The sequence below is a fragment of the Sphingopyxis panaciterrae genome, from assembly GCF_011762125.1.
GTDB lineage: Bacteria > Pseudomonadota > Alphaproteobacteria > Sphingomonadales > Sphingomonadaceae > Sphingopyxis > Sphingopyxis panaciterrae.
On record NZ_JAASQN010000001.1, the window covers coordinates 1,305,610 to 1,361,042 of the forward strand.

Consider the following 55,433-nt stretch of genomic DNA (forward strand, 5'->3'; position numbering starts at 1 on the left):
GCGGCGGCAACCGTCGGGCAGATTTGCATGACGGATCGCTTGCACGCGGGCGCCGCGTTGGCGATAGACGCCGTAGACGCAGGCGAGAAAAGGAAGCGCGCCATTTCGGTCAAACAGGGAGTCCAACGCGACGGGCGCCGCGACTGGTCGGACCATTATTGGTGGTCGGGCGACGGCGTGCGCCTGCATGCGCGCATCTATGATGGGCCCGGGGAAGCAATCGGCGCGCCGCCGGTGCTCTGTCTGCCGGGACTGGCGCGCAATGCCCGCGATTTCGAGGCAGTGGCGCCACATGTCGCGCAGTGGCGCAAGGTGATCGTCGTCGAATTTCGCGGGCGCGGCGAGAGCGCTTACGCCAAGGACCCGATGACCTATGTCCCGCTGACCTATGTCCAGGATGTCGTCGCCTTGCTCGACGAACTGGGAATCCAGCGCTTCGCGACGATCGGCACCTCGCTCGGCGGCCTTGTGGCAATGCTCATGGCGGCGAGCCTGCCGGGGCGGCTCGTCGGTGCGGTGCTCAACGATGTCGGACCCGAACTCGAAGCGGCGGGACTTGCGCGCATTCGTGACTATATCGGCGCCGGGGGTAGCCAGCCGACATGGATTCACGCTGCGCGCGCCTTCGCCGAGCTCAACGGCGCAGTCTATCCCGGCTATGAAATCCACGATTGGCTACGGCTGACCAAGCGCACGCATCGCCTGACCCCCGAAGGGCGCATCGTCACCGACTACGACAAGCAGATCGCGGCGCCGCTCCGCGTCCCCAACAGCGATGGCGGCGTCGATCTATGGCCCGCCTATCAGGCGCTTGGCGAAATTCCGGTGTTGATCCTGCGCGGGCAGCATTCGGATATCCTGTCGCGCGCGGCAGCCGAAAAGATGGCGACGAAACTCCCCAAGGCAAGGCTGGTCGAAATTCCGGGCGTTGGTCATGCGCCGACGATGGACGAGGCCGAAGCGCGCGCGGCGATCGACGCCTGGGCGGCGAAATTGCCCGCCGCGTGACCGGCACTGATCGCCCGGCGCGGCTGCTCCACCTCCACTCGAGCTTTTCGCTGGGCGGCAAGGAGGCGCGTGCCGTCCGGCTGATGAACCTGATGGGTCCCCGCGCCAGCCATGTCATCCTGTCGGCGGTTCCCGATGCGCTGAGCGCGCGTGATGCGATCGACCCCGCGATTGATGTCGAGTTTCCCGCCGCCGCGCCGCCGCTGCACGGAAAGCCGGGGCCTGCGCGCTACCGCGATCTTGCGGACTATATGCAGCAGTTCGATCTTGTCCTCAGCTATAATTGGGGATCGATGGATGGCGTGATGGCGCACCGGTTGTTCGCGCCTTTCCGTAACCTGCCGCCACTGATTCATCATGAGGATGGGTTCAATGAGGATGAGAGCGTCCGGCGCAACTGGAAGCGAAATGGCTTCCGGCGCCTCGCGTTGCCGACCGCCGAGGCGCTCGTCGTGCCATCGGCCTTGCTCGAACGCATCGCGGCGGACGAATGGGGTGCAGGGCGCCGCACGCGGCTGATCCGTAACGGGATCGGCGTCGGCGCCTATGACCAGGCGCCCGACCTGCCGGTCGCCGGGCTCGAACGGCGCGAGGGGGATGTCGTGATCGGCACTGTCGCCGGGCTGCGCAAGGTCAAGGATTTGCCGCGCCTCGTGCGCGCGGTTGCCGCCTTGCCCGCAAATGTCCGGCTGGTGATCGTGGGCGAGGGGCCGGAGCGCGATGCGATTGCGGCGGAGGCCGTGGCGTGCGGCATGACCGGCCGGCTGGTAATGCCGGGCTTCATGGCCGAACCCGCCCGCTGGATTGGCCATTTCGACTTGCTCGCGCTGTCGTCGCGTAGCGAGCAGGCGCCGATCGCGGTGATCGAGGCGATGGCGGCGGGTTTGCCCGTCGTCAGCCCCGATGTCGGCGATGTGGCGGCGATGGTTTCGGACGACAACCGCCGCTTCGTCGCTGCCGACGAATATGGCTTTCGTGCCGCTTTGGCCGAACTGGCGACCGACGCCGCCTTGCGCCACCAGGTCGGCGCGGCGAACCGGGGCACGGCCGCCCAACGCTTCGGCGAATCTGCCATGGTCGCGGCTTATGAAAATCTCTATGGTCGCGCGCTTGACGGACGCCGCCTGCTCACCGGCACATGAAGCGGCGCGCCATTGACTTTCACCGCCGCTTTCCGCTTACGGAACCGGCATTTGGGGGCCTGCCGCGGATGAAGGGCGGGCGGAGAGAAAGAGGTTTGACGTGTTCAAAGGTTTGAAGCCCATTCTTTACGGCGGACGTGAAGTGTGGCCGTTGGTCGAGGGCGGCAAGGGCGTTTCGGCAACCAACCATATGTCGAGCGGCGCGTGGGCCGCTGCGGGCGGAATCGGCACCGTGTCGGCCGTCAACGCCGACAGCTATGACGCCGAAGGCAAGATTATCCCCCAGGTTTACAACGCCCTGACGCGGCGCGAGCGTCACGAAGAACTGATCCAGTACGGGATCGAAGGCGCCGTCGCGCAGGTCGAACGCGCCCATGAGGTGTCGGGCGGCAAGGGCGCGATCAACATCAACGTCTTGTGGGAAATGGGCGGCGCGCAACAGATCCTCGAAGGCGTGCTCGAACGGACGAAGGGTCTGGTCGCCGGCGTCACTTGCGGTGCTGGGATGCCGTACAAGCTCAGCGAAATCGCCGAGCGGCACAATGTCCTTTATCTGCCGATCATCAGCTCGGCGCGCGCCTTCCGCGCGCTGTGGAAACGCGCCTATCACAAGGTTTCGCATCTCCTGGGTGCGGTGGTTTACGAAGATCCTTGGCTCGCCGGCGGCCACAACGGCCTGTCGAATGCCGAAGACCCGCTGGTGCCGCAGGATCCCTACCCGCGCGTCAAGGCGCTGCGCGAGACGATGCGCGCGGAAGGGATTTCGGACGACGTGCCGATCGTGATGGCGGGCGGCGTCTGGTATCTGCGTGACTGGGAACACTGGATCGACAATCCCGAACTCGGGCAGATCGTTTTCCAATATGGCACGCGGCCGCTGCTGACCGAGGAAAGTCCCATCCCGCAGCAGTGGAAGGACCGTCTGCGCACGCTCGACGACGGCGATGTGCTGCTCCACCGCTTCTCGCCGACGGGCTTTTATTCGAGCGCCGTGCGCAACCCGTTCCTCCGCGATCTCGAAGCGCGCTCGGAACGCCAGATACCCTATTCGAAACAGGAAGCGGGCGATCATATCGTCCAGCTCGACGTCGGGGTGAAGGGCAAGAATTTCTGGGTCACCCCGCACGACCGCGCCCGCGCGCGCGACTGGTTCGCGGAAGGCTATACCGAGGCGCTCAAGACCCCCGACAACACGGTCGTTTTCGTGAACGACGCCGACAAGGCGACGATCCGCAAGGACCAGGCCGATTGCATGGGCTGCCTGTCTCACTGCGGTTTTTCGGCATGGAAGGACCATGACGATTATTCGACCGGCTACCTCGCCGATCCGCGCAGCTTCTGCATCCAGAAGACACTGCAGGACATCGCGCACGACGGCGATACCGAACAGAATCTGATGTTCGCAGGCCACGCCGCGTTCAATTTCAAGACCGATCCCTTCTATTCGAACAACTTCACCCCGACGGTGAAGCAACTGGTGGACCGGATTTTGACGGGGGATTGATCGCCGACCGTTATTGATTTGGACTCGCACAAGGCCACGAAGTCACAAAGTTTCTTGAAACTCGTTCGGCCTGAGCTTGTCGAAGGGCCGTTCTATCCTTGAGCCGAGGAAGGACGATGCTTCGACAAGCTCAACACCAACGGAATACAGGAATCTTTGTGGCTTTGTGCGAGTCAAATCAGCGACAAAGTCACGCCCACCCCTCCAGCACCTGATCGGGCGGCCGGTGCCCGTCGCACCAGGCGCGGATATTCGCGATGACCTTTTCGCCCGACGCTTCGCGGCCCTCGATCGTTGCCGAGCCGAGATGCGGGAGCAGCACGACATTTTCGAGCGCTAGCAGGGCGGGATCGACCGCCGGTTCGTGCGTGTAGACGTCGAGCCCCGCCCCCGCAATGCGGCGCGTCTGGAGCGCCGTGACCAGCGCCTTTTCGTCGACGATCTCGCCGCGCGCGGTGTTGATCAGATAGGCGGTCGGTTTCATCGCCGCGATCCGTGTTGCGCTCACCAACTCGTGCGTCTCGCTCGTGTGCGGGCAGTGGATCGTGACGATGTCGCTGATCCGCAGCAGCGTGTCGATGCTCGCGTGATAGCTGGCGCCCAGTTCTTCCTCGATCGCGGCGGGCAGGCGTTTGCGATTGTGGTAGTGGATCGACAGACCGAAGGCGCGCGCGCGACGAGCGACCGCCAGACCGATCCGCCCCATGCCGACGATGCCGAGCAATTTGCCGCCGACGCGGTGGCCGAGCATCGTACTGGGCGCCCAACCTTCCCATTTCCCCGAGCGCATCAGCTTTTCGCCCTCGGCGAGGCGGCGCGGAACCGACAGGATCAGCGCCATCGTCATATCGGCGGTATCCTCGGTAAACACCCCGGGGGTGTTCGATACCATGATCCCCTTTGCGCGCGCGGCGGCCAGGTCGATATGATCGACCCCGGCCCCGAAATTGGCGATCAGCTTCAGCCGCTCCCCCGCCGCCGCGATGATCTCCGCGTCGATATTGTCGGTGACGGTCGGCACGAACACGTCGCAATCGGTGACGGCTTTTTTGAGCTGCTCGGTCGTAAACGCGTCGTCATGCGCCGACAGCGCGACGTCGAACAATTCGGCCATGCGCCCCTCGACATGCGGCATCAACTGGCGGGTGACGATGACGCGGGGGCGTTTCGGACGGGATGAATCAGGCATGGCCGCCGATAGAGCGTGCCGATGCGAAAGGGTCAAGGGGGTGGGTGCGTGCCGATGCTGTGGACGATCATCCGTTTGCATGCAGCGACCGGTTGAAAAGACCCGCCGATTTTGACAAGGCTGATGGATGACCAGCCGGAAATTAGCCGCAATTTTACTGTCGCTCGCCGTTGTGGGGCCGGCGTCTGCGCAATCTGACCCCGTCGCGCTGCCCTATTGGGCGTCGATCAGCGTCGATGAGGCGCGCATGCGCAAGGGGCCTTCGCCCGACGTCCCGGTGATCTGGGAATATCGGCGCAAGGATCTGCCGGTAAAAGTCATTGCGCGCTTCGAGAATTGGCGGAAGATCGAGGATCCAGACGGAACGCAGGGCTGGATGGCGGCACGGCTGCTCAGCCGGACGCGCACGGCGATCATCACCGACGAGATTCGCCCGCTACGCGCCGCCGCGAGCCTGTCGGCGGCAATTTCCTATCGTGCCGAACCCGGCGTCGTCGGCCGGATCACCGATTGCGCCAATGGCTGGTGCCTGTTCGATGTGAAGGGCCGGCGCGGCTGGGTCGAGACCGATCATATCTGGGGCGAGTGACCGCCCCGGATATAGCAGGCCATTACTTCTTCTTCGGCGTGACCGTGGCGACCGTGCCGTCATCGGCGGTCGCGGTGAAGCTGCCGTCGGCTGCGGGCTTCGTTAGCGCCCAGCACATGCCCATTTCGTCGCCATCGGGATCGAAGCAATCCTTGCCGTCGTGGGTCGCATATTGACCCTTGGTCGCCTTGCCCTTGGCGTCGGTGTCGACATAGGTTCCGTCGGCGTTGATTGTTGTGGTGGCCATCGTGCCATCGGCCATTTTGACGTCATAACTTCCCGCGGGCGTCCCCGAGTCGGACGTCGCTGCCGGCTCGGCCTCGGCGGCCGGCTCCGCAGCAACTTCCTTTTTCTCTTCAGCCTTTTGCGAACAGGCCGATAGCGCCGTGAGCGCCGCAAGCAGAACGAGCTTTTTCATGTTCGTACCTCCCCCCCTTTGGAAGCTTGAGGCTATGTCTTTCGCGTGGACGCGGCAACGACAATCACCAGGACGAAAAAGGGCCGATGTTGTCCATCGACCCTTTTGACGTCCGACGATGTCTAACGGTCAGCGCCGCCAGTTGAAGTGGTTGCGATAGACCTTCACGACCTTGCCGTTCCGCGCATTGACCAGCAGCAGGTCGTTGTAATGGCGCACATAGGTCAGGTTGCGGCCGGCACGCGGTACCCCCCAGCGGCTGTCCCAGGTCGGGCGATAGCTGGGCGCGTAATAGTTGGAGCGCAGCGTCGAGCCGACACGAAACTGCTGATATTTGAACGGCGCGCGATAATTTTGGTAACGCGTGTCGCGGCGCCAGTCGCGCTGGCTTTCACGCAGATCCTTGCGCGAGTCCTGCACGTCGTGGCGTGCGTCGCGAATGTCGCCGCGGTCGCCGCGACGCTGGGCATTGCGCAGATCGCGCTGATCTTCGCGCAGTTCCTGACGATCCTTGCGAATCTCGCGGGTCTGGGCCTGCGCCATCGCAGGGACCATCATCGCGGCGATCAGGCCGGCGGCGAGAAATTTGCTCTTCATGGTGCCATTCCTTTTCAATCCGTCAGGGGGAAGGGGGTATCCGCCCGATGACAAGCAATGGTCTAGGCCGGCCGGCTTGAACCGAACCGGAATGCCGCGTTTATTTTCAGGTCATTAGTGTCGCAAAATGTCGCACGATAGCGACGAAGTGGCGCCGCCATACGGCGGCGCCACGCAACCATTTTCCGGTAATAACTTAAATCAATTCGATTGCGACCGCCGTCGCTTCGCCGCCGCCGATGCAGAGGCTGGCGATCCCGCGCGTCTTGCCGTGGCGCTGGAGTGCCGCGATCAGTGTCGTGATGATGCGCGTCCCGCTGGCGCCGATCGGATGGCCGAGCGCGGTCGCACCGCCATGGACATTGATCTTGTCGTGCGGAATGCCAAGGTCGTGCATCGCGAACATCGCCACACAAGCGAACGCTTCATTGACTTCGAACAGGTCGACGTCGCCGATCGACCAGCCGGCTTTCGCCAGCACCTTGTTGATCGCGCCGACGGGGGCGATCGTGAAATCCTTCGGTTCCTGCGCGTGCGCGGCGTGTGCGACGAGCTTGGCGACCGGCTTCGCGCCTTTGGCGTCGGCGACCGACTGGCGCGTCAGCACGACGGCGGCAGCGCCGTCGCTGATCGACGAACTGGTCGCAGCAGTGATCGTGCCGTCCTTGGCGAAGGCGGGCTTCAGCGTCGGGATCTTGTCGGGCATGCCCTTGCCGGGGGCTTCATCGGTGTCGACGACGACGTCGCCCTTGCGGCCCGAGATGGTGACCGGCGCGATTTCATTGGCAAAGGCCCCGTCGGCGATCGCCGCCTTGGCGCGGCTCAGCGATTCGATCGAATAATCATCCTGCGCCTGTCGCGAAAGCTGATAGGCGTCGGCGGTGTCCTGCGCGAAAGTACCCATCGCCCGGCCGGCTTCATACGCATCTTCAAGCCCGTCGAGGAACATATGGTCATAAGCGGTGTCGTGACCGATCCGCGCGCCGCCGCGGTGCTTCTTGAGCAGGTACGGCGCATTGGTCATCGATTCCATGCCGCCCGCGACGATCAGGTCGATGCTGCCGGCGGCAAGCGCTTCGGCGCCCATGATCACCGTCTGCATGCCCGAACCGCACACCTTGTTGACGGTCGTCGCCTGCACTGACTTGGGCAGGCCGGCCTTGATCGCGGCCTGACGCGCAGGGGCCTGGCCCAGCCCGGCGGGCAGGACGCAGCCCATATAGATACGCTCGATGTCGTCGCCCGAAACGCCGGCGCGCTCGACCGCCGCCTTGACCGCGGTCGCGCCGAGGTCGGTCGCGCTCGCGTCCGACAGGCTGCCCTGCATGCTGCCCATCGGGGTGCGGGCGTAGGAGAGGAAAACGACGGGATCGGTGGCGGTCATATCGAAAGACTCCGTGGGGAAAGAATAGGTCGGCGCGTCGCTTAGCGGAAATGCTGCACTTGCGAAAGAGGGCGGTGGCCTTGCCTTACGCCTGTGCGCGAATGGCTGCTTCCGGCCGGGAGTTGCCGTTATCCCTTTTCGTCACCCCGGGGCTTGACCCGGGGTCCCGCTTGACGTCGAAAGCTGCGGAAGCCCCAAAAAAAGCGGGATCCCGGGTCAAGCCCGGGATGACGAGGGGTGAGGGCGAAAGCGGCCGATTGCGGATGTTCTTCTCCCCTCCCTTTTAGGGAGGGGCTGGGGGTGGGTAGCCGCCGAAGGCGGCGCTCTTCCTCTTGCTCGCTGCGCTCGCGACCCACCCCTAACCCCTCCCTACAGGGGAGGGGAATGTCTCAAATCCACCCCAAAGCCGATATTCTTCAGCGCCGACCCAACCGGCCCAAAATCCCTGTCCTACAAAATCCCGATGCGCTAGCCGTGGTCGCAGGACGGGGCGCGCTGGCTCCCTCATGGGATCATCTTAAAGTCACAAAGGACACAATCCTGACCTCGGCATGCGTGTCTTTTGTGGCTTTAAGCCGCGCGAGCGGGGCCAAGAAAAACGGCGCAAAATGCGATTTTAGAGTGAAGTTGCCTAGTTTTCCGCCGTTTTTTGACTGCTACAGCGCGTTTCATCTTGCAACCTGCCGTGCGGCATGATCAACATCGCGTGAAATCAAAGGGGAGACGGGGCATGGCCACCGCAATCAAACAGGATATCGCCGGCGAAACGCAGCGCATGCACGACGTGCTCGCAGCGCAGAAGGCGAGCTTTACCGCCGCGATGCCCGAAACGCTGGCGGTGCGCACCGACCGCATCGACCGTGCGATCGCGCTGCTCGTCGATAATGCCGAGGATTTCGCCAAGGCGGTGAGCGAGGATTTCGGCCATCGCAGCCGCGACCAGACGCTGATGACCGATATCATGCCGTCGGTCAGCGCGCTCAAGCATGCGAGGAAGCATATGGCGAGTTGGTCGAAGGGGGAGAAGCGCAAGCCGACCTTCCCGCTCGGGCTGCTCGGCGCGAAAGCCGAGGTCGTGTATCAGCCGAAGGGCGTCGTCGGGGTCGTCGCACCGTGGAATTTCCCCGTCGGCATGGTCTTCGTGCCGATGGCGGGCATCCTCGCCGCGGGCAACCGTGCGATGATCAAGCCCAGCGAGTTTACCGAACATGTCTCGGCACTGATGGCGCGGCTGGTCCCGGATTATTTCGACGAAAGCGAAATGGCGGTGTTCACGGGCGATTCCGACGTCGGGATCGCTTTCTCGAAGCTTGCCTTCGACCATATGATCTTCACCGGCGCGACCAGCGTCGGAAAGCATATCATGCGCGCCGCGGCGGATAATCTCGTCCCCGTGACGCTCGAACTGGGCGGCAAGTCGCCGACCTTCATCGGACGCAGCGCCAATAAGGATCTCGTCGGCCAGCGCGTCGCGCTCGGCAAGATGATGAACGCGGGGCAGATTTGTCTCGCTCCCGATTATCTGCTTGTCGCGGAGGATCAGGAGGGCGCTGTGATCGACAGCGTCACCAAGGGCGCGGCGGCGCTTTACCCGACCCTGCTCGCCAACGACGATTACACCTCGGTGGTGAACACGCGCAATTACGACCGGCTGCAATCCTATCTGACCGACGCGCGCGAAAAGGGCGCCGAGGTGATCGAGGTCAATCCGGGCGGAGAGGATTTCGCCAGCTCGAATGGCCACAAGATGCCGCTCCATATCGTTCGCAACCCGACCGACGACATGAAGGTGATGCAGGACGAAATCTTCGGTCCGATCCTGCCGGTGAAGACGTACAAGACCATCGACGACGCGATCGATTATGTGAACGCGAACGACCGCCCGCTAGGCCTCTATTATTTCGGGCAGGACAAGAGCGAGGAGGACCGCGTGCTGACGCGGACGATCTCCGGCGGCGTGACGGTCAACGACGTGTTGTTCCACAACGCGATGGAGGATTTGCCCTTCGGCGGCGTCGGGCCGTCGGGAATGGGCAATTATCACGGCGTCGACGGCTTCCGCACCTTCAGCCACGCCCGCGCCGTCTATCGGCAGCCGAAGCTCGACGTCGCGGGGCTCGCGGGGTTCAAGCCGCCCTATGGCAAGGCAACGGCGAAGACGCTGGCGAAGGAACTGAAAAAGTAGCTCAATCCTTCCCGGCTACCTTGATCGGCTTGCCGAGCAGCGTCTTCACATAGACGCGCTGGACCAGCACATAGACGACGACGGTCAGCGGCGCCGCGAGCAGCACGCCGAGAAAGCCGAACAAGATGCCCGCCGCGACCACCGCGAACAACAGCACCGCGGGCGGAACGTCGACCGCCTGCTTCTGGATCATCGGCTGCAGGAAATTGCCCTGCAGTTGCTGGATCGCGAGGAACAGGATCAGCGTCCACAGCGCGGTCGCGGGCGATACGGTGAAAGCGAGCAGGACGGCGGGGACACCCGCGATGATTGGCCCGATCATCGGAATGACGTCGAGCAGCCCGGCGATGAGCCCGAGCCCGCCCGCGGCGGGCACGCCGAGCGCGGCGAGCCCCGCCCAGGTCAGTGCGGCAACGACGAGCGAGGAGACCGCTTGTCCGACCATCCAGCCCTTGAGACCGCGCCCTGCATCCTCCAGCGCCAGTGAGGCGGTTTCCTCTGCCTTGGCCGGCATGAGCAACAGCAGGCCGCGGCGATAGGTTGCGGGGTCGCTTGCGAGGAAGATCGCAGCAACGAGGACCAGCACGAAATCGGCGATGCCGCTGCCCGCCGCAAGCGCATAGCCGCCGGCCTGCGACACTAGCCGCGAGATATCGTCGCTGCCGACGGCGGCGATTTCGCGGACGCGGGCGCCGAGGCCGTAGCGGTCGAGGAAAGCTTCAACGCCGGCCAAGGCTTGCGGGATCTGGCGCTGGATCGTGTCGATTTCGCGGGCAAGCTGCGAACCGAACAGCATGAACGCGCCGGCGAAGATCGCAATGATGCCGGCGACCGAAAGGGCGAGGGCAAAGCCGCGTTTCATCCCGGTCCGGCGGCAGAGCCAGCTCGCGATCGCATCGAAGACCGCACCCAATACGATCGCGGCAAAGACGAGCATGAAGAAGCGCGTCAATTCGATGGCAAGCCACGCCACGCCGACGATCGCGATGACGATCAGCGCTGCGGCGGCGATTCGGCCCGGGCCGAATGCGGGGGCGGTTTCAGCCTTCGCACGCGTTGTTGTGGATGGCGCCGGCGAAGCTTTGGTCTTTTCGGTCATGGCCACCTCTTAATGCACCATGTCGCTTATCCACTAGACTAAAACCGCCTTTATGTGGCAACGGCTCCCCGCAACGGTTGCGGACAGGGAATCAACGCCCCTTCTCGCCGTCCACGGGCCCCTGTGGTGAAATTGGTAGACGCGCCGCACTCAAAATGCGGTTCCGCAAGGAGTGCTGGTTCGAGTCCGGCCAGGGGCACCATTTCCAGTCAAAGTCGCACCGACGATCGACGTTGGATGTTACTTCGCCCTTCTTGTCATTGCGAGCGTAGCGAAGCAATCTAGAGCGAGTTTACGCGCACTCTGGATTGCCGCGTCGCTTCGCTCCTCGCAATGACGAGTCCGAGTAAAGTCGTCATGCTCTATCACCGAGGCGTTGACCGATTTTGTCGGCGGTTCGCCGCAGCTTCGCAGCAATCCCGGGTGCGTTGGCCGGATCGAATTGGGCCGGCGAACCCGACAGCGAGATCGCATATCCGTTGCCGGACAGGAGGATATGATCGTCGACGTCGCACTCGACATGCTGAAGCAATAGCCCCGGCAAACCCGCCGGCGACCGCGCGCATAGCTATGCCTTGTTGCATCGACCGCGCCCATGCGACATTCGTGCGCCGAGGCCGTTGCGGATCGGCGAGGGAGAGTCATGAGCGAAGCCATCGTCACGGTCGACATCGGGGGTACCCATGCGCGTTTTGCGATCGCCGGAGTCGAAGGCGGCCGCGTGGTATCGCTGGGCGAAGAAACGACGCTGCATACGAAGGATCATGCGAGTTTCCAGACCGCGTGGCAGGATTTTGCGCACCGGCAGGGTGGGTCGCTGCCGCGCGCGATCGCGATCGCGATTGCCGGGCCGACGCGCGGCGAGATCATTCGCTTCACCAACAATCCGTGGATCATCCGACCGGCCCTGATCGGCGAGAAGCTGGACGTCGACCGCTATGTGCTGGTCAATGATTTCGAAGCGGTCGGCCATGCGGTGGCGCAGGCCGACGAACGCTATTTCGAGCGGCTGACCGGTCCCGACGGACCGCTGCCCGCAAGCGGAACGATCAGTGTCATCGGTCCCGGCACCGGGCTTGGCGTCGCGCATATCTGGCGTAACGGCGCCGACTATCGCGTCCAGGCGACCGAGGGCGGACATATCGACTTCGCGCCGCTCGACAGCATCGAAGATGCCGTGCTCGCAAGGCTGCGCAAGCGGCACCGGCGGGTATCGATCGAACGGATCGTATCGGGACCGGGAATTATCGATATCTACGAAACGCTCGCGGCGCTCGAAGGACGGGCGGTGACGCCGCTCGACGACAAGGCGATCTGGACCAATGCGCTGAGCGGGGAGGACAGCCTTGCCGCCGCGGCGGTCGATCGCTTCTGCCTGTCGCTCGGCAGCGTGGCGGGTGACCTGGCGCTCGCGCAGGGTGCCGGCGGCGTCGTCATTGCGGGCGGGCTGGGGCTGCGCATCCGCGACAGCCTTGTTCGTTCGGGTTTTCCAGAACGCTTCGTCGAAAAGGGACGGTTCGAAGGCTTCATGTCGGCGCTTCCGGTGAAGCTGATCACCCATCCGCAGCCCGGGCTGTTCGGCGCTGCGGCCGCCTTTGCGCGCCAATACGGCTGACGCAAATATCGCTGGCATCGCGCCGTGAAAGACGGCAGCTAGGGAGGCGAAAGGAAAACGCTTCCGATGTCCGCCCGCCCCGTCCTCGGTATCATTGCCTGCAACCGACAGGTGGGAGCGGAACAGGCGCAGGCGGTGATGAACCGCTATGCGACGGCGGCGATGCGCCACGCCGATTGCGCTGCGCTCCTTATCCCGTCGCTCCCCGAATATATGCGCGCCGACGAGATCGTTGGCCGGCTCGACGGAGTATTGCTCACCGGATCGCCGTCGAACGTCGAACCGGCGCGCTATGGCGAGGAGCACGCGGGCGACGGCCCGTTCGACCCCGACCGCGACCGGATGATGCGCGACCTTGTCGATGCGGTGATCGCGGCGCAGCGCCCGCTGTTCGGCATCTGCCGCGGGTTTCAGGACATCAATGTGGCGCTCGGCGGGACGCTGCGCCGCGACACGGCGACGAACGGCGAACTGCTGCGCCACCATACGCCCGACGGGACGCTGTTCGATGCGATGTTCGATCATCGCCACCATGTCGAACTGGTCGCAGGCGGGATGCTGGCTTCGGCCTATGGCATGGCATCGCTCGACGTGAATTCGGTGCATTATCAGGGCGTCGGCCGGTTGGCCGACGGGCTGTCGGTCGAAGCGCGCGCGCCCGACGGGCTGGTCGAGGCGTTCAGCGCGCGGCCGAACGGCGCGCCCTTGCTCGCGGTGCAATGGCATCCCGAATGGGGGGCCGACGGCAACGAAGAAAGCCAGACCTATTTTCGCCTGCTCGGGCTGGCGTTGCGGGGTGCGCTGTGAACCGGCGCGTCACCCGCTACGACCGTTATCTCGCGCGGCTTTGCTTCTCTCCCTGATCGACCGGACGCTTTCCACGTCTCTTTGCCGCTTCGGCCGCCCATCGATCAGGAGTTTTTGACATGCCCCGCAATCACGACATCGCCGAACTGCGCCGCCTCGACGTCGCGCATCATTTGCCCGCACAGGCCGATTGGGCCGAAATCGAAAAGCTCGGCGGCAGCCGCATCATCACCCATGCCGAGGGCTGCTATATCCACGACGGCGACGGCCATCGCATCCTCGACGGGATGGCCGGGCTGTGGTGCGTCAACGTCGGCTATGGCCGCGAGGAATTGGCCGAGGCGGCCGCGGCGCAGATGCGCGAACTGCCCTTTTACAACACCTTCTTCAAGACCGCCACGCCGCCGACGGTGACCCTCGCCGCCAAGATTGCGGGCCTGACGGGCAACCGCCTGCCGCATATCTTCTTCAACGCCTCGGGCAGCGAAGCGAATGATACCGTCTTCCGGATGGTGCGCCATTATTGGAAGCTGAAGGGTGAACCGAAACGCACTGTCTTCATCAGCCGCTGGAACGCCTACCATGGTTCGACCGTCGCGGGGGTGTCGCTCGGCGGGATGAAGGCGATGCACGCGCAAGGCGATCTGCCGATCCCCGGCGTCGAACATGTCCGCCAGCCCTATTATTACGGCGAAGGGCAGGGGATGACCGAGGAGGATTTCTGCGACGCCTGTGTCCAGGCGATCGAGGACAAGATCATCGAGGTCGGCCCCGAAAATTGCGCCGCCTTCATCGGCGAGCCGGTGCAGGGCGCGGGCGGCGTGATCATCCCGCCCAAGGATTATTGGCCGAAGGTCGAGGTGGTGGTGCGCAAATATGGCCTGTTGCTCGTCGCCGATGAAGTGATTTGCGGTTTCGGGCGCACCGGCAAGATGTGGGGTCACGAAACCATGGGTTTCACGCCCGACCTGATGCCGATGGCGAAGGGATTGTCGTCGGGTTATCTGCCGATTTCGGCGACGGCGGTCGCAGCGCATGTCGTCGAGGTGCTCAAGACCGGCGGTGATTTCGTCCATGGCTTCACTTATTCGGGCCATCCCGTCGCGGCGGCGGTCGCGCTCAAGAATATCGAAATCATCGAACGCGAGGGTCTCGTCGAGCGGACGGCGAGCGTCACGGGCCCGCATCTGGCGAAGGAACTCGCGGCGCTGAACGATCATCCGCTTGTTGGCGAAACGCGCTCGATCGGCCTGCTCGGCGCGGTCGAGATCGTCGCCGATAAGGTAACGCGCACGCGTTTCGGCGGAGCAGAGGGCACGGCGGGACCGATGGTACGCGACGCCTGCATCGCGAACGGGCTGATGGTGCGCGCCATCCGCGACAGCATCGTGATGTGTCCGCCGCTGATCATCACCGCCGAACAGATTGACGAGATGGTTGCCATCATCCGCAAATCTCTCGATGAGGTGATGCCGAAACTCCGCGCGCTCTAAACAGGAAAGACCAACCCCCTATGCCTTCCGGCCTTTTTGCCCTGCTTGACGATATTGCGACGATCGCCAAAGTCGCCGCCGCGAGCATCGACGATATCGGCGCTGCGGCGTCGAAGGCCGGGGTCAAGGCGGCGGGGGTGGTGGTCGACGATACCGCGGTGACGCCGCGCTATGTCACCGGCTTCACCCCCGACCGCGAGTTGCCGATTATCTGGCGGATCACCAAGGGGTCGATCTTCAACAAGCTGGTCCTGATCCTGCCGGCGCTGTTGCTGCTGTCGACCTTCGTGCCGTGGGCGATCACGCCGCTTCTGATGCTGGGCGGCGCCTATCTCTGCTTCGAAGGGGCGGAGAAGGTGATCCACTCGCTCCAGGAGGATAAGACGAGCCTGGCCGAGGACGCCGAGATTGTCGCCGACAAGGATCATGAAGAGACGATGGTGAAGGGCGCGGTGCGCACCGATTTCATCCTGTCGGCCGAAATCATGGTGATCGCACTCAACGAAGTGCTCGACGAGCATTTCGCGATGCGCGCCGTGACGCTCGCGGTGGTCGCGGTCGCAATCACCATCGCGGTCTATGGCGTCGTCGGGCTGATCGTGAAGATGGACGATATCGGCCTGCATATGGCAAAGAAAGGCAATAGCGCGCGCCGGGCCATCGGTCGCGGACTGGTGTCGTTCATGCCGAAACTGCTCGCGGCACTGGCGGTCATCGGAACCGCTGCGATGCTGTGGGTCGGCGGGCAGATCGTGCTGCACGGGCTTCACGGATATCATATCGGCGGGATCGCCGAGGCGCTGGAAAGCCTTGCGCACTCGATTGCGGGTGGTCTGCCGCTTGAAGGACTGTGGACGTGGCTGATCAAAGCCACCGGCGACGGAATTTTCGGATTTCTGCTCGGCGGGGTCATCGTTGGCGTGCTGCACTTCATTCCGGGAAAGAAGGCAGCACACTGATTTGTCACCCTTGAACGAGCCACGTGTCTCGTTCGAGGGTGACGATGGTTTGAAGGTCTAATTCAGCCGAGCAGCACCACTGGACTATCTGCCCGCCAATGCATGCTGACCTTGTCGTCCCAGGTGAAATCCTCCTGATCGTGGCGCGACAGATTGGGGCGCGAGACGCGGATTCGTGCGCCGGTTTCCAACTCGATCTCGAACAGGGTAATGTCGCCGAGGTAGCTCATCCCTTTGATCTTGCCACGCGCGAAATTATAGCCGTCGGGGGCATCCTGCGCCGCCGCCTTGACGGCTTTTCCCTCGCCCGGGACGTGGAGGTAGATTTTCTCGGGGCGCAGCGCGACCCAGACGTCGGCACCGTGCGGGCCGGTGACGCCGTGGTTGAGGTAGACCTTGCCAAGGCCGGGGCAATCGACCGCCGCCTTGTCGGGCTCGTCGAGGGTCAGTTTGCCTTCGAAAATGTTCACCGATCCTACGAAATCGGCGACGAAGCGGTTGGCGGGATATTCATAGAGGTCGGACGGGGCCGCGAGCTGCGACACGTCGCCCTTGTTGATCACCGCGATGCGGCACGCCATCGACAGCGCCTCATCCTGGTCGTGGGTGACGGTGACGAAGGTGATGCCGACCTTTTCCTGCAATTCGGAAAGTTCGAACTGCATCTGCGCGCGCAGCTTGGCGTCGAGCGCCGACAGCGGTTCGTCGAGCAGCAGGACCTTGGGGCGCATCACCAGACTGCGCGCGAGTGCGACGCGTTGCCTTTGTCCGCCCGACATCTGGTCGGGCATCCGGCTTTCGAAGCCGCCGAGCTTCACCAGATCGAGCGCCTCGGCGACGCGGTCGCGCGCTTCGCCGCCCTTCACGCCGGCGATCTTCAGGCCATAGGCGACATTATCGGCGACACTCATGTGCGGGAAGACGGCATAGCTCTGGAACACCATATTCACCGGCCGCTTGTTCGGCGGGATGCCCGCCATATCCTGCCCGTCAATGAGCACGCGGCCCTCGGACGGCAGTTCGAACCCCGCGATCATGCGGAGCAGCGTCGTCTTGCCGCAGCCCGATGGGCCGAGCAGCACGAAGAATTCGCCAGCGAGAATGTCGAGACTGACATTGTCGACCGCGGTCACCTTGCCGAAGCGTTTGGAGACGTTCTGGATCTGGATGATCGGCTGGGCTGGTTCGGTCATGGTCAGTGGGTTTCCGCAATGGTCTTCACGCCCTGAAGCTTCAGCGCGATGGCGGTCAGGGCAATGGTCAGGATGATGAGGATGGTCGATGCCGCGTTGACCTCGGGCGTTACCGAAAAGCGGAGCATCGAATAGACTTTCACCGGGAAGGTAATCGTGTCGGGGCCGCTGGTGAAATAGGTGATGACGAAATCGTCGAGGCTGAGGGTGAAGGACAGCAGCGCGCCCGCGACGAGCGCCGGCTTCATGTGCGGAATCAGCACGTCGCGGAACATCTGCCATTCGCCCGCGCCAAGATCCTTCGCCGCCTCCTCCTGCTCGCGGTTGAAGCTGGCGAGGCGCGAGCGCACGACCATCGTGACGAAGGGGAAGCAGAAGGTGATGTGGGCGATCGTGATCGCGCCGAGGTTCAGCGGCCAGATCAGGTCGGTGGGCCAGTTCAAACCCTTGGCGAAGAACATCAGGAAAGCGACACCCATACAGATTTCGGGGACGATGATCGGCAGCGAGATCGTTCCGTCGACCGCGGCCTTGAAGGGAAAGCGAAAGCGCCACAGCAACACCGCGGCGATGGCGCCGAGAATGAGACTGAAGATCGTCGCGAGCGCCGCGATCGTCAGCGAATTGACCAGCGCCTCGATCAGCGCGTCGTTGTTCAGCGCCTTGTCGTAATATTTCATCGTGAAACCACGCCACACGACGTTACGCTTGCTGTCGTTGAAGCTGAAGATCATCAGCACGATCAGCGGCGCGTAGAGGAACAGCATCACCGCGCCGACCCACAGCCGCATCCACAGTGTGCGGCTATATTCGAGCGGCGCGATCGGGGTGCGTCGGAATAGTGCCATCAGCGGACCTCCGGCACTTTGCGGCGCATCGACTGCAGCGCGATCAGGATAAACATCGCGTAGATGAGCAGGAAGGACAGCGCGGCGCCGAACGGCCAGTCGTTCGCCTTCTTGAACTGCCGCTCGATGACATTGGCGATCATCTGGCTGTCGGTGCCGCCCATCAGGTCGGGGGTCAGATAGGCGCCCAATGCGGGGATCAGCGTGATCATCACCCCGGCGACGATGCCCGGCGCCGCAAGCGGGACGACGATGCGCATGATCGTGCGGAAATGCCCGGCGCCAAGGTCGAGGCTCGCCTCGATCAGGCTCCGGTCGAGCCGGTCAAGCGCGGCGTAGAGCGGTAGCACCATGAAGGGCAGGTGGACATAGACGAGCCCGAAGACGACGGCGAAATTGTTGAAGAGCAGTTGCACCGGTTCCCACGTCGGCAGTGGTTCGAGCCCGACGAGCGTCTTGACCCAGCTCGCGCCGCCCCACAGCGCGCCGAGCCCCTGGTTCGCATAGCCTTGCTGCCCCAGCAGGATCATCAGCGCATAAGTGCGGACGAGCAGGTTGGTCCAGAACGGCAACATGATGCCGAGCAGCAGCCACGGCCGCCATTTTTCGCTGGCGAAGGTGATCGCCATCGCGACCGGAAAGCCGACGATCAGGCAGATCAGCGTGACGAGTGCTGCGACCGCGAAGCTCTTGCCAAAGATGCTGAGGTACAGAAATTCGGTCGCGCGTTTGTAATTGTCGAGCGTGCCCGAGAAGCGGATTTCGTTGAGTCCCGCATTTTCGCCGAAACTATAAACCCAGACGATCGCCATCGGGACGACGAAGAACAGGATCGTCCACAGCAAAGTGGGCAGCGAGACTGCCGCGAAGACCCGTTTATTGGCTTTCCAGTCCTGCTCGGCCACCCCCCGATGCCCCCTTCAGACCCTTACGACGCCCGCACCTTGGTGAAGGCTTCCTCGTAGAGTGGCTGCAATTTTTCGTTGAACTTCGCATATTCGCATTTGGCGAGCACGTCGGCGGGCGGGAAGATCACCGGATTGCTCCGGTAGCTTTCGGGCATCAGCGCCTTTGCCGCCGCATTCGGCGTCGGGAAGAGGATCGTTTCGGTGATCTTCTTGTCGACTTCGGCGTCGAGCATATAGTTGATGAATGCATGGGCATTCTTCGGATGCGGCGCGCCCTTGGGGATGCACAGCGTGTCCGAGTTGAACTGGCTGCCTTCCTTGGGCACGATGAAGTCGAGATCATCGTCTTCGGTCATCGCCTGCGCGATGTCGCCATTATATTCGAGCACGACGTCGCAGTCGCCTTTGAGCAACAGGTCCTGCCCGTCATCCTCATGGAATTTCTTCACATTGGGCTTTTGCTTGATCATCAGCGCCGAGATCGTTGCAATATCCGCGGGCGTCAGCGCGTTGACCGACTTGCCGAGATATTTGCCGTAGAGGCGGAACATGTCGCCGGCTTCGGACAGCCAGGCGATGCGATCCTTATATTCGGGGCTGTCGAACAATATTTTCCAGCTGTCGGGCTTCGCCTTCACCTTTGACTTGCGATAGCCGATGCCGAGTACGAGCCAGGTATAGGGCATCGAAAATTTGCGGCCCGGATCATAATCGACGGTCATGAAGGCCGGATCGATATTCTTGATATTCGGGATTTGTGCATGGTCGAGCGGCTGGAGCATGTCGGCGCGCGCCATGCGTTCGACGAAGTCGTTCGAGGGTACGATGACGTCATAACCGGGATTGCCCGCCTTGAACTTCGCGAACAGCGTGTCGTTGCTGTCGAACAGGTCCATCGTGACATCGACGCCGCTTGCGCCCTTGAAATCGTCGAGCGTCGTCTCGCCGATATAGGTGTCCCAATTGTAGAAGTTGAGCTTGGCTTCCTCGCCATTCGCGAGCTTCTTGCCTTCACCCTTGCTGCACGCGGCCATGCCGCCGAAGCTGATCCCGACTGCCGCCACGCCCAAGGCCTGCAGCAGTGAGCGACGGCCCCGGGTTCGGTTGAGCAGTTCGTTGAGATCCATGACGAGCCTCCCTGTATGTGGCGGTCAAGCTGACTCAATAAACGCGGCTTGGGAAGAAGTTTTTTGCCTCCCTCAGGCGTTGCGCAAATACCAGTCATAGTCGAGCGTTGGTACGACGCTGAAATAACGGTCTTGTTCGACGCGCTTTACGATGCTGAACATGTCGACGAAGCGCGTTCCGAGATAGTCGCGCATCAATTGCGACCCATGGAAGCGGTCGACCGCGGCGATCCAGTTCGACGGCGGCTTGTCATCGCCAGACGCGTCGCGGTCATAGCCGTTGCCGACGACCGCTGTGCCGGGATCGGTTTGGTTCGCCATCCCGTGATGCATCCCCGCGAGCACCGCGGCGACCGCCAGATAGGGGTTCGCGTCGGCACCGCAGGCGCGATGTTCGACATGGCGGCTCGGCGGCGGGCCGGCAGGGATGCGGAACGACACAGTGCGGTTGTTGACGCCCCAGGTCGGCGCGACGGGGGCATAGCTGTTCGCCTTGAACCGGCGATAGCTGTTGGCGTGCGGGGCGAAGAGCGCGAAGGCATCGCCGACGCTGCCGATCATCCCGCCGATCGCGTGGCGCAGCGCGGGCGTGCCTTCGGGATCGTCGCTGGCGAAGATATTGACCCCTGCATCGTCGTTCATCGACACATGGATATGCATGCCGCTGCCCGCCTGTTCGGCGAACGGCTTGGCCATGAAGGTCGCCTCCAGCCCCTGCGCCTGCGCGATCGCCTTGACAAGGCGCTTGTACATGATCGCATCGTCGCAGGCGCGCAGGGCATCGGGCTTGTGGCGCAGGGTCAGTTCGAACTGGCCGGGGGCAAATTCGGAGATCGCGCTTTCGAGCGGGATGTCCTGCACGTCGGTCGCGGCATAAAGCGCGTCGAAGAAGGGACGGAAATCGTCCATTTCGCGCAAGCCGTAGACTTCGACGTTGCGCGGCGTGTCACGGCTGTAGCCGGGGCGGGCAGGGCGAATGGCGCCGTCGCGCGCGCGGCGCGGATCGACGAGGTAGAATTCGAGCTCGACCGCGAGCACCGGGGTCATTCCGTCGGCGGCAAAGCGGTCGACGACGCGGCCAAGGACGTGGCGCGGATCGAGGTCGTGCGGGGTGCCGTCGAGCTCGTAGAAATCGACCAGGAACTGCGCGGCATGCTCGCCGCCCCACGGGGTGCGGACGAGCGTGCCGGGGATCGGCTTCATCGACCGGTCGGCGTCGCCGTCCTCCCAGACCAGCCCGGTTTCGATCGTGTCCTGCCCGGTGATGTCGACGACGGTGATCGATCCAGGCATCATGCGGCCGCTGTCGTACACCGCCAGCACCTCGTGCCGGCGCAGCCGCTTGCCGCGCGGCACGCCGCCGAGGTCGGTATAGATCATCTCGATCGAATCGACATCGGGATGGGCCTTGAAAAAGGCTTCGGCTTCCGACCGGGGAGCGATCACGCCCGATGACTTCGACATTCAATTCGCTCCTTCACCCCAACCGATCGCGCAGCGCATACCAGAGCAGCCCCAGCGTGGCGAGCGGCCGCCGCAGCCATTTGCCGCCGGGGAAAGGCCGCGACGGGAGGTCCGCGAGTATGTCGAAGCGCTCGGCCGTTCCCGCCAGCGCCTCGGCCACCAGCTCGCCCGCCAATGTCGTCACGAGCGCGCCATGGCCCGAAAAGCCGTGTGCGTAGAAGATATTCCCGCGCCGCCCGATATGCGGCAGCCGGTTCATGGTCACCGCGACGGCGCCGCCCCAGCCATAATCGATCCTGGCGTCGGCGATCTGCGGGAAGACCTGCGCCATGAACGGCCGCACGAACACCGCGATATCGCGCGGCGGCGTCTGCGAATAGCGTTCGCCGCCGCCGAAAATCAGGCGCTTGTCGGCGGACAGGCGGAAATAGTTGAGCACGAAGCGACTGTCGGCGACTGCGGCGTCGGTCGGCAGCAGTTCGTCGGCGTTCGGGAGCGGGGCGGTGGCGATATTATAGTTCATGATCGGGACGGTGTATCGGCCGAGATCGGGTTCGACTTCGCCGGTCCAGGCGTCGGTGGCGTCGACGACATAATCGGCGCTTATGATTGCCCGGTTCGTGAACAACTCGCTCGACCCGTCGGCGAATTCGACGATCCGGTTTACCCGTTCGCCTTCCCAGATGCGAACCCCGGCGTCTTCGGCCGCCCGGGCCAGTCCAATGGCATAATTTAGAGGATGAAAATGTCCGCCGTGCCGGTCATGGATCCCGCCGTGATAAAGAGCGCTGGCGATATGATCGCCCATGTCATCCTGTGCGATAACCTGGCAATCATAGCCGAAGCGGATGCCCAGATAGTCCGCATCGCGCCGCATCGTGTCGAAATCGGCCGACGTCCATGCCGCCTCCAGATGCCCCGATTTCAGGTCGCAATCGATGCCATGCCTTGCGATGCGCGCGTGGACGCGATTTTCGCGCCAGCAGAGGTCAAACAGCGCATCGGCACGCTCGCGTCCGAATTCGATTTCGAGATCGAGCGCCGACCAACGGAGGCCGGGGATCAACTGCCCACCGTTACGCCCCGACGCGCCAAAGCCGATATGCTCGGCTTCGACCAGGATCACCGAAAAGCCGCGTTCCGCACAGGCGAGCGCGGCGGAGAGGCCGGTGAAGCCGCCGCCGATCACGGCAACGTCGCATTCCAAATCGCCTTCAAACGTGCGCGACCGCCATGTTTGCGCGGTCGCCGCATAATAGCTGTGGTTCAACGGGTCGGTCATGGCCGGGTCGCGCGTCAGACCCGCATCAACAGATGTTCGCGCTCCCAACTCGATACCACCGACTGGTAATTGAACAGCTCATAATCCTTCACCGCGAAGAAGATTTCGAAGAAATCGTCGCCGAGCAGGTTGCGCACCTTTTTGCACGAGGCGAAGCGGTCGAGCGCCGCTTCGAGCGTGCGCGGCAGGGTGCGGGCGCGGTTATAGGCGCTGCCGGTGATCGGCTTCGGCGGCACCATGCGGTCGACCATGCCGATATAACCACACACCAATGACGCTGCGATCGCCAGATAGGGGTTGCTGTCGGCGCCGGGAAGGCGGTTTTCGACGCGGCGATTGTTCCTGTCGGCGATCGGCACGCGAAAGCCGCACGAACGGTTATCCTCGCCCCACTGGACGTTGATCGGCGCCGCGCTGTCGGGGCGCATGCGGCGGAAGCTGTTCACATTGGGTGCCCACATCGGCGAGATTTGCGGCATGAAGCGGATGAGGCCGGCGATATAGCTGCGGAACATCGCGCTATCGCGCCCGTTGGCGGTTGCGAACAGGTTCTTGCCTGTATCGGCATCGACCACCGACTGGTGGATATGCATCGCGCTGCCCGGCTGGCCCGCCATCGGGTTCGCCATGAAGGTTGCGTAGACATTGTGTTGCTTGGCAACGCCGCGCACCACGCGCTTGAACAGGAATACCTCGTCGGCGAGGCGCAGCGGGTCGCCGTGGATGAAGTTCACCTCGAGCTGCGCGGCGCCCATCTCATGGATCATCGTATCGATATCCAGCCCGATCGTCTCGCAATCGTCGTAGATATGATCGATGATATCTTCATATTCGTTCATCGCTTCCAGCCCATAGGGCTGGCTCGCCGTCTCGCTGCGTCCCGACTGGCCGGTCGGCGGGGTCAGCGGGAAATCGGGGTCGGCATTTTGCGAGACGAGGTAGAATTCGACTTCGGGCGCGATGATCGGCCGCCAGCCCTTGTCCTCATAGAGCGCGAGCACCTTTTTCAGGATCGTGCGCGGCGCGATGTCGACCTCGCTGCCGTCGCGGTTGAGGACGTCGGCGATGACGAAGGCGGTCGGCGAAGTGAAGCCTGGTGCGACGCAGATCGTGCCCGGGTCGGCGATCATGATCTTGTCGGGGTCCTTGTCCCAGATATCGTCGATATCTTCGGGATAATGGCCGTCGATCGTGCAGATGAAGACGCTGCCCGGAATGCGCAGCGATTTGTCTTTCACCGACGACAGGAATTTTTTGGCGGGCAGCACCTTGCCGCGCTGGACGCCATTGATGTCGGGGACGATGCATTCGACTTCGTCGATCTTATGTTCGCTGATCCACTGTTCCAGATTGACTGACATGAGCCCCCGATTAGGCGGAGCGAACCGCCCGTTTGTTCGAGGGCAGCCTATCGCGAAGTCGGGTAAAGCGCCAGAGGGACGTGATTCGGCCATTTCTTATGGCCAGAGCCAGCATTTCTCCATTGCCAGCGCCACAGGCATTTGTCAGGTAGCGGCCTCCGCGGTGTTGACGTAGTTCGAAAAGCGGGGCGTGATTTTGTTTCTTCGTCACCCCGGACTTGATCCGGGGTTCCGCATTTTCGGGCGTCGCTGAGCGGGACCCCGGATCAAGTCCGGGGTGACGTGAGAGCTAATTCGGACGTCCCAGCCCAATTATGTCACCACCGATCCGCAAGCCACGGGAGAAAGCCGCGATGCAGGGTGATAATGACGTTCTGGCATCCTTTTGGATGCCCTTTACCGCCAACCGCGCCTATAAGGCGAACCCGCGCCAGATCGTCTCGGCGAACGGCATGTATTACCAGAGCAGCGACGGGCGCCAGATTCTCGACGGCACGGCGGGGCTATGGTGCAGCAATGCGGGACATTGCCGTCCCGAGATCACCGAAGCGATCGCCAAGGCGGCGGCTACGCTGGATTTTGCGCCGACTTTTCAGCTCGGGCATCCGTTGCCGTTCGAACTGGCGCAGCGTCTTGCCGCCTTGATGCCCGACGGCCTCGACCGGATATTCTTCACCAACAGCGGATCGGAATCAGTTGATACGGCGCTGAAAATTGCGCTCAATATCCAGCGCGCCAAGGGGCAGGGGACGCGCACTCGGCTGATCGGGCGCGAGCGCGGCTATCATGGCACGGGCTTTGGCGGAATCAGCGTCGGCGGGCTCGTCAACAATCGCCGCGCTTTCGGCGGCGGGTTGCCCGGCGTCGATCATTTGCGCCACACGCATGAACTCGACCGTAACGCCTTCACGCGCGGGTTCCCGCAGCATGGCGCCGAACTCGCCGACGACCTGCAGCGCATGGTCGACCTGCACGGCGCCGATACGATCGCCGCGGTGATCGTCGAACCGATGGCGGGCTCGACCGGCGTGCTGCTGCCGCCGGTCGGCTATCTCCAGCGCCTGCGCGAGATTTGCGACCGGCACGGCATCATCTTGATTTTCGATGAGGTGATCACCGCCTTCGGCCGCGTCGGCGGGGCGACCGCGTCGGATGCGTGGGGCGTGACGCCCGATATCATCACGATGGCAAAGGGACTCACCAATGCGGCGGTGCCGATGGGCGCGGTCGCGGTGAAGCGCGAATTGCACGACGCCGTGATCGACAGTGTCCCGGGCGGGATCGAACTGTTCCACGGCTACACCTATTCAGGCCATCCACTCGCGAGCGCGGCTGGCCTCGCGACGCTCGACCTTTATGCGCGCGACGGCCTGCTCGACCGGGCGAGCGAAGTTGGCGGCTATTGGGAAGATGCGGCGCACAGCCTGAAAGGCAGCCGCCATGTCATCGACATCCGTACGGTGGGACTGGTTGCGGGCATCGAACTCGAACCGCGTCCCGGCGCACCGACGGCGCGTGCGAACGAGCTGTTTCAGGCCTGTTTCGACAATGGACTGCTTGTCCGCGCAACGGGCGACATCATCGCCTTGTCGCCGCCGCTGATCGTCGAGAAAAATCAGATCGACGAGATGTTCGGGAAGATCGCCGGGTTGCTCGCCGCGATTGATTGACGCGCTGTTCTAAAGCAGGATCATTTCGCTTGCATCGTCATCCCGGCCTTCGCCGGGATGACGAAGGAGATGGGCCTCATCCAAAGATGATCATGGCCAGCGGCTGAGGCCGGCGGCGCTGGAAATCAGGCCGCGTCGGCGACGGCCTGGGCCTTGGCGGCGGCGGCTTCGACCTGCCGCGCGCGCGTCGCTTCGGTCTGGACCAGCCTTTCGGCCATCGTCCGCCAGGCCTGCGCGGCGCGCAAATTGCGGTCGCGAACCTGCGTCAGCGCGCTTTCGGTCGCTTCGGTTTCGCATTTTTCGGCCTGTGCCAGATAGAAATCGCTGGTGGCGGACATGGCGGCGCTCCTTTCGAGGGCAAATAGATCGGTTCGGCAGGCGGTGTCAGTCGACCATTTCGGCGATCAAGCGGCGCAGTTCGCGCCGCGACAGCGTCGGCGATCGCCGAACCGCTTTGGGTGCCTGGGTGCCTGCGAGGGCATGCCGGCGAAGGGGAGAAGAAAACGCATTCAAATTGAAAATCATAATATCCTGAAACTGTATTATCTTGAATTATATCGGAAATCAGCGCCGAGCGCCTTTGCGCGGACCGCTTCCGGCTGGGCCGGCACCACGATCGCGATAGACGATCCGACCCTTGGTCAGATCATAAGGCGTCATTTCGACGCGAACGGAGTCGCCCACGACCGACCGGATGCGGAAACGCCGCATCCGGCCAGCCGTGTAAGCGATGATACGATGATCATTCTCGAGCAGGACGCCGAAGCGCCCGTCGGGAAGAATTTCATCGATCTGGCCGTCGAGGGTTAATAGTTCCTCTTTGGCCAAAGGATCAGGCCGGCTGGAGGTTGACGGCCGCGGTCTTGCCGCGATTGTCGGTTTCCAGCTCATAGGAAACGCGCTGATCCTTGTTCAGCGTCGCCATCCCGGCGCGTTCGACAGCGGTGATGTGGACGAAGCTGTCGCCCGAACCATCCTCGTTGGCGATGAAGCCATAGCCTTTTTCGGTGTTGAAGAATTTTACGGTGCCGATGGGCATGAGGTCGTTCCTTTCACGGAATCGGAGTTACCGTCGGCTCATGCCGACGGCGCCAAGTAGCGTGGGGAAGGAAGTGTCCGCCAATCAGGCAAAAAAATCCGTCGCAGGCGACGATAGCGAATGGAAGATGGGCCTCTTTTGTGAAAAAGTCAAGGACGCGGGCCGAAATCGCACCATGACCAGGCTGGATCAACTTTCGGGGAGCAGCGGAAAGGCTACCGAAACGCGCGTTCCGCGGCCGACCTCGCTATGAATATCGAGCTGCCCTTGATGGCGCTCGCTGATATGCTTGACGATGGCAAGGCCGAGCCCGGTGCCGCCGACCGACCGGCTGCGCGCCTCGTCGACGCGGTAGAAACGTTCGGTCAGGCGTGGCAGGTGGTCGGGCGCGATGCCGTCGCCTTCGTCGCTGACCGACAGGCGGACACGCCGTCCTTCGCGCGCCAACTCGACCGTCACCGGGGTGTCTGCGCGGCCGTATTTCATCGCATTGGAGATGATATTGTGCGCGAGCTGGCCCAATTGCGCCTCGTCGCCCAGCATCGGTTGCGCCTCGTCGCCCAGCTTCGCGGCGATATCCGCGGCCCGCGCCTGTTCACTGTCGCGAAGCTGCGCGATCGTCGTCTTCACGATGAGGGTGAGGTCGACGGGCATCGTCGGCCGGCGAAACCGGTCGGCCTCGACGCGCGAGATCGAAAGCAGGTCGATGACAAGCTGCTGCATGCGCCCTGCTTCGCGGTAGATGATCGACAGGAAGCGGTCGCGGGTCGGGCCATCGGCGTCGCCATTCATGTCCTGCAGCGTTTCGACATAGCCGAGGATCGCCGCGAGCGGGGTGCGCAGTTCGTGGCTGGCGTTGGCGACGAAGTCGGACCGCATCCGGTCGGCGGCGTCGATCGCCGACCGGTCGGACAGGAAGACGATCCGGTCGTTGCCCGACAGGGCGGCGATCCGCATCGTCCAGCGCTGGCCGGGACGCGGAAAGTCGATGAGATTGATCGTATCGAGCGCCGCGTCCTCGTCGATCCGCGACAGCCATTCGGTCGCCGCGGGATGGCGGATCGCGGTGCGGATATCGGCGCCGACGATATGACGGCCGAGCAGGCGGATCGCGGCGTCGTTGGCGATGGCGACGATATTGTCGACCAGCCCGAGCAGCGGTTCGCGCTCCTGATCGACCCAATGGGCAAAATCGGGGTGGCGGAGCAGCGAGACCGGCTGCGGTTCGGCCGGCGGTGCCGCGGTGCCTTGGGGATCGGACCGCACTGCAGGCACCGATCCGTAGACGATCGCCGCGCCGGCCAGCCCCGCGGCGGTCAGGATCGCGATCACCAGCGCATCCCCTCCTGCCAGCGCCGCGAAGATCGCCGCGACGGCGACCAGCGTCAGGGCAATGATCAGGCTGGACAGGCGATCGAACATCGCTGCCCGCCTCGCACGAAGCGGCCGGACAACGCAAGGCCGTTTGCTGCCGTTAACGCTTGGGCGGCGAATGTCCCAAAGCGGGATGCGCCGCAGGGCCGCTCGGTCTTTGCTTTTCCTTAGCAGCTCTATGGTTTAAGCGGTCGCCATGGAAAACAGCGAAATCCCGGCCGAAAACATGGCGGCGGACAGTGATGAAACGATCCCCTCGCGGCGCAAGATGCTTGCGCTTGGTGCGGTGGGCGTGTCGGCGGCGCTGACGATCCGTCCTGCCTTTGCCCAGACCGCGGTGTCGGTCATGAACTGCCAGATTCCGGTGCCCGCGCCGACGTCCGCCGGCAAATATATTGATCCCAAGGGCAATCTGGTGCCGCCCGGAACCAAGGGTGCTTTTCCCGGGTCGGCGCGGCCGTTCACCGGTGAGGAAGTGAAGCGCGCCTTCCGCGGTCAGACCCTGCCCGGAACGCAATATAATCAGTCGCAGGCCTATCTGCAGTATATCCGGCGCTTGCAGGCGGGGCAGAGCGGCTTTACCTGTTTCGCATCGATCCAGATGCCGCGCTGATCATCCCCGTCCGGGCGATGATATACGTCGCCAGACAAAGGGATAAATGTGAAACTCGCTTCGCTCAAATCCGGCCGCGATGGACGCCTGGTCGTCGTCTCGGACGATCTCGCCTGGTACACCGATGCCGGCCAGATCGCCGCAACCATGCAGTTTGCGCTCGACAATTGGGCTTATGCGGGCCCGCGGCTCGCGGCGCTCGCCGAAGACCTCAACCATGATGCGATACCGAAAGAGCGGTTTCACGAACGTGACGCGGCATCGCCGTTGCCGCGTGCCTATCAATGGGCGGACGGCAGTGCCTATGTGAACCATGTCGCGCTGGTGCGGCAGGCGCGGGGCGCCGAAATGCCCGACAGCTTCTGGCACGACCCGCTGATGTACCAGGGCGGCAGCGACGCGTTCCTGGCACCGCGCGACCCGATTCCGCTCGGCGATCCGGCGTGGGGCTGCGACATGGAGGCCGAGGTCGTGGTGGTCACCGGGGACGTTCCCGCCGGCACCGATGCGGACGCCGCGCGCCGGCATATCCTGCTGGTTGGTCTGACCAACGACGTTTCGCTGCGCGGACTGATCCCGCCCGAACTCGCCAAGGGCTTCGGCTTTTTCCAGTCCAAGCCGTCGAGCGCGATGTCGCCCGTGTTCGTGACGCCCGACGCGCTTGGCGAGCGGTGGAAGGACGGCAAGCTTCACGGCACGCTGTGCGTCGACTTCAACGGCGAACCGCTCGGGCGAGCCGATGCGGGGGTCGATATGACTTTCGATTTCGGAGCACTGATCGCGCACGCGGCGAAGACGCGTAATCTCGGTGCCGGAACGATCATCGGATCGGGTACCGTATCGAACCGCGGCGCTGACGGTGGCCCGGGCAAATCGATCGCCGACGGCGGGCTCGGTTACAGCTGCCTTGCCGAAGTGCGGACGGTCGAGACGATCGTGGCGGGCGAACCTCGCACTCCTTTCATGAAAAGAGGCGACACGGTCCGGATCTGGATGGACGACGACCGTCATCACAGCATCTTCGGGGCGATCGAGCAGCAGGTCGACTGACGAAGCGCGTCATATTCCTTGCGCACCTCGTGAGGGAATGTCGGTTTCCGACTGGAAGTGACATAGCATTGTTCGTCACTCCGGACTTGATCCGGGGGCCACGACTTCAGCGCCGCAGGGGATCCCGGATCAAGTCCGGGATGACGAAGGCGGATGAAGCGATGACCGCATTTACCCCAAAGCGGCCATTCTTCCCGTGAGTTTGCAATCGACATAATCGCAAAAAAGGGGCGGGATTGCTCCCGCCCCTCCGGTTGGTTTTCTTGAGCTGGCTTTAATTACCGCCGCCGCCGAAGCTTCCGCCCGACATCGCGTCGCTCAGCGAGCAGGCCGCGGGCCCCAGGATCACGACGAACAATGTCGGCAGGATGAAGAGGATCAGCGGGATCGTCATGATGGCGGGCAGGCGCGCAGCCTTTTCTTCGGCGCGCATCATACGCTCGTTGCGGAATTCCGCCGACAGGACCCGCAGCGCGCTGGCAAGGGGAGTGCCGTATTTTTCGGTCTGGATCATGGTCGTGACCACCCCCCGCACCGATTCCAGATTGACGCGATAGGCGAGGTTTTCGAACGCCTGCCGGCGTTCGGTAAGGAAGCCGAGTTCGATCGAGGTCAGCGCGAATTCCTCGCCCAGTTCGGGATAGGCACGGCCCAGTTCTTTCGATACGCGCTGGAAAGCAGCGTCGACGGTGAGGCCGGCCTCTGCGCAAATGACGAGCAGGTCGAGCGCGTCGGGCAGGCCCTTGCGGATCGCGTCGGTGCGCTTCTGGCGCTTGTTCTGAACGAAAAGGTCGGGCGATTTATAGCCGAGCAGCAAGGCGCCCATCACATAGACCGAACGCTTGACCGGCGTCATATCGGGCCACATGTCGAGACCGTAGATCAGGAACGCCGCGAGGCCCCCGAAAACGATCGGCAGGACAAGACGGCCAAAGATGACCGTAACGGCAAGATCCTTAGACCGGATACCCGCCTGCGCCAGTTTCTGCTGAACGTCCTTGATCTGCCCGTCCTGCAGCACCTGCAACTTGCCGAGGAAGGTGCGCATCTTGTCGGCGGTCTGGTTCTTGCGAATCAGCCTTGCGCGGCGCTTGGTCGTCGATGCGGTGACGCCGGCCTTCAATTGTTCGCGGCGATCATTCAGCGCTTTGACGCGCTTTGCCATCGGATCGCGCACGGTCAGTGCGCCATAAACCGCGACAATCACGGCGAATACGCCGACGGCGGCCAGCAGGGTCGACGCCCAGATGACGTCGATGCCGAGCAAGGTCGGGCCGCGCGCTGCACCGGTAAAGGCGGTGAGGAGGAGGCTGCTGTTCATCGATAGGGCCCCTCAGATCTCGAAATTAATCATTTTGGCCATGATGAAGACACCGATGCCCATCCACAACAGACCGCCGAGCCCGGCAATAATCAGCCGTTGTTCGAAGAAGAAGCCCTGCAGATATTCGGGATTCATCATCCACACGATGCCGAAAACGAAGAAGGGCAGAGAACCGACGATATAGGCCGATGCCTTTGCTTCCGACGACATGGCGCGGATCTTGAGTTTCATCTGCGCGCGTTTGCGCAAGACGTCGGACAGATTCGCCAATGTTTCGGCGAGGTTGCCGCCCGTCTCGCGCTGGATCGATATCGTGATGCAGAAGAACTGGAACTCGGGGGTTCCGAGCATGTTCGCCGTTTCCTGCAACGCTGCTTCCATTGTATTGCCGATACGGATGCGTTCGATCACGCCCTTGAATTCCTCTCCGACCGGGCCCGGAAGCTCCTGGCTTACGATCTGGAAGGTTTCGGTCACCGGCAAGCCCGATTTGAGTCCGCGAACAAGCAGGTCGATCGCATCCGGGAAACGCGCCGTGAACTTGAGTACACGTTTCTTGATGAGTCGTCCGACGACCCAATAGGGCAGGCCGATGCCCGCCATCAGGCCGACCAGACCTGCAAGCAGCGGGGGCGATCGAAAGACAAGCAAAACGCCGGTCACGATGATGAACGCGGCCATCGACCCGAACATATACTGGCTGACGGTCCAGCCCTTGCCCGTCCGGCGCAGCCGCAATTCCATTTGCTCGCGGCGCGGCATCAGGCTGGAGATCCGGGCATCCCCCTGTCCCCCTGCCTGAATGGTCTTGCGCATCTGAGCTGCAACGACCGCTTCGGTCGTATCGGCGTGCCGGTCCTTGACCATCGACAGGCGCCGTGACTTGGCCTTGCCGACCGACGGCCCGCCTAGGAGGATCACCAGCACGGCAAAAGCCAGGAAGGCAGCGACGACGATGAGGATGACTGACAGGTTCATGGTCTGGATTTGTCCGCTTCGGTCAAGAGGGCGCGGCTGACCGGCGGAGCCGGTCAGCGCGAATCCCTATTTCGCGCCTTTCTTGGCCATCATTCCACCAATGCCGCCGAGCTTGCCGAGCAGCGAGCCGCCCGATTTCGCCTTTTTGGCGGCTGCCGGCGCTTCCTCGGCTTCGTCGTCGGCCGCATCGAGCACGAGCCGCATCAGGTTCGTCCACACTTGAGCCGCCTTCGTGCCCTTGCAGATTTCGGCATAGGATTTGCCGAGCTTCGCCGACTGGCTCACCAGCTTGGGGTCGAACGGGATGAGGACGTCGATCGGACGTTCGATCGACGATTCAAATTCCTTGCGCGACAGTTCGCCGATCGCGGTCTGGAACTTGTTCGCGACGAGTATCACGCGCGAACCTGGGACATTCTGTTTGAACCAGGAAAGCAGGCGAATGGTGTCGCGCGCCGAGGCGAGCGTGACATCGCTGACCAGCAGGATCGTTCCGACTTCCGACACCAGATGCGGGAAGGGGATCAATACTTGGCGCGGGATGTCGATGATCGTGATCTCGAACGCGTTGCGCAGTTCCTCTTCGAGCTGGAAGAAGGCCGAACCGTCGGTCATCACCGGCTGGTGGATAGGCGCTTCTGCCGACAGCAGGCTGAGCTTGTCCGATGCGCGCACCATCGCGCGTTCAATGAACAGCCCGTCGATGCGGCTGGGGTTGTCGATTGCGTCGATCAGCCCGCGGCCCGGTTCGAGGTCGAGCGTCAGGGCGCCGGTACCGAAATGGACATCGAGGTCGAGCAGCGCGGTCTGGCGATCGGCCTGCGCGCTTATCGCCCAAGCGAGCGACGTCGCGACGAGCGATGCGCCAGCCCCGCCGCGAACTCCGACGACTGCCATCATGTGATGCGGCTTGGCGTCGTGCATGTCGGCATGTTTCGGTGCGCTGAGCATCGCCTGTGCCATCGTCAGCGACTCGCGGACCTGATCGAGCGACAGCGGTTTCAGAAGATAATCCTGAATTCCGCTGGACAAAAGGTCACGGTAGAGGCGGACATCGTTGACCTGCCCGGCCGCGATCACGACCGTTCCAGGTTCGCAAACTTCGGCGAGGGCGTTGATATCGTTGATCGGGTCGCCCGATTCCGACATGTCCACGAACAGGATGTTCGGGCTTGCCGAAACCGACAGCGACTGGACGGCATTACGAAGGCCACCCTTGTTGCACTTCTCGATCGGCCAGCCCATGTCGCCGGCGGCGACGCGGATGAGCTCGAGCGTGTCGTCGTCGCAGACGAAGGCATTGAAGAGATCGCGCAGACCCACGGGTTTGAAAGGAGCGTTCACTTGCCGCCTCCGCTATTCGTCGACTGGCCGCGCAGGTCGCCGGCGCCTGTCTGGGGTTTTTCGCGATAGGTCTTGATCGCCCGGCTCGCGGCGGCCGGGTCGTTCCGGTCCTCGCTCGTGCCCTTGATCAGATCGTTCGGATCGGCGACCATCGCCGCGAGATTGCTGTTAATCGCGCAACCATAATTCGATGACGTCGCATTTTTGTAATTGATCGAATATTTGCTGGCCCAGTCGGGGCAGCCCGCCACGCTGGCCGAGGCGCGGGTGATCACGACACGCAGATAGCCTGGCGGCACAGCGCCAGTGGTGACGGGAACGTCGCTGCTCATCAGCAATCCGCGTCGCTCGATCATCGAACGGATCGTCGCCTGTGCACTGGTCGAACCATAGGCCGACGGATCTTCCACCGCGATGCGATCGCCATAACGCGCGCCCATCGTGTCGAGCCAGCCCTGGAGGCGGCCCTGTTCGCTGGGCGGCAGGTCGCCATTCGCGGCGGCGACGTCGAACTGATAGATGGCGTTGCGGACGACCGGCTGGTGCACCGACTCAAGGCTGGTGTTGCTGGTGGCGCTGCCGGCGCAGCCGGCGAGCGAAGTGGCCAGCGCCAGGACCGTCCAAATTGCGATTTTGTTCATCACTTTGCTCCTGAAATCCAGCGCGTCACTTGATGCTGAAACCGGGCGACACTTCGTCGGTGCCACGCAGGCGGTCGGCATCGCCCACCGTCGTGTCGAGGCGTGGCTTCGGCCGGTCGCCGCCGGTTACGCCATTGTTTTCCTGTCCGAGCAGCAACCGCGAGAGGTCGTTCGGAGCCTGGAAAGCATCGGTCGGCAGCTTGATCTCGTTCGCCGACACCGGATTGACCAGATAGGGCGTCACCACGATCACCAGTTCGGTCTCGCCGCGGCGGAAGCTGTCGGACTTGAACAACATCCCAAGCACCGGCACGTCGCCGAGGCCCGGAAGCTTGTCGATCGCGCCGATCGAGCGGTTGTTCATCAAACCGGCGATCATGAAGCTTTCGCCCGAGCCGAGCTCGACCGTCGTTTCCGCGCGGCGGATCGTCAGCGCCGGGATCTGGAAGCCTTCCATTTCGATCGCGCCTTCGGTCGACAGTTCCGACACTTCGGGCCGCACACGCAGGCTGATACGGCCGTTCGACAGCACTGTCGGCGTGTAAGCGAGGCTGACGCCATATTTGCGATATTCGATCGTCGTGCCGGCGAAGTTGCCGGGGATCGGGATCGGGAATTCGCCGCCCGCGAGGAAGTCGGCAGTCTCGCCCGAAATCGCGGTCAGGTTCGGCTGGGCCAGCGTCGCGACCATGCCCGAACGTTCGCCCATATCGAGCGACGCCATCAGGTCGAGCCCGAACAGGCGACCGGCCCCGGCAAGGCTCCGCGTACCCGACGGATTGGTGAACTGATATTGGGTGCCCAGGATTGTGCTGTTGATTGGCTGTCCGGTCACGGGATTATAAGGGCGCGGGACCGGGCTACCCGGAAAGACGGCCGTTGGCGCCTGGATATCGGTGATCGTGCCGGGTGAACGGCCGTTGAATATACCGCCCAGGAAGCCGCCCGTCATGTCGCGGGTCAACAGGTTGCCGCTGATTTCCTTGACCAGCGACCGGTTGACCTCGGCGATGCGGACTTGCAGATTGACCTGCAGCGGCGTCGCGGTGCGCAGGCGCGAGACCACCTTTGTCTGTTCGCCGACGAAAGCCTGTACCAGCCGTTCGGCTTCGGCGCCGTCGTCGGGCGACTGGACGGTGCCGGTCAACAGGACGAGGCCGTTCATCGTGTTCGCCGAAATCGAGGCTTCGGGCATCGCGAGCGACAACATCTGATCGATCGTCTCGATGTTGTTGCCGACGCGGGCGACGGTCGAATAGACGACGCGGCCGTTGGCGTCGGTGGCATAGATGCTAGTCTCGCCGGGCGCCTTGCCGAAGACATAGAGCTGGCGGCTCGAGCGGACCTGCACGTCGGCGACCTTGTCGTCGGCGACGAACACGTCGGTCATCGCGGCGGGGAGGCTGATAAGGCGGCCGCGGCCGACCGACAAGTCGATGCTGCCGTTGGCGTTCTGGACTGCCTGGGCCGACGCTTGCTGGGCCGGAGCGGAGATCAGTGTGGCGGCGATCAGGCTGATGGCTATGGTGCGCGCCAGTGCCGTCGCCTTTGAAGTGGCTTTGCTGTTCATCTTACTTACCCCCCACCGGAATTTCGGTGACCTGGCCGCCGCGGGTCACGCGGACGACAGGGCCGCGGGGTGCCGCCGGTGCGGCAGGCCCCATCGCCGACGGCGTACCGCCGCCATAGGATTGCGGCTGCTGCCGCGGTGCCTGGACGCGGCCGCTGACAGGAACCCAAAAGCGCGAAACATCGCCGCCGGTGGTCGCCGATCCACGACCCGAGGTCGGGCGAGCGGCGGCTTCGGCCAGCATCTTCTTTTCGGCGGCAGTGCCGCCCTTTGCCGGAACATTGACTTCGCCCGATGCGATTGCGGCATCGAGGTCGCCGGCGCTTTCGGCCAGCGGACGCAGGGCGAGCGACAATTTGCCCATATCCTGCGCGACGGCAATTTTTTCGGCAATTTCGGGCGTCGCTTCGAGCGTCACCGAGCCAAAGGTGCGAACCGGGGTCTTGCCCGTTTCGTCTTCGGCATCGTAGCGCTGGTCGGTGGCGAGCACGCGAACGTTGCGGACAATGGTTTCGGCGGTGAAAAGTTGATCGTCGGGATAGGAACTGCCTTCCTTCACCCTGATCTCCTGAGCCAGGACCACATCGACGCGGTCGCCCGGAAACACGAAGCCGGCGACGCCCTGTTCCTGCGACACCTTGACGGTAACCGCGCGCATCCCCGGACCAAGCGCCGCGGCCAGGAAGCCGCGATCGTCGGGATGGACGAGCGCGCCCTGCGTGACCGGCTGGCCGGCGGTGATCGGATAACGGACCACCGTGCCGACCAGCGTGTTCACGTCGGTCTTGTCCTTCAGGAAATAGGCCTTCTCGACCAGTTCCTTCGGCCACGGCTGAAAGCGGAAGCTGTCGGGGCCGACGATCGTCCCGACCGGCAGTTGCCGGGTGGCGACGAGGATCATCGGGCCGTTGATTTCCGGCGCGGCGGCGGCCCGGGCTTCCGGTGCCGGCGTTCCGCGCAACATCTGGTTGACCCCGAACGCGGCACAGATCGCAATGACCAGCGCGCCGACGATCAGCATTATCTTTCGCGTATCCATGACGATTTTTCGCCTCCTAACACCCACCGGACGCGGCGGTGCTTACCCTCAGGTCGAACCGATAGACTGAAACTGGTTAAAATATTGTTGGTGAAGCGCCCAAAGGCCTGCGGCCGCGATCGCGACGCCGTACGGCACTTCGACCGGCCCCTCGGAAGGGCGCAGCTTCATGTGGACAAGCATCGCCGCGGACAGGATGCCCCCCCCGATCGCCATGATGGTCAGCATGGGCATGAAGAGGGGAAGGGGCACCCACAGCATGACGGCGCCGATCATCTTGACGTCGCCGCCGCCCATGGCGCCGACCGCGAAGAGCCCGACAAAGAGGAGGAACACCGCAAAGGCCGCGCCGAACTGGATCGGCACATCGGGCCAGATCGGCAGTCCGATCGCCATCCAGAAGGGGATCGCGAGCAACGCCATGGCGGCGTTGAGCCCGTTGGAAATCGTGCGCGAGCGAAGATCGCTTATGGCGGCGACGATCATGAGCGCGGCCAGAACGGCCATCAAAGCAAGAGAGGCTGGGCCGTTTTCCATCGGCTTTCCTATAGTCTTGATGGCTTACCAAAGCGTAACCATCCGGGGCGGAGCGCGCGGCTTGCATTCCGCTGGCCAGCGGATATGCGGGCGCCCATGATCGCCGCACTGCCTTCATCCACCGATGTCCTGATCGTCGGCGCCGGAATCGCCGGCGCCAGCCTGGCTGCGGCGCTCGCTCCCCATCGCGGTGTCGTCATGATCGAAGCGGAGGATATGCCCGGGCGCCACGCGACGGGCCGTTCGGCGGCTTTCTGGCACGAAAGCTATGGTGGGGCCGGGGTGCAGCCGCTCTCCGCCGCATCATTCGCCGTGCTCGACAATCCGCCGCCTGAATTTTCGGACCGCGGCTTCCTCTTGCCGCGTACCGCGCTGACGCTAGGCCGGCATGACGAGGCTTCGGCGGTCGATGCGTTTGTCGCCGAATTTTCCGCGAAAGATGTCGATGTGACCCGGCTCGCGGGTGCCCAGGTGGCCCGCAAAATTCCCGGCCTTCGCCCCGAGTGGACCGAAGCCGCCTATGAACCGGCATGCCGCGATATCGACGTCGGTGCGTTGCACGCCGCCTATTTGCGGGCGGCAAGGCGGGCGGGGGCGACCGTTGTAACGCGCGCACCGCTCACGGCAGCGCGGCGCGCCGGCGACGGCTGGGAGGTGCAAACCGGTGCGGGAACGATCCGCGCCGCCCTGATCGTCAATGCAGCCGGTGCCTGGGCCGACGAGGTTGCCGCCGCATGCGGCGTTACGCCGCTGGGCATCCGGCCGCTCCGCCGGACCGTCCTCCAGCTACGGCTCGGCGTTCCGGTGCCTGCCGACCTGCCGCTCGTCGTCCATGTCGGCAGCGAATTCTATTTCAAGGGCGAAAGCGAGGGGCGAATCTGGCTCAGCCCGCACGACGAAACGCCGTCGCCTGCATGCGATGCGGCGCCCGATGAAATAGACGTCGCACTCGCCATCGACCGGCTGCAATCGGTGGTCGACTGGCCCATCGCGATGGTCGAGCGCAAATGGGCGGGACTGCGCAGTTTTGCGCCCGATCGCATGCCCGTCTTTGGCGCCGACGGCCGCGAACCGGCCTTCATCTGGTGCGCCGGACAGGGCGGGGTGGGCATCCAGACCGCCCCCGCGATCTCGGCGCTTCTCGCGGCAGAGCTGGGCGCACCGGCGCCGTACGGAGCGATCGGCGCGATCGACCCTGCGTCCTTTGCGCCGACGCGTTTCGCGTGACGGCTTGCGCGCGCGTGGCGGCGGCGTAAATTCGGTTCCGGTCGCCTGTTCCGGCGACTCCTGCACCGGAGGTTTCATGGCCCATTATTTCGAGATCAAGACGAACAAGGCCGGCGAGTACGTCGCCTATTTCAAATATAACAGCGAACCGATCTTCTGGACCGAAGGCTATTCGAGCAAGGCGTCGGCCAAGAATGCGATCGAATCGATCCTCAAGAACGGCCCGGGTGCCGAAGTGCGCGACGCCGAATGAGGCACGCCGCGCGGGCGTTCAGCGCGCCCGCGCGACGGCCAGCGCGGCGTCGCTCGCGAGCTGGTCGGCGATTTCGTTGTCGCCGTGGCCGGCGTGGCCCTTGACCCACAGCCATTCGATATCGTGCCGCTTCGCCTCGGCGACCAGGCGCTGCCACAGATCGGCGTTGGCGACGGGCTTTTTGGCGGCGGTTTTCCAGCCGTTCTTCTGCCAGCCGAACACCCATTTGGTGATGCCGTCGCGAACATAGATGCTGTCGGTCGACAGTTCGACGCGGCAACGGCGTTTCAACGCCGCGAGCGCCTCGATCGCTGCCATCAGCTCCATGCGGTTGTTCGTCGTGTCGGGTTCGCCGCCCGACAATTTTTTCACGACATCGCCCCACCGGAGCACCGCGCCCCAGCCGCCCGGGCCGGGATTGCCCTTGCACGCGCCGTCGGTCGCGACGATCACCGTCTTTGTCGGCGCATCGCTCATGCGGCGGAAAACAGGCTGGCGGCGTCTTTGGCCTGATAGCAGCGCAGGCGGTTCAGAAAGGGTGCCGGGTCCTTGCGCGTGACGAGCGCGTCGGCCGGCGTGTGGACCCAGTCGTGCGCCCGCGTCAGCAAGAAGCGCAGCGATGCCCCGCGCGCGAGCAGTGGCAGCGCCGCGATTTCGGCGTCCGACAGCGCAATTTCTCGTACATATCCGCGCATCAGCGCCGCGGCGCGAGCATGGTCGCAGCACGTGCCGTCGGTCGAAAAGGTCCATGACGCATGGGTGATCGCCACGTCATAGGCACGGAAATCGGTCGCAGCGAAATAGAAGTCGATCAGGCCGGTCACGCGGTTGCCCAGCATCAGGACGTTGTCGGGAAACAGGTCGGCGTGAATGACATGTGCCGGAAGGTCGGCGGGCCAGTTGGCGTCGAGCCATGCAAGTTCGTCGTCGACGACCGATTGCAGGCCCGGGATGACGGCGTCGAGATCGCCGGTCGCGTCGGCGACGGCGCGCCAGTGACGGTGCCCCATGCTGTTTTCGCGTGTGCTGACGAAATTCGCGGCACTCCGGTGCATTGCGCCCAGAGCGCCGCCGGCCGCCGCGCACTGTTCGGGCGTCGGGTGGGTCAGCGATATGCCGGACAGGAACTGGATGATGCAGGCGGCGCGTCCCGAAATCTGCTGGATCGCTTCACCTTCGCGATCGCGGATCATCGCGGGGACGGGGCAGTCTTCCTTTGCGAGATGGCCCAGCAGGTCGACGAAAAAGGGAAGGTCGCCGGCCTGCACGCGCTTTTCATAGAGCGTCAGAATGAAGCGCCCGCCGGTCGTTTCGAGCAGGAAATTGCTGTTTTCGACCCCTTCGGCGATCCCTTTGCACGACAGGACGGTGCCGATGTCGTAGCGGGCGACGAGTGCGGCCAGATCGTCGGGATCGACCTCGGTATAGACGGCCATCAGCTGGTTGCCGGCTCGAGCCCGCGGGGCAGTTTGAAGATCATATTTTCCTCGGCCGTGACAACGATGTCCTCGCTGATGTTACGATATGCCGCGATGGCATCGATCACTTCGCGGACGAGTTCTTCGGGGGCGCTGGCGCCCGCGGTAACGCCAAGCGTGCCGATGTCCCGCAGCCATGCCGGGTCGATGTCTTCGCCGCGCTGGACAAGATGCGCGGGGGTGCCCATGCGCTCGGCGACCTCGACCAGCCTGACGCTGTTCGAACTATTGGGGGCACCGATCACGATCACCCGGTCGCATCGACCGGCAATCGCTTTCACCGCCTGCTGGCGGTTCGACGTGGCATAGCAGATGTCTTCGCCGCGTGGCCCGCTGATCGCCGGGAAACGGTGTTGAAGCGCGGCGACGATGTCGCGCGTGTCATCGACCGACAGCGTCGTCTGGGTCAGGAAGGACAGCATGTCGGGATCGGCGGGGGCAAGCGCGGTGACATCGTCGACCGATTCGACCAAGGTCATCGCGCCATCGGGAAGCTGGCCCAACGTCCCGATCACCTCTGGATGTCCGGCATGGCCGATGAAGATGATATGGCGGCCGGCTTCGTTCGCGCGCTCGGCCTGGCGGTGGACCTTCGACACCAGCGGGCAGGTCGCGTCGATATAATCGAGCCCGCGCAGTTCGGCTTTGGCTGGCACCGCCTTGGGGACGCCGTGGGCGCTGAAAACGACCGGAACACCGTCGGGAACCTGGCCCAGCGATTCGACGAAAATCGCGCCCTTGGCCTTGAGCGATTCCACCACATAGCGATTGTGGACGATTTCGTGCCGGACATAGACGGGCGCGCCGAAGCGCTCGATCGCCAGCTCGACGATACGGATCGCGCGGTCGACGCCGGCGCAGAAACCCCGCGGCGCGGCTATCAAAACCTTGAGTTCTGCCGTTTCGCCTTCGCTTTCGGGCGCGATGTCATGCGGTGCGTTCATCGTGCCGGCGCTCTAGCGCAGCAAGCGCTATGCGGTAAAGCGGCTTCGTCCGTGTTGCGCCGCGTTCATCGCACCGATAAGAAGCGGCGCGCATGGAGCTTGGGACAATCGTTCCGACGCGCCTGAGCCACTTTGGCGCGCCAGTTTTGGAAAGCCGTTTATCATGATGTCCATTTCGTCCTCGTCGCGTAAGTTCCTGGTCATGCTGTGCGGAACGGCAGCCATGGCGACGGTGGCGGGCTGCGCGAAAGATAATGAGATCGACGTCAGCGGCGGCGTCGGCATTACCTCGACGCGCAGCGCCTGTCCGTCGGTGGCCGTGCCGCTGCAAACGGGTGACGTTACGCTGTTCGACCCCGCGACCAGCCGCGATGCGAGCGCGATCGACGTCGTTGCGACGATCACCAATGTCACGCCGCAGTGCAATGACACCGGCGAAAAAGTCTATCAGCTCGCGAATTTCGATGTCGTCGCCACACGCCGCGACGCCGGCCCCGCCCGCACGGTCACCCTGCCTTATTTCGCAACCGTCCTGCAGGGGGGGACCGTCGTCGTCGCCAAACGGCTCAGCAATGTGACCATCAATTTCGCCGACGGGCAAACGCGCGGCACCGGCCGTGGCCAGGCTTCGGCCTATGTCGACCGTGCGGCATCGACGCTGCCCGCCGACATCCAGGAACGCATCACGCGCAAGCGCAAGGCGGGTGACCAGGACGCGGCGATCGATCCGCTCAGCCTCCCCGAAGTGCGCGCCGCGGTGCAGCGGGCGAGTTTTGAGCTGCTGATCGGCTTCCAGCTGACGCAGGAACAGCTCGAATATAACGTCCGACGATAAGGCGCGCGGCGGCGCTTTCCTTGCGCCGTTCGCAATGTGTCCCTGCGACGCTTTTCCGGCGGCGCAGGGCTTTTCGCGTTGCCCAAGCTGCGATAGGGCGCGCTCCAGCTCCATTTGACCGAAGATAGGCCCAGCCGTGACCCTGTTCAGCCGTTTTTCCGACCATATCGGCGCCGTGCTCGACGCGCTGGCCGCCAAAAATGCCCTGCCGGCCGGGCTCGACCGCAGCGCGATCAGCGTCGAACCGCCGCGCGATCCCGCGCACGGCGATGTCGCGACCAACGCCGCGATGGTGCTCGCGAAGCCCGCGTGCATGAACCCGCGCGCGCTCGCCGACTTGCTCGTCATCGAGCTCGGCGCGATCGACGAAGTGACCGAGGCGAGCGTGGCGGGCCCCGGATTCATCAATCTGCGCCTCGCCGACGACAGCTGGCGCAGCGAGCTCGCACTGATCCATGGGCAGGGCGGCGATTATGGCCGCTCGGCGACGGGCGCCGGGCGGCGCGTCAATGTCGAATATGTTTCGGCCAATCCGACCGGCCCGATGCACGTCGGCCATTGCCGCGGTGCGGTCGTCGGCGACGCGCTCGCCGCGCTGCTCGAATATGCCGGGCACGACGTCATCCGCGAATATTATGTCAACGACGCCGGCGGGCAGGTCGATGTCCTCGCGCGATCGGTCCATATGCGCTACCGCGAGGCACTCGGCGAGGATATTGGCGCGATCCCCGAGGGGCTTTATCCCGGCGATTATCTGATTCCCGTCGCGGGCAAGTTGGCGGCCGAATATGGCGACCGCTTCGTCGGCGCTCCCGAAAGCGCGTGGCTCGGCCTGTTCCGCGCCGAAGCGGTGAGCGCGATGATGGACATGATCCGCGCCGACCTCGCCAAGCTCGGCATCCATCATGATCTTTTCTCGTCGGAGGCCGAGCTGCAGGCCGCCGGCAAGCCCGCCGCTGCCGAAAAATGGCTCCGCGCGCATGATCTGGTCTATGACGGCGTGCTGGAAGCCCCGAAGGGCGAGACGCCCGAAGATTGGGAGCCGGTCGAACTGCCGCTCTTCCGCTCGACGAAGTTCGGCGACGACCAGGACCGCCCGATCAAGAAGTCGGACGGCAGCTGGACCTATTTCGGCGCCGATCTCGCCTATCATTTCCAAAAGAGCGAGAATGCCGACGAGCTGATCGACATCTGGGGCGCCGACCATGCGGGGACGGTCAAGCGGATCAAGGCGGCGGTCGCCGCGCTGACCGAGGGCAAGAAGAAGTTCGACGTCAAGCTGGTCCAGATGGTCCGGCTGCTCAAGAATGGCGAACCGTTCAAGATGTCGAAGCGCGCAGGCAATTTCGTCACCCTCGCCGATATCGTCGACGAGGTGGGCAAGGATGCCGTGCGCTTCACGATGCTGACCCGCAAGGCCGACGCGCAGATGGACTTCGACTTTGCCAAGGTGGTCGAGGCGTCGCGCGACAATCCGGTCTTCTACGTCCAATATGCGCATGCGCGGATCGCATCGCTGAAGCGCAAGCTTGCCGATGCGGGCATCGCAGCCGCAGCGCCCAATCCGGCGCGGCTCGACGCGCATGAACTCGGCCTCGTCAAACTGCTCGCGCAATTCCCGCGGATCGTCGAATCGGCGGCCGCGGCGCGCGAACCGCACCGGATCGCCTTTTACCTGGGAGAGGTGGCCGCGGCGTTCCATGCCTGGTGGAATATGGGCAATGATCGGCCCGAGGCACGCGTCATCATTGCCGACGATAGCGAATTGACCGCGACGCGGCTTTATTTGGCCGACGGAATCGGGCAGGTAATCCGGAACGGGTTGCACCTGATGGGGGTCGAGGCGCTCGAGGAGATGGTGTGATGGCCGACGACAGCAAGGGGCAGGGCGACGCCGGACTGGGGCTCGAAGACGAAGACCGGCTGCCCTGGCTCGAAGCAGCCGACGATTATGACGAGGATGGCGAAGTGTCGCCGGTCCGTTTGCTCGTGATGGTGCTCGGCGGGCTGTTGTTGATCGGCGCGGTGCTCGGCGGCCTGTGGTGGATCCAGAATGGCGGCGCGCGCGGGCAGGGCGAACTGATCGCGGCGCAGCAGGGGAATTACAAGGTTCCGCCCAAGAACGATGCTTCCAAGACGTTCGAGGGTGAGGGCGATGCGAGCTTCGCCGCGAGCGAGGGCGCCGAACCCGGCGGCAAGGTCGATCCGAGCCGCATGCCCGAAGAACCCGCGGTGACGCCGGAAGAACGCGAAGCAGCCGCCAAGGCCGCCAAAAAGGCCGCGGCGGACAAGGCGGCTGCCGCGAAGGCCGACGCTGTCCGTTCCGCCTCGGCCGAAAAGGGCAAATCCATGCCCGCGGCCACCTCGGTAAAGACCGCTGTTGCAGCGAAAGATGTCCCGGCCGCATCGGGCGGCGCGATGATCCAGCTCGGCGCGTTCAGCAGCGAGGCGGCGGCAGGGAAAGCGTGGGCCAACCTTTCGAAGCGCTTTGCGTATCTGGCCGATCACGGCCAATCGGTGTCGCCGGCAACGGTGGGCAGCGGCAAGGTCTATCGCCTGCGCGTTTCGGCAGGATCGGCCGCCAACGCCGCGAATTTATGTGGGAAATTGCGTGTTGCCGGCGAAAATTGCGTCATCGTCCGCTGATTCCGCCCGCTTGGCCGCAGCGGTGATTGGTTCGGTAACCGCGCCATGCCATCATGCGCGCACTGGTCGTCGCACGAGGGGGTGTCGGCCGAGGAAGGTTGACGCACAATGATACCGGCAATCTTTGGCCTGTCGGGCCTGATGCTGACCGACGACGAACGCGCATTCTTTCGCGACAGCGATCCCGCAGGCTATATTCTCTTCGGCCGCAATATCGAAAACCGCGAGCAGGTGCGGCGGCTGACCGATGATTTGCGGTCGCTCGACGGACGCAGCAATTTGCCGATCCTGATCGATCAGGAAGGTGGCCGCGTCGCGCGGATGAAAGCGCCGGAATGGCCCGATTTTCCGAGCGGCGCCGCGTTCGACGCGTTGTACGAGCGCGCGCCGGCGAGCGCGATCGAGGCGGCACGGCTTAACGCCATGGCGCTCGCCGTCATGCTCGCCGAGGTCGGGATTACGGTCGATTGCCTGCCGTTGCTCGACGTGCGTCAGCCGGGGGCAAGCGATGTCATCGGCGACCGCGCGCTCGGCAGCGAACCGATGCGCGTTGCCGCACTCGGCCGCGCGATCCTCAGCGGGCTTCAGGCCGGCGGGGTCGTCGGGATCGTCAAGCATATCCCCGGGCACGGCCGCGCGATGGCCGATTCGCACGAGGCGCTGCCCGTCGTGGCGGCGCTCGACCGCGATCTCCAGACCGATCTCGCGCCCTTCGCGGCGCTCCGCGATGCGGCGATGGCGATGACCTGTCATGTCGTGTTCAACGCGTGGGACCCGGATCGCCCCGCGACATTGTCATCGACGGTCATCGATAGCGTGATTCGCCAGCGGATCGGCTTCCATGGCCTGCTGATGACCGACGACCTGGACATGAAGGCGCTGTCAGGGGATGTGCCGTCGCGCGCCGCCGATGCCATCGCCGCGGGATGCGACATCGCGCTCAACTGCTGGGGCAAGATGGACGACATGGTCGGCATCGCGGGCGCGCTCGATCCGATCAGCACGATATCGCTCGCGCGGCTCGAGGGCGCGATGGACCGCATCGTCGGGGCGCACGACCCGCGCCAGTTCGCGACGCTGGTCGACCAGCGCGACGCCTTGCTGGCGATCGCCTGATGGAAGAATTGCCGCTCGATTTCGAAGTGGCACCGACGGTGGAGCGCGACGATGCGCTGCAACTCAGTCTCGAAAGCTGGGAAGGGCCGCTCGACCTGCTGCTGACACTCGCGCGCAGCCAGAAGGTCGATCTCCGGCAGATTTCAATTCTGGCGCTCGTCGAGCAATATCTGACCTTCATCGCCGAGATGCGCGCGAAACTCGAAGTCGCCGCCGACTATCTGGTGATGGCGGCATGGCTTGCCTATCTCAAATCGGCGTTACTGCTACCCAAGGATCCGGCCGAGGATCCCTCGCCCGACGAACTGGCGCTGCGCCTGCAACTCCGGCTCCAGCGGCTGGCGGCGATGCGCGAGGCGGCGGCGCGGCTGCTCGCGCGCGACCGCGTCGGCCGCGACGTTTTTCTGCGTCCAAAGCCCGAAGGGCTGCACGACGTCAAGCTGCGCCGCTGGGATGCCAGTCTTTACGATTTGCTGTCTGCCTATGGGCAGGTCAAATTGCGTACCGAACCGGTGGTCCATATGGTCGCACGGCGGCCGGTGGTCACGCTCGATGCCGCGCTCCACCATCTGCAGCGGCTGATCGGAGTGAAGCTCGACTGGGCCGAGCTTTCCGAATTCCTGCCGTCCGACTATCAAGGTCCCTTGCGCCGCTCGGCGATCGCGTCGAGTTTCGTCGCGGCATTGGAACTCGCCCGGCAGGGGCGCGTCGACCTGAAACAGGACGGGGCGTTCGAACCGCTTTATCTGAAGGCAGCGTCCGCATGAATCCGATCGACGACCTCGAACGCGCGATAGAGGCGATGCTGTTTGCCAGCGACGAACCGCTCGACGCACGGCAGATTGCGGGGCGTCTCGGCGACGAAAAGACGCCGGGCGAAATTCGCGCGATCATTCAGGCGATCGCCGCGCGTCATGCGGGGAGCGGGATCGAACTGGTCGAGCGCGGCGGGCACTGGCATTTCCAGACCCCGGCCGACCTCGCGCATCTGCTGCGCCGCGAACGCGACGATCCGCGCAAGCTGTCGCGCGCGGCGTCGGAAGTCCTCGCGATCGTCGCCTATCACGAACCGGTGAGTCGCGCCGAGATCGAAGCGATCCGCGGCGTCCAGACATCGAAGGGGACGCTCGATGTGTTGATGGAGGCCGAATGGATCGCGCCGGCAGGACGGCGCGAGGTGCCCGGGCGGCCGCTGATCTACAAGACCACCGACGCGTTTCTGCAACATTTCGGCCTCACGAGCCGCAAGGACCTGCCGGGAATCGAAGATTTGCGTGCGGCGGGCCTGCTCGATCCAGTCGACCTTGCTTTCGAGGAAGCGATAGGAGAGCTGGACCTAGTAAAAGACGGCGAAGACGCCTAGATGGGCCCTTCAAGGAGACGATAGATGGGTAGCTTCAGCATCTGGCACTGGCTGGTGGTCGGGATTCTCGTCCTGCTGCTGTTCGGCAAGGGCCGCTTTTCGGACATGATGGGCGATGTCGCCAAGGGTTTCAAAAGCTTCAAGAAGGGCATGGCCGACGACGACGATGCGCCGCTGCCGCCAAAGCATATCGAGGGCCAGCGCGCACCCGATACGACCCCGATGTCGACGCCGACGAACGAGCACGACAAGCTCTGACCGACGTCCGCTTGCGGGGGAATTAGTAAGCGATGTTCGATGTTGCGCCCACCGAGTTGTTGCTCGTCGTGGTGGTGGCCCTGGTCGTCATCGGCCCCAAGGATTTGCCGAAAGCGATGCGCTTTGTCGGCAAGTGGGTCGGCAAGGCGCGCGGTATGGCGCGTCATTTTCGCGCCGGACTCGATACGATGATGCGCGAGGCCGAGCTCGAGGAACTGGAGAAACAGTGGCGCGAGCAGAATGACGCGATCATGCGCGAATTTCCCCGCATCGACGGCAATGATCCAAAGCCGGCGAGCCCCGCGACGAGCGCGCCATCATCGGGGGGCGAAGCCGAAGATGCGGATCAGGCGGCTGCGGCAACCAGGCCCGAAACGCCCGAAACGACCGAAACCCATGTCGTTCCGCCGAAAGACGGGCCGCTGCCATGACCGAAGACGCGCCGGCGACAGCTCAGGACGAAGATGGCTCTGGCGGCAAGATGCCGCTCCTCGACCATCTGATCGAACTGCGTTCGCGGCTTTTGAAATCGCTGCTTGCGATCGGCATTGCCTTTGGCGTCTGCCTCTATTTCGCGAGACCGATTTTCGGCATCCTTGTCCAGCCGCTCGTGCGCGCGGGGCAGGGTAAGCTAATCTACACCCAGCTGTTCGAGGCTTTTTTCGTCGAGATCAAGGTCGCGCTGTTCGCAGCGACGATGATCGCTTTTCCGGTAATCGCGAACCAGTTGTGGAAATTCGTTGCACCCGGGCTTTACCGCCAGGAAAAGAGGGCGCTGCTGCCCTTCATCCTGGCAACCCCGATGCTGTTCGCGATCGGCGCGAGCTTCGCCTATTTCATCACCATTCCGATCGCGCTCAAATTCCTGCTCGGCTATCAGGGCAATATTGGCGGGATCACGCAAGAAGCACTGCCGTCGGTTGGCAATTATCTGAGCTTCATCATGCAGTTCATCATGGCGTTCGGCATCGCATTCCTGCTGCCGATCCTGCTGATGCTGATCGAACGATCGGGGCTGGTGACGCGCGAACAGCTCGTCTCGGCGCGCCGGTACATGATCGTCGCGGCGTTTGCGATCGCGGCGGTATTCACCCCGCCCGACATATTGAGCCAGCTGCTGCTCGCGGTGCCGTTGGTGTTCCTTTACGAACTATCGCTGTTCGCGATCTGGTTCACCCAGCGCCGACGCAAAACAGGCGCCGAAGCGGCGCCTGTCGAACCTCTTGAAGAGGTCTGATAGTCAATTTGGGGGTAAGCGGGTCAGAACCCGGTCAATGAATGGCGTCGCTGCCAGCCTGACCGACCGACTCGATATCGCGGCCAGCTCCCTTAACGGTATTGCAGCCAGCGACCAGAAAGCTTGCCATCAATGCCAGGAGGATTGCGCGAAAACTTGTCATCGTTCGTCACCTTAGTCGTCGTTCCAGAGTGCAAAATGGCCCGGCACGCTTTCGAGGGGGGGGAGGGAATGCGGGCCGGGCCAATGTTGCTGAGCAGCGCTGCGGGGGGGCGATGATCGCTGCTCGAAAGGGAAACGACCATGCTGGCGGATAAGTTCCCGAAAAAAATCGCAGCGATGAACTTTTTTTCGCGATTCTTTTGAATCGCTTGCGTTTCAACGATTTGGCTTAGCTCATCGCCGTGAGGCCGCTCAGCACCGCGAGCCCCAGGAAGGAGAAAAAGCCCATGATGTCGGTCAGGGTCGTCACGAAGACCGCCGACGACACCGCCGGATCGACGTCGAACCGGTCGAGCGTCACCGGCACCAATATGCCGGCGAGGCCGGCGACCAGATTGTTGATCAGCATCGCCGATGCGATGACGATACCGAGCAACGGATTCCCGAAAATCAAGGCGGTTCCGGTGCCGATCAAGATGCCAAGCGTCAGGCCGTTCACCGCTGCAATGCGGAATTCGCGCAAGATCATGCGCAACGTATTCGATGCGGTGAGCTGATTGGTCGCGATGGCGCGCACCGTGACGGCCAGCGTCTGGGTTCCCGCGTTGCCCCCCATTCCGGAAACGATCGGCATCAGCACCGCGAGCAGTGCGAATTTGGCGATCGCGCCCTCGAAGAAGCCGACGACCGACGCTGCCAGCATCGCTGTGCCGAGGTTGACGACCAGCCAGCTCAAGCGGGTCCGGATCGTCATGATGATCGGCTCGTTGATGTCGCCGTCGCCGGCGCCCGACAGGCGCAATATGTCTTCGCCCGCCTCTTCCTGGATGATGTGGACGATGTCGTCGACCGTGATCATGCCGACGAGGCGACCGGACTTGTCGATGACCGCCGCCGAGATGAGCGCATATTTCTGAAAGCGCAGCGCAACCTCTTCCTGATCCATGTCGATCGGGATCAGTGTCTGCTCGCGCTTCATCACATCGCTGATCGCGATATCGCGCGGGGTACGCAGAATCCAGCTGAGCTGGCAGGTGCCGACCGGTTTATGCATCGGATCGACGACGAAGATTTCCCAGAAGTCGCTCGTCAGGTCGGTGTCTTCGCGCAGCCGGTCGATGACGTCGCCGACGGTTGCATGTTCGGGTACCGCGACGAGGTCGCGCTGCATCAGGCGACCGGCCGATTCCTCCGGGAACGACAGCGCGTCCTCGATCGCGGCGCGATCCTCGGGCTCCATCGCCTCGAGCACCGCCTGCTGATCGTCGGCCTCCATGTCCTCGATGATCGCGACGGCGTCGTCGGTATCGAGTTCGGAGGCGAGTTCGGCCACTTGCTCCGGCGCGAGAAGATCGATTAGTTCTTCGCGCACATAATCGTTCATTTCCGCCAGCACGTCGGCGGACAGCATGTCGCCGAGCACGGCGGCGAGCATCGGGCGTTCGTCGGCGCGCGCGAGTTCGAACAGGTCGGCGATGTCGGCGGGGTGCAGGCGGCCGACCCGTTCGCGCGCGGCCTCGCTTTCGCCGGCCTCGGCAAGCTCGATGACGTCGCGGACGAATTCGGGCTTCAGCCGGTCGTCCTCGTCGAGTTCGGTTGCCGCCTCGCGCATGTTCGAATCGCGTTCGGGGTCGCGATCGTCGATGATGGCCTCGTCATTGGGGGGCGGGGAGTCTTCGCGTTTGTCCATCGCGCGGTCCTCCCTGTCTCGTGCCGGCAAAGCGCCCGGCGGGCCGTGCCTCCCCCTAGGCCCGCCTTCTCGATATGGCAACGGCGGGCGGGGGGGATCGGCAATTAATGCGTGGCTTTGGCGGCGCGCCTCGCTATGGCACCGCCAAATCCCCAATGCAGGAGCTTATCATGGCAGACCAGACCCTCACCCTTTCGCTGTCGACCGGCGACGTCGTCATCCGCCTTCGCCCCGACCTCGCGCCGCAGCATGTCGAGCGGATCACGAGCCTCGCCAGCGAAGGCTTTTACGACGATGTCGTCTTCCACCGCGTGATCCCCGGCTTCATGGCGCAGGGCGGCGATCCGACGGGTACCGGCATGGGCGGCAGCCAGCTTCCCGACCTGCCGCAGGAATTCAGCAGCGAACCGCATGTCCGCGGTGTCTGCTCGATGGCGCGGGCGCAGAACCCGAACAGCGCGAACAGCCAGTTCTTCATCTGCTTCGACGACGCACGCTTCCTCGATAACCAGTACACCGTCTGGGGCGAAGTGATTGAAGGCATGGAGAATGTCGATGCCCTGCCCAAGGGCGAGCCGCCGCGCGAACCCGGCAAGATCGTCAAGGCGACGGTTGCCTGACGTGAAAATCCCTGCTTCGGCGGGGATTTTTTTCTAGTCGCCGATGAAGCCGTTCAGCCTTTCGCAGGCGGCGATCCAGTCGGTCTTGAACAACTGGACGACCTGCCCGGCGCCCATCGCTTCGTTCATCAGCCCGACGCCCTGGCCGACCCAATAGGTTGCGAGCGTTTTGGCGCCTTCATGACCGACTTCGGACAATTTATCGACCTTGCGCAGCGCGGGCTCGCTGACCAGCGATTGGAGCGGCATCGGCAGCGGTTTCGGCGCGCCTTCGGCCTCCCATGCGTCGGTCCATGGCGAGCGGAGCTGGCGTGACGGCTTGCCCGTCCGGCTCTTCGACCGCACCGTGTCGCGCGACGAGGCGGCCAGCATCTTCTCCTTCACCACCGGATTGGTTTCGGCCTCGGCGGTGGTGAGCCACACCGATCCGGTCCAGGCGCCATGCGCGCCCATCGCCATCGCCGCCGCCATCTGGCGCCCGGTGACGATGCCGCCCGCGGCGAGGATCGGCGTGTCGGCGCCGACCGCCGCGACCGCGGCCGCAACCTCGGGGACCAGCACCATCGTCGCGACCTCGCCGCAGTGACCGCCGGCCTCGCCGCCCGCGACCACCAGGATGTCGACGCCGGCGCGCACCTGCGTCAGCGCATGGTCGCGCGTACCGACGAGCGCCGCGACCGGGACATCGTGGCGCTTGCCGAGTTCGAGCATCAGCGGCGGCGGGACACCCAGCGCATTGGCGATCAGCTTGATCGGATGGCGAAAGGCGACTTCGAGCAGCGCGGCGGCGCCGGCGTCGCTCATATTGTCGCCAAGGCTGGAGGAGACGCCGCCAACGCTGTTGCTGTCGACACCGTGCTTTTCGAGCAGGCTCGCGATGAAGGCCTTGTGCTCTTCGGGGATCGCCGGGCACGGAGCTTTTTCCTCACCTTTGCCCGCAAAGCTGTTGGGAACGATCAGGTCGACGCCATAGGGGCGGCCGCCGATATGCGCGTCGATCCACGCCAGTTCCTCCTCGAGCCGTTCGGGTGGCAGCGATGCGGCACCGAACACACCCATGCCGCCGGCTTTCGACACCGCGACGACGACGTCGCGGCAGTGCGAAAAGGCGAGCAGCGGAAATTCGATGTCGAGCATCGCGCAGATGGGGGATTGCATGGGGACCTCTCCAATTCGTTATTTGCACCCATGTCAGCGACAGTTGACGTAAACGTCAAGTTGATTTGCGCGGGGCAGTCTTTATCGCGGACGGCATGACCGATTTTACGCTCCCCGACTTCGACCTCGATGCCTTTGTCCGCGCCACTTTGGCTGAGGATCTGGGGGCTGGCGGCGACGTCACGTCGATGGCGACGATCCCGGCCGAGGCGCGTTTCGACGGGGTGATGGACAGCCGCGATGCGATCACCGTCGCGGGGCTGCCGATCGCGACAAGTTTCTTTCGCGCGCTCGATCCTGTCATGGAGATCGAAATTCTGGTCGAAGAGGGCGTACAGGTGGCGCCCGGCACCGACCTGATCCGCCTGTCGGGCAAGGCGCGCGCGATGCTGACCGCCGAGCGATCGGCGCTCAACACGGTCCAGCATCTGTCGGGAATCGCGACGATGACGCGCGAATATGTCGATGCGATCGCCGGGACGGGCGCGGTGCTGCTCGACACGCGCAAGACGATTCCGGGCCTCAGGGTGCTCGAAAAATATGCGACGCGGATGGGCGGCGCGACGAATCATCGCATGGGCCTGTGGGATGCAGCGATGATCAAGGACAATCATGTCGCGGTCGCCGGATCGGTCGAGGAAGCGGTGCGCCGCGCGGTCGATGCGGGAATCGAAAACATCATCGTCGAAGTCGACCGCGTCGATCAGGTCGTGGGCGCGCTTGGCGCCGGGGCGACGCACCTGCTGCTCGACAATATGGACCTGGCGGGCTTGCGCGAATCGGTCGCGCTCGTCGCTGGACGCGTCCCGACCGAGGCATCGGGCGGGGTGCGGTTAGACACGATCCGCGCGATCGCCGAGACAGGCGTGACCTATGTTTCGGTCGGCCGCCTGACCCAGTCGGCGCCCGCCGCCGATATCGGGCTCGATTTTGCGCTGGCTTGATTTGCCCGTCGCCCCCGCGCAGGCGGGGGCCGCAATCGACCTTGCTCTACCTTGCCAGCGGCCCCCGCCTGCGTGGGGGCGACGGGTCATATCCGGCGCCGTCCTTGCGCTGCTCCTCGCGCCCACCGCCGCCGCTGCCCAGGCTTTGGCTTGCAAACTTCCCGACCGGGTTGCAGTTCCGCGCCTAGAGCAACCGCGGCGCGGCGAGCCGGTGCGCAAGCCGCCGATCGCCGGTTATCTGTTAGCCATGAGCTGGTCGCCGCAGCATTGCGCGACCGTCCGCAATCCGAAGGACGCGCGCGACCGTTTCCAATGTGCGGGCGACAATGGCCGTTTCGGCTGGGTACTGCACGGCCTGTGGCCCGAGGCGGCGAACCCGGGCTATCCGCAATGGTGCCGCCCCGCGAAGATCGTGCCGCAGCCGGTGCTGCGCCGCCATATGTGCATGACGCCCTCGGCGCAGCTGCTCCAGCATGAATGGGCCAAGCATGGGACGTGCATGAGCCCGCATCCCGCCGCCTATTTTCGCGCTTCGGAGCTGATGTTCGGCGCCGTCCGCTTTCCCGACATGAAGAAGCTTGCGGCCCAGCCGCAGACGGCGGGAAGCATCCGCCGCGCTTTCGCCGCCGCGAACAAGGGGGTTGCCGAACCGATGATCGCGGTCGCGATCGACGACAAGGGCTGGCTGGACGAAGTGCGTTTCTGCCTGGGTCCGCGCATGCGGCCGCAGCGGTGCAAGCCGTTTCAGGCCGGCGCGCGCGACCAGCGCAGCGTCCGCATTCGTCCGATGCCGCGTTAGAGGACAGACTCTGAAAAGCACCGCATTACCGAATCATACCCCGGTTTGTGTCCCGTGATGGAACGTTGCCGGCGTTAACCCTTTTTTAACCTTACCGGACCGTTAACGATGTCCTAGCTTGTCCGGCATGGACAGCGAAGATCGCATCGATATCCGGAATCGGGTCCGCCAGCATGGTGCGCGCCAGCTCGTCATCGCGCGAATGATCGCGCCGGACGACTGGCAGGGCGAATTGCGCCGCGCGCTGGTCAGCGATCGTGTGTCGCAGCATTTCTGGAATGGCGGCAGCGACCTGCGGCTGTTTCTGGAAAGCTTCGCGATCTTCTTCACCGCGACGATGATGTTCTTGATCTAGGGTAGGTTTCGGGCGGCAGCTGCCATTCTCTTTTTCGTCACCCCGGACTCGATCCGGGGTCCCGCTGGACGTTGAAACCTGTGCTACCGTCAAACAAGCGGGATCCCGGGTCAAGGCGGAAGAGCCACGGGTCTCCTCCGTGGATGACGAAGGTGAGTTGAATGCATGACAGTTCACCACCCCGAAGCCCGTTGGCCGAACCCCGATCAGCCCTTCAATCGCAGGCCTTGTGCAGCTTCCACGCCAGCAGCGCTGACACCAGGCACATCGCCGCGACCATCAGCAAGGTGTTGTCGATCGTCAGCCCGGTGCCGATCAGGACGCTGAGCAAAAGCGTCGCCGCGACCATGAAGCCCGAGTTGACGATATTGTTCGCGGCGACGGTTCGCGCGGTCTGTGATTTGGAAACGGTCGTGGTCAGGAAGGCGTAGAGCGGGACGACGAACATGCCGCCCGCGATAGCGATGCCCAGCAGGTCGAGGATGATCCGGTCGCCCGCCGTCAGCGACAGGAATTCGCGCCAGTTCATCAGCGTGCCGTCGATATGGACCCAATGGGTGACCGACCACCAGAGGTCGAGCACGAACAGCCCCATGACGATCACCGACCCCGGCGAATAGCGCGCGGAGACATGGCCCTTGAGCAATCGGTTGACGATGATCGATCCGATCGCGACGCCGACCGAGAATATCGCGGTGAACAGCGTCGCGACGGTGTTGTCGCCGCCGAGCGCATTCTTGACCAGCGGCGGGAATTGCGCCGCGAGGATGGCGCCGATCGCCCAGAAGAAGCTGATCGACACGATCGCGAGGAACAGCCGCGGAATATGCATCGTCGAATTGACGATCTGCCATGACGAGCGGAAGACATTATGGTCGATGACCAGCCCTTCGGCTTCCTTTTCAGGCGGCGCCGCGGGAACGAAGTTGGCGGTCATCCGACCGATCACGGCAACGAGAATGATACCCGGAATGGCGAAATGCGGCGGGGTCAGCCC

General features: G+C 63.8%; 57 protein-coding genes and 1 tRNA gene (1 of these 58 running past the window's edge). 28 read left to right on the forward strand and 30 right to left on the reverse strand.

Annotation, left to right across the window (positions count from 1 at the left end):
• Window positions 1-27: 27 nt before the first annotated feature.
• From FHR22_RS05990 to FHR22_RS06000, 3 genes are all read left to right on the forward strand, one after another.
• Entirely contained in the window at window positions 28-1,008 is a 981-nt protein-coding gene (locus FHR22_RS05990; RefSeq protein WP_166939910.1) for an alpha/beta fold hydrolase, read from the forward strand.
• Entirely contained in the window at window positions 1,005-2,150 is a 1,146-nt protein-coding gene (locus FHR22_RS05995; RefSeq protein WP_341786565.1) for a glycosyltransferase family 4 protein, read from the forward strand. The genes FHR22_RS05990 and FHR22_RS05995 overlap by 4 nt, the downstream gene beginning before the upstream one ends.
• A 100-nt stretch (window positions 2,151-2,250) precedes the next feature.
• Window positions 2,251-3,654 (forward strand): nitronate monooxygenase, encoded by a 1,404-nt coding sequence (locus FHR22_RS06000; protein WP_166939912.1) that lies wholly within the window; start codon window positions 2,251-2,253, stop codon window positions 3,652-3,654.
• A gap of 190 nt (window positions 3,655-3,844) precedes the next feature.
• Here the strand turns inward: FHR22_RS06000 and FHR22_RS06005 are convergent, their stop codons facing one another.
• Window positions 3,845-4,843 carry a 2-hydroxyacid dehydrogenase gene (locus tag FHR22_RS06005; protein ID WP_166939914.1) on the reverse strand — a complete coding sequence of 333 codons (999 nt, stop codon included), beginning with the start codon at window positions 4,841-4,843 and terminating at the stop codon, window positions 3,845-3,847.
• Window positions 4,844-4,970: 127 nt separating this feature from the next.
• Between FHR22_RS06005 and FHR22_RS06010 the strand changes: the two genes are divergently transcribed.
• Complete coding sequence (locus FHR22_RS06010) at window positions 4,971-5,432, forward strand: SH3 domain-containing protein (RefSeq protein ID WP_166939916.1); 462 nt, start codon at window positions 4,971-4,973, stop codon at window positions 5,430-5,432.
• 22 nt (window positions 5,433-5,454) lie between these two features.
• Here the strand turns inward: FHR22_RS06010 and FHR22_RS06015 are convergent, their stop codons facing one another.
• The 3 genes from FHR22_RS06015 to FHR22_RS06025 form a co-directional block, all read right to left on the reverse strand.
• Window positions 5,455-5,850, reverse strand: coding sequence for a hypothetical protein (locus tag FHR22_RS06015; RefSeq protein ID WP_166939918.1), 396 nt, complete (start codon window positions 5,848-5,850; stop codon window positions 5,455-5,457).
• A 129-nt stretch (window positions 5,851-5,979) separates the two neighbouring features.
• Window positions 5,980-6,447 carry a DUF1090 domain-containing protein gene (locus FHR22_RS06020; protein ID WP_166939920.1) on the reverse strand — a complete coding sequence of 156 codons (468 nt, stop codon included), beginning with the start codon at window positions 6,445-6,447 and terminating at the stop codon, window positions 5,980-5,982.
• Between the two features lie 196 nt (window positions 6,448-6,643).
• Window positions 6,644-7,831, reverse strand: a complete 1,188-nt coding sequence (locus tag FHR22_RS06025) for an acetyl-CoA C-acyltransferase (protein WP_166939922.1) — start codon at window positions 7,829-7,831, stop codon at window positions 6,644-6,646.
• A gap of 730 nt (window positions 7,832-8,561) precedes the next feature.
• Between FHR22_RS06025 and FHR22_RS06030 the strand changes: the two genes are divergently transcribed.
• Window positions 8,562-10,016, forward strand: a complete 1,455-nt coding sequence (locus tag FHR22_RS06030; RefSeq protein ID WP_166939925.1) for a coniferyl aldehyde dehydrogenase — start codon at window positions 8,562-8,564, stop codon at window positions 10,014-10,016.
• Between the two features lies 1 nt (window position 10,017).
• Here the strand turns inward: FHR22_RS06030 and FHR22_RS06035 are convergent, their stop codons facing one another.
• Complete coding sequence (locus FHR22_RS06035; RefSeq protein WP_166939927.1) at window positions 10,018-11,115, reverse strand: AI-2E family transporter; 1,098 nt, start codon at window positions 11,113-11,115, stop codon at window positions 10,018-10,020.
• 117 nt (window positions 11,116-11,232) lie between these two features.
• On the opposite strand from FHR22_RS06035, the gene FHR22_RS06040 reads away from it, so the two are divergent.
• The 5 genes from FHR22_RS06040 to FHR22_RS06065 all read left to right on the forward strand — a co-directional run bounded on the left by FHR22_RS06040 (window position 11,233) and on the right by FHR22_RS06065 (window position 15,989).
• Window positions 11,233-11,317: transfer RNA gene (locus tag FHR22_RS06040), tRNA-Leu, on the forward strand.
• 441 nt (window positions 11,318-11,758) lie between these two features.
• Entirely contained in the window at window positions 11,759-12,730 is a 972-nt protein-coding gene (locus FHR22_RS06050; protein WP_166939931.1) for a glucokinase, read from the forward strand.
• Window positions 12,731-12,796: 66 nt separating this feature from the next.
• A complete protein-coding gene (locus tag FHR22_RS06055) occupies window positions 12,797-13,537 on the forward strand; it encodes a gamma-glutamyl-gamma-aminobutyrate hydrolase family protein (RefSeq protein ID WP_166939933.1) in 741 nt (246 codons plus the stop codon).
• A gap of 119 nt (window positions 13,538-13,656) precedes the next feature.
• Window positions 13,657-15,030, forward strand: coding sequence for an aminotransferase (locus tag FHR22_RS06060; RefSeq protein WP_166939935.1), 1,374 nt, complete (start codon window positions 13,657-13,659; stop codon window positions 15,028-15,030).
• A 20-nt stretch (window positions 15,031-15,050) separates the two neighbouring features.
• The gene (locus tag FHR22_RS06065; RefSeq protein ID WP_166939937.1) at window positions 15,051-15,989 is read left to right on the forward strand and encodes a DUF808 domain-containing protein; all 939 of its coding nucleotides are present in this window, start codon (window positions 15,051-15,053) and stop codon (window positions 15,987-15,989) included.
• Window positions 15,990-16,051: 62 nt separating this feature from the next.
• Here FHR22_RS06065 and FHR22_RS06070 read toward each other — a convergent pair whose 3' ends face one another.
• From FHR22_RS06070 to FHR22_RS06100, 7 genes are all read right to left on the reverse strand, one after another.
• Window positions 16,052-17,182, reverse strand: coding sequence for an ABC transporter ATP-binding protein (locus FHR22_RS06070; RefSeq protein WP_166939939.1), 1,131 nt, complete (start codon window positions 17,180-17,182; stop codon window positions 16,052-16,054).
• A 2-nt stretch (window positions 17,183-17,184) separates the two neighbouring features.
• The gene (locus FHR22_RS06075) at window positions 17,185-18,030 is read right to left on the reverse strand and encodes an ABC transporter permease (protein ID WP_166939941.1); all 846 of its coding nucleotides are present in this window, start codon (window positions 18,028-18,030) and stop codon (window positions 17,185-17,187) included.
• The gene (locus FHR22_RS06080; RefSeq protein ID WP_166939944.1) at window positions 18,030-18,935 is read right to left on the reverse strand and encodes an ABC transporter permease subunit; all 906 of its coding nucleotides are present in this window, start codon (window positions 18,933-18,935) and stop codon (window positions 18,030-18,032) included. The genes FHR22_RS06075 and FHR22_RS06080 overlap by 1 nt, the downstream gene beginning before the upstream one ends.
• A gap of 23 nt (window positions 18,936-18,958) precedes the next feature.
• Window positions 18,959-20,065 (reverse strand): ABC transporter substrate-binding protein, encoded by a 1,107-nt coding sequence (locus tag FHR22_RS06085; RefSeq protein ID WP_166939946.1) that lies wholly within the window; start codon window positions 20,063-20,065, stop codon window positions 18,959-18,961.
• Window positions 20,066-20,137: 72 nt separating this feature from the next.
• Window positions 20,138-21,529, reverse strand: coding sequence for a glutamine synthetase family protein (locus tag FHR22_RS06090; protein ID WP_166939948.1), 1,392 nt, complete (start codon window positions 21,527-21,529; stop codon window positions 20,138-20,140).
• Window positions 21,530-21,542: 13 nt separating this feature from the next.
• A complete protein-coding gene (locus tag FHR22_RS06095) occupies window positions 21,543-22,811 on the reverse strand; it encodes an NAD(P)/FAD-dependent oxidoreductase (protein WP_166939950.1) in 1,269 nt (422 codons plus the stop codon).
• A 14-nt stretch (window positions 22,812-22,825) separates the two neighbouring features.
• Complete coding sequence (locus FHR22_RS06100) at window positions 22,826-24,172, reverse strand: glutamine synthetase family protein (protein ID WP_166939952.1); 1,347 nt, start codon at window positions 24,170-24,172, stop codon at window positions 22,826-22,828.
• A gap of 353 nt (window positions 24,173-24,525) precedes the next feature.
• Between FHR22_RS06100 and aptA the strand changes: the two genes are divergently transcribed.
• Window positions 24,526-25,842 carry an omega-aminotransferase AptA gene (gene aptA / locus FHR22_RS06105; protein WP_166939954.1) on the forward strand — a complete coding sequence of 439 codons (1,317 nt, stop codon included), beginning with the start codon at window positions 24,526-24,528 and terminating at the stop codon, window positions 25,840-25,842.
• 125 nt (window positions 25,843-25,967) lie between these two features.
• Here the strand turns inward: aptA and FHR22_RS06110 are convergent, their stop codons facing one another.
• The 4 genes from FHR22_RS06110 to FHR22_RS06125 all read right to left on the reverse strand — a co-directional run bounded on the left by FHR22_RS06110 (window position 25,968) and on the right by FHR22_RS06125 (window position 28,303).
• Entirely contained in the window at window positions 25,968-26,180 is a 213-nt protein-coding gene (locus tag FHR22_RS06110) for a hypothetical protein (protein WP_166939956.1), read from the reverse strand.
• 226 nt (window positions 26,181-26,406) lie between these two features.
• Window positions 26,407-26,670 (reverse strand): translation initiation factor IF-1, encoded by a 264-nt coding sequence (gene infA / locus FHR22_RS06115; RefSeq protein WP_166939958.1) that lies wholly within the window; start codon window positions 26,668-26,670, stop codon window positions 26,407-26,409.
• 4 nt (window positions 26,671-26,674) lie between these two features.
• Window positions 26,675-26,881, reverse strand: a complete 207-nt coding sequence (locus tag FHR22_RS06120) for a cold-shock protein (RefSeq protein WP_166939960.1) — start codon at window positions 26,879-26,881, stop codon at window positions 26,675-26,677.
• Between the two features lie 189 nt (window positions 26,882-27,070).
• A complete protein-coding gene (locus FHR22_RS06125) occupies window positions 27,071-28,303 on the reverse strand; it encodes an ATP-binding protein (RefSeq protein ID WP_166939962.1) in 1,233 nt (410 codons plus the stop codon).
• Between the two features lie 148 nt (window positions 28,304-28,451).
• Between FHR22_RS06125 and FHR22_RS06130 the strand changes: the two genes are divergently transcribed.
• Window positions 28,452-28,868, forward strand: a complete 417-nt coding sequence (locus tag FHR22_RS06130; RefSeq protein WP_166939964.1) for a hypothetical protein — start codon at window positions 28,452-28,454, stop codon at window positions 28,866-28,868.
• Window positions 28,869-28,916: 48 nt separating this feature from the next.
• Window positions 28,917-29,918: a fumarylacetoacetate hydrolase family protein gene (locus FHR22_RS06135; protein WP_166939966.1), complete on the forward strand. Its 1,002-nt coding sequence runs from the start codon at window positions 28,917-28,919 to the stop codon at window positions 29,916-29,918.
• A gap of 274 nt (window positions 29,919-30,192) precedes the next feature.
• Here FHR22_RS06135 and FHR22_RS06140 read toward each other — a convergent pair whose 3' ends face one another.
• From FHR22_RS06140 to FHR22_RS06170, 7 genes are all read right to left on the reverse strand, one after another.
• Window positions 30,193-31,239, reverse strand: coding sequence for a type II secretion system F family protein (locus FHR22_RS06140; protein WP_166939968.1), 1,047 nt, complete (start codon window positions 31,237-31,239; stop codon window positions 30,193-30,195).
• Window positions 31,240-31,251: 12 nt separating this feature from the next.
• Complete coding sequence (locus FHR22_RS06145) at window positions 31,252-32,220, reverse strand: type II secretion system F family protein (protein WP_166939970.1); 969 nt, start codon at window positions 32,218-32,220, stop codon at window positions 31,252-31,254.
• A gap of 66 nt (window positions 32,221-32,286) precedes the next feature.
• Window positions 32,287-33,564 (reverse strand): pilus assembly protein CpaE, encoded by a 1,278-nt coding sequence (locus tag FHR22_RS06150; protein ID WP_166939972.1) that lies wholly within the window; start codon window positions 33,562-33,564, stop codon window positions 32,287-32,289.
• Window positions 33,561-34,205, reverse strand: a complete 645-nt coding sequence (locus FHR22_RS06155) for a CpaD family pilus assembly protein (protein ID WP_166939974.1) — start codon at window positions 34,203-34,205, stop codon at window positions 33,561-33,563. Before FHR22_RS06155 ends, FHR22_RS06150 begins: the two co-directional genes overlap by 4 nt.
• Window positions 34,206-34,230: 25 nt before the next feature.
• Window positions 34,231-35,775: a type II and III secretion system protein family protein gene (locus FHR22_RS06160; protein ID WP_166939976.1), complete on the reverse strand. Its 1,545-nt coding sequence runs from the start codon at window positions 35,773-35,775 to the stop codon at window positions 34,231-34,233.
• Between the two features lies 1 nt (window position 35,776).
• On the reverse strand, window positions 35,777-36,814 hold the full coding sequence (gene cpaB / locus FHR22_RS06165; protein ID WP_166939978.1) for a Flp pilus assembly protein CpaB: 1,038 nt from the start codon (window positions 36,812-36,814) through the stop codon (window positions 35,777-35,779).
• A 48-nt stretch (window positions 36,815-36,862) separates the two neighbouring features.
• Window positions 36,863-37,351: an A24 family peptidase gene (locus tag FHR22_RS06170; RefSeq protein ID WP_166939980.1), complete on the reverse strand. Its 489-nt coding sequence runs from the start codon at window positions 37,349-37,351 to the stop codon at window positions 36,863-36,865.
• A 96-nt stretch (window positions 37,352-37,447) separates the two neighbouring features.
• Here FHR22_RS06170 and FHR22_RS06175 point away from each other — a divergent pair, with 96 nt between their 5' ends.
• Together FHR22_RS06175 and FHR22_RS06180 are read left to right on the forward strand one after the other, a co-directional pair.
• Window positions 37,448-38,578 (forward strand): NAD(P)/FAD-dependent oxidoreductase, encoded by a 1,131-nt coding sequence (locus FHR22_RS06175; protein ID WP_166939982.1) that lies wholly within the window; start codon window positions 37,448-37,450, stop codon window positions 38,576-38,578.
• Between the two features lie 76 nt (window positions 38,579-38,654).
• Window positions 38,655-38,831: a YegP family protein gene (locus FHR22_RS06180; RefSeq protein ID WP_166939984.1), complete on the forward strand. Its 177-nt coding sequence runs from the start codon at window positions 38,655-38,657 to the stop codon at window positions 38,829-38,831.
• Window positions 38,832-38,849: 18 nt separating this feature from the next.
• Here FHR22_RS06180 and rnhA read toward each other — a convergent pair whose 3' ends face one another.
• Genes rnhA through ispH form a run of 3 tightly spaced genes read right to left on the reverse strand, consistent with a single transcriptional unit; the run spans window position 38,850 to window position 41,253 of the window.
• Entirely contained in the window at window positions 38,850-39,308 is a 459-nt protein-coding gene (rnhA, locus tag FHR22_RS06185; protein WP_166939986.1) for a ribonuclease HI, read from the reverse strand.
• The gene (gene thrB, locus FHR22_RS06190) at window positions 39,305-40,267 is read right to left on the reverse strand and encodes a homoserine kinase (protein ID WP_166939988.1); all 963 of its coding nucleotides are present in this window, start codon (window positions 40,265-40,267) and stop codon (window positions 39,305-39,307) included. Before thrB ends, rnhA begins: the two co-directional genes overlap by 4 nt.
• Entirely contained in the window at window positions 40,267-41,253 is a 987-nt protein-coding gene (ispH, locus tag FHR22_RS06195; RefSeq protein ID WP_166939990.1) for a 4-hydroxy-3-methylbut-2-enyl diphosphate reductase, read from the reverse strand. The genes thrB and ispH overlap by 1 nt, the downstream gene beginning before the upstream one ends.
• A gap of 163 nt (window positions 41,254-41,416) precedes the next feature.
• On the opposite strand from ispH, the gene FHR22_RS06200 reads away from it, so the two are divergent.
• The 9 genes from FHR22_RS06200 to tatC all read left to right on the forward strand — a co-directional run bounded on the left by FHR22_RS06200 (window position 41,417) and on the right by tatC (window position 48,708).
• On the forward strand, window positions 41,417-42,088 hold the full coding sequence (locus FHR22_RS06200) for a hypothetical protein (protein ID WP_166939992.1): 672 nt from the start codon (window positions 41,417-41,419) through the stop codon (window positions 42,086-42,088).
• 136 nt (window positions 42,089-42,224) lie between these two features.
• Window positions 42,225-43,952 (forward strand): arginine--tRNA ligase, encoded by a 1,728-nt coding sequence (argS, locus tag FHR22_RS06205; protein WP_166939994.1) that lies wholly within the window; start codon window positions 42,225-42,227, stop codon window positions 43,950-43,952.
• Entirely contained in the window at window positions 43,952-44,734 is a 783-nt protein-coding gene (locus FHR22_RS06210; RefSeq protein WP_166939997.1) for an SPOR domain-containing protein, read from the forward strand. The genes argS and FHR22_RS06210 overlap by 1 nt, the downstream gene beginning before the upstream one ends.
• 108 nt (window positions 44,735-44,842) lie before the next feature.
• Entirely contained in the window at window positions 44,843-45,850 is a 1,008-nt protein-coding gene (gene nagZ / locus FHR22_RS06215; RefSeq protein ID WP_166939999.1) for a beta-N-acetylhexosaminidase, read from the forward strand.
• Window positions 45,850-46,617 carry a segregation and condensation protein A gene (locus tag FHR22_RS06220; protein ID WP_166940001.1) on the forward strand — a complete coding sequence of 256 codons (768 nt, stop codon included), beginning with the start codon at window positions 45,850-45,852 and terminating at the stop codon, window positions 46,615-46,617. Before nagZ ends, FHR22_RS06220 begins: the two co-directional genes overlap by 1 nt.
• Window positions 46,614-47,213 (forward strand): SMC-Scp complex subunit ScpB, encoded by a 600-nt coding sequence (gene scpB, locus FHR22_RS06225; RefSeq protein ID WP_166940003.1) that lies wholly within the window; start codon window positions 46,614-46,616, stop codon window positions 47,211-47,213. The genes FHR22_RS06220 and scpB overlap by 4 nt, the downstream gene beginning before the upstream one ends.
• A 24-nt stretch (window positions 47,214-47,237) precedes the next feature.
• The gene (locus FHR22_RS06230) at window positions 47,238-47,471 is read left to right on the forward strand and encodes a twin-arginine translocase TatA/TatE family subunit (protein ID WP_166940005.1); all 234 of its coding nucleotides are present in this window, start codon (window positions 47,238-47,240) and stop codon (window positions 47,469-47,471) included.
• 32 nt (window positions 47,472-47,503) lie between these two features.
• A complete protein-coding gene (gene tatB, locus FHR22_RS06235) occupies window positions 47,504-47,902 on the forward strand; it encodes a Sec-independent protein translocase protein TatB (RefSeq protein ID WP_166940007.1) in 399 nt (132 codons plus the stop codon).
• Entirely contained in the window at window positions 47,899-48,708 is an 810-nt protein-coding gene (gene tatC / locus FHR22_RS06240; protein WP_166940009.1) for a twin-arginine translocase subunit TatC, read from the forward strand. Before tatB ends, tatC begins: the two co-directional genes overlap by 4 nt.
• A 34-nt stretch (window positions 48,709-48,742) precedes the next feature.
• Here tatC and FHR22_RS06245 read toward each other — a convergent pair whose 3' ends face one another.
• Together FHR22_RS06245 and mgtE are read right to left on the reverse strand one after the other, a co-directional pair.
• A complete protein-coding gene (locus tag FHR22_RS06245) occupies window positions 48,743-48,871 on the reverse strand; it encodes an entericidin A/B family lipoprotein (RefSeq protein ID WP_166940011.1) in 129 nt (42 codons plus the stop codon).
• Window positions 48,872-49,099: 228 nt separating this feature from the next.
• Entirely contained in the window at window positions 49,100-50,560 is a 1,461-nt protein-coding gene (gene mgtE, locus FHR22_RS06250) for a magnesium transporter (protein ID WP_166940013.1), read from the reverse strand.
• A gap of 170 nt (window positions 50,561-50,730) precedes the next feature.
• Here mgtE and FHR22_RS06255 point away from each other — a divergent pair, with 170 nt between their 5' ends.
• Window positions 50,731-51,180, forward strand: coding sequence for a peptidylprolyl isomerase (locus FHR22_RS06255; protein ID WP_166940015.1), 450 nt, complete (start codon window positions 50,731-50,733; stop codon window positions 51,178-51,180).
• A 33-nt stretch (window positions 51,181-51,213) separates the two neighbouring features.
• Here FHR22_RS06255 and FHR22_RS06260 read toward each other — a convergent pair whose 3' ends face one another.
• Complete coding sequence (locus FHR22_RS06260) at window positions 51,214-52,338, reverse strand: nitronate monooxygenase (protein WP_166940017.1); 1,125 nt, start codon at window positions 52,336-52,338, stop codon at window positions 51,214-51,216.
• A 95-nt stretch (window positions 52,339-52,433) separates the two neighbouring features.
• Here FHR22_RS06260 and nadC point away from each other — a divergent pair, with 95 nt between their 5' ends.
• The 3 genes from nadC to FHR22_RS06275 all read left to right on the forward strand — a co-directional run bounded on the left by nadC (window position 52,434) and on the right by FHR22_RS06275 (window position 54,436).
• Window positions 52,434-53,282: a carboxylating nicotinate-nucleotide diphosphorylase gene (gene nadC, locus FHR22_RS06265; protein ID WP_166940019.1), complete on the forward strand. Its 849-nt coding sequence runs from the start codon at window positions 52,434-52,436 to the stop codon at window positions 53,280-53,282.
• A 211-nt stretch (window positions 53,283-53,493) separates the two neighbouring features.
• Window positions 53,494-54,081 (forward strand): ribonuclease T2 family protein, encoded by a 588-nt coding sequence (locus FHR22_RS06270; RefSeq protein WP_341786567.1) that lies wholly within the window; start codon window positions 53,494-53,496, stop codon window positions 54,079-54,081.
• Window positions 54,082-54,208: 127 nt separating this feature from the next.
• Window positions 54,209-54,436 carry a hypothetical protein gene (locus FHR22_RS06275; protein ID WP_166940021.1) on the forward strand — a complete coding sequence of 76 codons (228 nt, stop codon included), beginning with the start codon at window positions 54,209-54,211 and terminating at the stop codon, window positions 54,434-54,436.
• Window positions 54,437-54,650: 214 nt separating this feature from the next.
• Here FHR22_RS06275 and FHR22_RS06280 read toward each other — a convergent pair whose 3' ends face one another.
• Window positions 54,651-55,433 carry the 3' portion of an MFS transporter gene (locus tag FHR22_RS06280; protein WP_166940023.1) on the reverse strand. It continues 489 nt past the right edge of the window, so only the last 783 of its 1,272 coding nucleotides appear in the window; its start codon lies off the right edge, out of view; it ends in the stop codon at window positions 54,651-54,653.

Excerpts from the sequence above, each read along its gene's own strand:
- FHR22_RS05990 (WP_166939910.1), top strand. The coding sequence starts at position 28 with ATGACGGATCGCTTGCACGCGGGCGCCGCGTTGGCGATAGACGCCGTA.
- FHR22_RS06005 (WP_166939914.1), bottom strand. The coding sequence starts at position 4,843 with ATGCCTGATTCATCCCGTCCGAAACGCCCCCGCGTCATCGTCACCCGC.
- FHR22_RS06010 (WP_166939916.1), top strand. The coding sequence starts at position 4,971 with ATGACCAGCCGGAAATTAGCCGCAATTTTACTGTCGCTCGCCGTTGTG.
- FHR22_RS06015 (WP_166939918.1), bottom strand. The coding sequence starts at position 5,850 with ATGAAAAAGCTCGTTCTGCTTGCGGCGCTCACGGCGCTATCGGCCTGT.
- FHR22_RS06020 (WP_166939920.1), bottom strand. The coding sequence starts at position 6,447 with ATGAAGAGCAAATTTCTCGCCGCCGGCCTGATCGCCGCGATGATGGTC.
- FHR22_RS06025 (WP_166939922.1), bottom strand. The coding sequence starts at position 7,831 with ATGACCGCCACCGATCCCGTCGTTTTCCTCTCCTACGCCCGCACCCCG.
- FHR22_RS06030 (WP_166939925.1), top strand. The coding sequence starts at position 8,562 with ATGGCCACCGCAATCAAACAGGATATCGCCGGCGAAACGCAGCGCATG.
- FHR22_RS06035 (WP_166939927.1), bottom strand. The coding sequence starts at position 11,115 with ATGACCGAAAAGACCAAAGCTTCGCCGGCGCCATCCACAACAACGCGT.
- FHR22_RS06050 (WP_166939931.1), top strand. The coding sequence starts at position 11,759 with ATGAGCGAAGCCATCGTCACGGTCGACATCGGGGGTACCCATGCGCGT.
- FHR22_RS06055 (WP_166939933.1), top strand. The coding sequence starts at position 12,797 with ATGTCCGCCCGCCCCGTCCTCGGTATCATTGCCTGCAACCGACAGGTG.
- FHR22_RS06060 (WP_166939935.1), top strand. The coding sequence starts at position 13,657 with ATGCCCCGCAATCACGACATCGCCGAACTGCGCCGCCTCGACGTCGCG.
- FHR22_RS06065 (WP_166939937.1), top strand. The coding sequence starts at position 15,051 with ATGCCTTCCGGCCTTTTTGCCCTGCTTGACGATATTGCGACGATCGCC.
- FHR22_RS06070 (WP_166939939.1), bottom strand. The coding sequence starts at position 17,182 with ATGACCGAACCAGCCCAGCCGATCATCCAGATCCAGAACGTCTCCAAA.
- FHR22_RS06075 (WP_166939941.1), bottom strand. The coding sequence starts at position 18,030 with ATGGCACTATTCCGACGCACCCCGATCGCGCCGCTCGAATATAGCCGC.
- FHR22_RS06085 (WP_166939946.1), bottom strand. The coding sequence starts at position 20,065 with ATGGATCTCAACGAACTGCTCAACCGAACCCGGGGCCGTCGCTCACTG.
- FHR22_RS06090 (WP_166939948.1), bottom strand. The coding sequence starts at position 21,529 with ATGTCGAAGTCATCGGGCGTGATCGCTCCCCGGTCGGAAGCCGAAGCC.
- FHR22_RS06095 (WP_166939950.1), bottom strand. The coding sequence starts at position 22,811 with ATGACCGACCCGTTGAACCACAGCTATTATGCGGCGACCGCGCAAACA.
- FHR22_RS06100 (WP_166939952.1), bottom strand. The coding sequence starts at position 24,172 with ATGTCAGTCAATCTGGAACAGTGGATCAGCGAACATAAGATCGACGAA.
- aptA (WP_166939954.1), top strand. The coding sequence starts at position 24,526 with ATGCAGGGTGATAATGACGTTCTGGCATCCTTTTGGATGCCCTTTACC.
- FHR22_RS06110 (WP_166939956.1), bottom strand. The coding sequence starts at position 26,180 with ATGTCCGCCACCAGCGATTTCTATCTGGCACAGGCCGAAAAATGCGAA.
- FHR22_RS06120 (WP_166939960.1), bottom strand. The coding sequence starts at position 26,881 with ATGCCCATCGGCACCGTAAAATTCTTCAACACCGAAAAAGGCTATGGC.
- FHR22_RS06125 (WP_166939962.1), bottom strand. The coding sequence starts at position 28,303 with ATGTTCGATCGCCTGTCCAGCCTGATCATTGCCCTGACGCTGGTCGCC.
- FHR22_RS06130 (WP_166939964.1), top strand. The coding sequence starts at position 28,452 with ATGGAAAACAGCGAAATCCCGGCCGAAAACATGGCGGCGGACAGTGAT.
- FHR22_RS06140 (WP_166939968.1), bottom strand. The coding sequence starts at position 31,239 with ATGAACAGCAGCCTCCTCCTCACCGCCTTTACCGGTGCAGCGCGCGGC.
- FHR22_RS06145 (WP_166939970.1), bottom strand. The coding sequence starts at position 32,220 with ATGAACCTGTCAGTCATCCTCATCGTCGTCGCTGCCTTCCTGGCTTTT.
- FHR22_RS06155 (WP_166939974.1), bottom strand. The coding sequence starts at position 34,205 with ATGAACAAAATCGCAATTTGGACGGTCCTGGCGCTGGCCACTTCGCTC.
- FHR22_RS06160 (WP_166939976.1), bottom strand. The coding sequence starts at position 35,775 with ATGAACAGCAAAGCCACTTCAAAGGCGACGGCACTGGCGCGCACCATA.
- cpaB (WP_166939978.1), bottom strand. The coding sequence starts at position 36,814 with ATGGATACGCGAAAGATAATGCTGATCGTCGGCGCGCTGGTCATTGCG.
- FHR22_RS06170 (WP_166939980.1), bottom strand. The coding sequence starts at position 37,351 with ATGGAAAACGGCCCAGCCTCTCTTGCTTTGATGGCCGTTCTGGCCGCG.
- FHR22_RS06175 (WP_166939982.1), top strand. The coding sequence starts at position 37,448 with ATGATCGCCGCACTGCCTTCATCCACCGATGTCCTGATCGTCGGCGCC.
- FHR22_RS06180 (WP_166939984.1), top strand. The coding sequence starts at position 38,655 with ATGGCCCATTATTTCGAGATCAAGACGAACAAGGCCGGCGAGTACGTC.
- rnhA (WP_166939986.1), bottom strand. The coding sequence starts at position 39,308 with ATGAGCGATGCGCCGACAAAGACGGTGATCGTCGCGACCGACGGCGCG.
- thrB (WP_166939988.1), bottom strand. The coding sequence starts at position 40,267 with ATGGCCGTCTATACCGAGGTCGATCCCGACGATCTGGCCGCACTCGTC.
- ispH (WP_166939990.1), bottom strand. The coding sequence starts at position 41,253 with ATGAACGCACCGCATGACATCGCGCCCGAAAGCGAAGGCGAAACGGCA.
- FHR22_RS06200 (WP_166939992.1), top strand. The coding sequence starts at position 41,417 with ATGATGTCCATTTCGTCCTCGTCGCGTAAGTTCCTGGTCATGCTGTGC.
- FHR22_RS06210 (WP_166939997.1), top strand. The coding sequence starts at position 43,952 with ATGGCCGACGACAGCAAGGGGCAGGGCGACGCCGGACTGGGGCTCGAA.
- nagZ (WP_166939999.1), top strand. The coding sequence starts at position 44,843 with ATGATACCGGCAATCTTTGGCCTGTCGGGCCTGATGCTGACCGACGAC.
- FHR22_RS06220 (WP_166940001.1), top strand. The coding sequence starts at position 45,850 with ATGGAAGAATTGCCGCTCGATTTCGAAGTGGCACCGACGGTGGAGCGC.
- scpB (WP_166940003.1), top strand. The coding sequence starts at position 46,614 with ATGAATCCGATCGACGACCTCGAACGCGCGATAGAGGCGATGCTGTTT.
- FHR22_RS06230 (WP_166940005.1), top strand. The coding sequence starts at position 47,238 with ATGGGTAGCTTCAGCATCTGGCACTGGCTGGTGGTCGGGATTCTCGTC.
- tatB (WP_166940007.1), top strand. The coding sequence starts at position 47,504 with ATGTTCGATGTTGCGCCCACCGAGTTGTTGCTCGTCGTGGTGGTGGCC.
- tatC (WP_166940009.1), top strand. The coding sequence starts at position 47,899 with ATGACCGAAGACGCGCCGGCGACAGCTCAGGACGAAGATGGCTCTGGC.
- FHR22_RS06245 (WP_166940011.1), bottom strand. The coding sequence starts at position 48,871 with ATGACAAGTTTTCGCGCAATCCTCCTGGCATTGATGGCAAGCTTTCTG.
- mgtE (WP_166940013.1), bottom strand. The coding sequence starts at position 50,560 with ATGGACAAACGCGAAGACTCCCCGCCCCCCAATGACGAGGCCATCATC.
- FHR22_RS06255 (WP_166940015.1), top strand. The coding sequence starts at position 50,731 with ATGGCAGACCAGACCCTCACCCTTTCGCTGTCGACCGGCGACGTCGTC.
- FHR22_RS06260 (WP_166940017.1), bottom strand. The coding sequence starts at position 52,338 with ATGCAATCCCCCATCTGCGCGATGCTCGACATCGAATTTCCGCTGCTC.
- nadC (WP_166940019.1), top strand. The coding sequence starts at position 52,434 with ATGACCGATTTTACGCTCCCCGACTTCGACCTCGATGCCTTTGTCCGC.
- FHR22_RS06275 (WP_166940021.1), top strand. The coding sequence starts at position 54,209 with ATGGACAGCGAAGATCGCATCGATATCCGGAATCGGGTCCGCCAGCAT.